At 72.1% G+C, this 53,832-nt stretch carries 52 protein-coding genes and 1 pseudogene; 31 read left to right on the forward strand and 22 right to left on the reverse strand.

Annotated features, from left to right (window positions below):
* Window positions 1-193: 193 nt before the first annotated feature.
* From ACFYP3_RS30490 to ACFYP3_RS30500, 3 genes are read left to right on the forward strand one after another with little or no spacing between them, the layout of a single operon-like run.
* The gene (locus tag ACFYP3_RS30490) at window positions 194-874 is read left to right on the forward strand and encodes a hypothetical protein (RefSeq protein ID WP_388839464.1); all 681 of its coding nucleotides are present in this window, start codon (window positions 194-196) and stop codon (window positions 872-874) included.
* 44 nt (window positions 875-918) lie between these two features.
* On the forward strand, window positions 919-1,869 hold the full coding sequence (locus ACFYP3_RS30495; RefSeq protein WP_388839467.1) for an aldo/keto reductase: 951 nt from the start codon (window positions 919-921) through the stop codon (window positions 1,867-1,869).
* Window positions 1,866-2,843 carry a D-2-hydroxyacid dehydrogenase family protein gene (locus ACFYP3_RS30500; RefSeq protein WP_388839470.1) on the forward strand — a complete coding sequence of 326 codons (978 nt, stop codon included), beginning with the start codon at window positions 1,866-1,868 and terminating at the stop codon, window positions 2,841-2,843. The genes ACFYP3_RS30495 and ACFYP3_RS30500 overlap by 4 nt, the downstream gene beginning before the upstream one ends.
* A 43-nt stretch (window positions 2,844-2,886) precedes the next feature.
* Here the strand turns inward: ACFYP3_RS30500 and ACFYP3_RS30505 are convergent, their stop codons facing one another.
* The 3 genes from ACFYP3_RS30505 to ACFYP3_RS30515 are packed head-to-tail and all read right to left on the reverse strand — an operon-like array spanning window position 2,887 to window position 6,673.
* A complete protein-coding gene (locus ACFYP3_RS30505) occupies window positions 2,887-3,057 on the reverse strand; it encodes a hypothetical protein (RefSeq protein ID WP_388839473.1) in 171 nt (56 codons plus the stop codon).
* A 53-nt stretch (window positions 3,058-3,110) separates the two neighbouring features.
* Window positions 3,111-3,974 (reverse strand): ABC transporter permease, encoded by an 864-nt coding sequence (locus ACFYP3_RS30510; RefSeq protein ID WP_388839476.1) that lies wholly within the window; start codon window positions 3,972-3,974, stop codon window positions 3,111-3,113.
* The gene (locus tag ACFYP3_RS30515; protein WP_388839479.1) at window positions 3,971-6,673 is read right to left on the reverse strand and encodes an alpha/beta fold hydrolase; all 2,703 of its coding nucleotides are present in this window, start codon (window positions 6,671-6,673) and stop codon (window positions 3,971-3,973) included. Before ACFYP3_RS30515 ends, ACFYP3_RS30510 begins: the two co-directional genes overlap by 4 nt.
* 165 nt (window positions 6,674-6,838) lie before the next feature.
* On the opposite strand from ACFYP3_RS30515, the gene ACFYP3_RS30520 reads away from it, so the two are divergent.
* From ACFYP3_RS30520 to ACFYP3_RS30540, 5 genes are all read left to right on the forward strand, one after another.
* Window positions 6,839-8,413 (forward strand): ATP-dependent DNA ligase, encoded by a 1,575-nt coding sequence (locus tag ACFYP3_RS30520; protein ID WP_388839482.1) that lies wholly within the window; start codon window positions 6,839-6,841, stop codon window positions 8,411-8,413.
* A gap of 66 nt (window positions 8,414-8,479) precedes the next feature.
* Entirely contained in the window at window positions 8,480-9,109 is a 630-nt protein-coding gene (locus ACFYP3_RS30525) for a helix-turn-helix domain-containing protein (RefSeq protein WP_388839485.1), read from the forward strand.
* A 16-nt stretch (window positions 9,110-9,125) separates the two neighbouring features.
* Window positions 9,126-9,293, forward strand: a complete 168-nt coding sequence (locus tag ACFYP3_RS30530; protein WP_388839488.1) for a DUF6126 family protein — start codon at window positions 9,126-9,128, stop codon at window positions 9,291-9,293.
* A gap of 96 nt (window positions 9,294-9,389) precedes the next feature.
* The gene (locus tag ACFYP3_RS30535) at window positions 9,390-10,472 is read left to right on the forward strand and encodes a dihydrodipicolinate reductase (RefSeq protein WP_388839491.1); all 1,083 of its coding nucleotides are present in this window, start codon (window positions 9,390-9,392) and stop codon (window positions 10,470-10,472) included.
* Window positions 10,469-10,948, forward strand: a complete 480-nt coding sequence (locus ACFYP3_RS30540) for a carboxymuconolactone decarboxylase family protein (RefSeq protein ID WP_365470454.1) — start codon at window positions 10,469-10,471, stop codon at window positions 10,946-10,948. Before ACFYP3_RS30535 ends, ACFYP3_RS30540 begins: the two co-directional genes overlap by 4 nt.
* A 97-nt stretch (window positions 10,949-11,045) precedes the next feature.
* On the opposite strand, the gene ACFYP3_RS30545 is transcribed toward ACFYP3_RS30540, so the two are convergent.
* From ACFYP3_RS30545 to ACFYP3_RS30555, 3 genes are all read right to left on the reverse strand, one after another.
* Complete coding sequence (locus tag ACFYP3_RS30545; protein ID WP_388839494.1) at window positions 11,046-12,686, reverse strand: GMC oxidoreductase; 1,641 nt, start codon at window positions 12,684-12,686, stop codon at window positions 11,046-11,048.
* Window positions 12,687-12,773: 87 nt separating this feature from the next.
* Window positions 12,774-13,403 (reverse strand): DUF6629 family protein, encoded by a 630-nt coding sequence (locus tag ACFYP3_RS30550; protein WP_388839497.1) that lies wholly within the window; start codon window positions 13,401-13,403, stop codon window positions 12,774-12,776.
* Between the two features lie 27 nt (window positions 13,404-13,430).
* The gene (locus ACFYP3_RS30555; protein WP_388839500.1) at window positions 13,431-14,927 is read right to left on the reverse strand and encodes an MFS transporter; all 1,497 of its coding nucleotides are present in this window, start codon (window positions 14,925-14,927) and stop codon (window positions 13,431-13,433) included.
* 184 nt (window positions 14,928-15,111) lie between these two features.
* Here ACFYP3_RS30555 and ACFYP3_RS30560 point away from each other — a divergent pair, with 184 nt between their 5' ends.
* From ACFYP3_RS30560 to ACFYP3_RS30580, 5 genes are all read left to right on the forward strand, one after another.
* Window positions 15,112-18,720: a S8 family serine peptidase gene (locus ACFYP3_RS30560; protein ID WP_388839502.1), complete on the forward strand. Its 3,609-nt coding sequence runs from the start codon at window positions 15,112-15,114 to the stop codon at window positions 18,718-18,720.
* Between the two features lie 131 nt (window positions 18,721-18,851).
* Window positions 18,852-19,706 (forward strand): hypothetical protein, encoded by an 855-nt coding sequence (locus ACFYP3_RS30565; RefSeq protein ID WP_388839505.1) that lies wholly within the window; start codon window positions 18,852-18,854, stop codon window positions 19,704-19,706.
* A 52-nt stretch (window positions 19,707-19,758) separates the two neighbouring features.
* A complete protein-coding gene (locus tag ACFYP3_RS30570; protein WP_388839508.1) occupies window positions 19,759-20,277 on the forward strand; it encodes a protein phosphatase in 519 nt (172 codons plus the stop codon).
* 82 nt (window positions 20,278-20,359) lie between these two features.
* Complete coding sequence (locus ACFYP3_RS30575; protein ID WP_388839511.1) at window positions 20,360-21,943, forward strand: cytochrome P450; 1,584 nt, start codon at window positions 20,360-20,362, stop codon at window positions 21,941-21,943.
* Between the two features lie 278 nt (window positions 21,944-22,221).
* A complete protein-coding gene (locus ACFYP3_RS30580; protein WP_388839514.1) occupies window positions 22,222-23,187 on the forward strand; it encodes a hypothetical protein in 966 nt (321 codons plus the stop codon).
* Here ACFYP3_RS30580 and ACFYP3_RS30585 read toward each other — a convergent pair.
* The gene (locus tag ACFYP3_RS30585) at window positions 23,173-24,570 is read right to left on the reverse strand and encodes a gluconate:H+ symporter (RefSeq protein WP_388839517.1); all 1,398 of its coding nucleotides are present in this window, start codon (window positions 24,568-24,570) and stop codon (window positions 23,173-23,175) included. The genes ACFYP3_RS30580 and ACFYP3_RS30585 overlap by 15 nt on opposite strands.
* A gap of 120 nt (window positions 24,571-24,690) precedes the next feature.
* A pseudogene (locus ACFYP3_RS30590) lies at window positions 24,691-25,197 on the reverse strand (gluconokinase); the annotation flags it as partial.
* A gap of 131 nt (window positions 25,198-25,328) precedes the next feature.
* On the opposite strand from ACFYP3_RS30590, the gene ACFYP3_RS30595 reads away from it, so the two are divergent.
* Complete coding sequence (locus ACFYP3_RS30595) at window positions 25,329-26,039, forward strand: FadR/GntR family transcriptional regulator (RefSeq protein WP_388839520.1); 711 nt, start codon at window positions 25,329-25,331, stop codon at window positions 26,037-26,039.
* 96 nt (window positions 26,040-26,135) lie between these two features.
* Here ACFYP3_RS30595 and ACFYP3_RS30600 read toward each other — a convergent pair whose 3' ends face one another.
* From ACFYP3_RS30600 to ACFYP3_RS30610, 3 genes are all read right to left on the reverse strand, one after another.
* Window positions 26,136-27,233: an alpha/beta hydrolase gene (locus ACFYP3_RS30600; RefSeq protein ID WP_388839523.1), complete on the reverse strand. Its 1,098-nt coding sequence runs from the start codon at window positions 27,231-27,233 to the stop codon at window positions 26,136-26,138.
* A 187-nt stretch (window positions 27,234-27,420) separates the two neighbouring features.
* On the reverse strand, window positions 27,421-28,692 hold the full coding sequence (locus ACFYP3_RS30605) for a hypothetical protein (protein ID WP_388839526.1): 1,272 nt from the start codon (window positions 28,690-28,692) through the stop codon (window positions 27,421-27,423).
* Between the two features lie 111 nt (window positions 28,693-28,803).
* Entirely contained in the window at window positions 28,804-29,688 is an 885-nt protein-coding gene (locus tag ACFYP3_RS30610; RefSeq protein ID WP_388839529.1) for a sigma-70 family RNA polymerase sigma factor, read from the reverse strand.
* Window positions 29,689-29,886: 198 nt separating this feature from the next.
* On the opposite strand from ACFYP3_RS30610, the gene ACFYP3_RS30615 reads away from it, so the two are divergent.
* The gene (locus tag ACFYP3_RS30615) at window positions 29,887-30,234 is read left to right on the forward strand and encodes a hypothetical protein (RefSeq protein WP_388839532.1); all 348 of its coding nucleotides are present in this window, start codon (window positions 29,887-29,889) and stop codon (window positions 30,232-30,234) included.
* A gap of 243 nt (window positions 30,235-30,477) precedes the next feature.
* On the forward strand, window positions 30,478-31,740 hold the full coding sequence (locus tag ACFYP3_RS30620; protein WP_388839535.1) for a hypothetical protein: 1,263 nt from the start codon (window positions 30,478-30,480) through the stop codon (window positions 31,738-31,740).
* An 852-nt stretch (window positions 31,741-32,592) separates the two neighbouring features.
* On the opposite strand, the gene ACFYP3_RS30625 is transcribed toward ACFYP3_RS30620, so the two are convergent.
* From ACFYP3_RS30625 to ACFYP3_RS30635, 3 genes are all read right to left on the reverse strand, one after another.
* Entirely contained in the window at window positions 32,593-32,793 is a 201-nt protein-coding gene (locus ACFYP3_RS30625) for a hypothetical protein (protein ID WP_388839538.1), read from the reverse strand.
* Window positions 32,794-33,006: 213 nt separating this feature from the next.
* Window positions 33,007-33,354, reverse strand: coding sequence for a DUF1330 domain-containing protein (locus tag ACFYP3_RS30630; protein WP_388839540.1), 348 nt, complete (start codon window positions 33,352-33,354; stop codon window positions 33,007-33,009).
* 282 nt (window positions 33,355-33,636) lie between these two features.
* Window positions 33,637-34,359, reverse strand: a complete 723-nt coding sequence (locus ACFYP3_RS30635) for a dienelactone hydrolase family protein (protein WP_388839543.1) — start codon at window positions 34,357-34,359, stop codon at window positions 33,637-33,639.
* 280 nt (window positions 34,360-34,639) lie between these two features.
* Here ACFYP3_RS30635 and ACFYP3_RS30640 point away from each other — a divergent pair, with 280 nt between their 5' ends.
* Both ACFYP3_RS30640 and ACFYP3_RS30645 read left to right on the forward strand, forming a co-directional pair.
* Window positions 34,640-34,924 (forward strand): hypothetical protein, encoded by a 285-nt coding sequence (locus tag ACFYP3_RS30640; RefSeq protein WP_388839546.1) that lies wholly within the window; start codon window positions 34,640-34,642, stop codon window positions 34,922-34,924.
* Window positions 34,921-35,514 carry a hypothetical protein gene (locus ACFYP3_RS30645; RefSeq protein ID WP_388839548.1) on the forward strand — a complete coding sequence of 198 codons (594 nt, stop codon included), beginning with the start codon at window positions 34,921-34,923 and terminating at the stop codon, window positions 35,512-35,514. The genes ACFYP3_RS30640 and ACFYP3_RS30645 overlap by 4 nt, the downstream gene beginning before the upstream one ends.
* Here the strand turns inward: ACFYP3_RS30645 and ACFYP3_RS30650 are convergent.
* On the reverse strand, window positions 35,498-36,406 hold the full coding sequence (locus tag ACFYP3_RS30650) for a rhomboid-like protein (protein WP_388839551.1): 909 nt from the start codon (window positions 36,404-36,406) through the stop codon (window positions 35,498-35,500). The genes ACFYP3_RS30645 and ACFYP3_RS30650 overlap by 17 nt on opposite strands.
* A gap of 59 nt (window positions 36,407-36,465) precedes the next feature.
* Window positions 36,466-37,380, reverse strand: coding sequence for a hypothetical protein (locus ACFYP3_RS30655; RefSeq protein WP_388839553.1), 915 nt, complete (start codon window positions 37,378-37,380; stop codon window positions 36,466-36,468).
* A gap of 401 nt (window positions 37,381-37,781) precedes the next feature.
* Between ACFYP3_RS30655 and ACFYP3_RS30660 the strand changes: the two genes are divergently transcribed.
* A complete protein-coding gene (locus tag ACFYP3_RS30660; protein WP_388839555.1) occupies window positions 37,782-38,147 on the forward strand; it encodes a hypothetical protein in 366 nt (121 codons plus the stop codon).
* Here ACFYP3_RS30660 and ACFYP3_RS30665 read toward each other — a convergent pair.
* Window positions 38,144-38,767 (reverse strand): TetR family transcriptional regulator, encoded by a 624-nt coding sequence (locus tag ACFYP3_RS30665; protein WP_388839557.1) that lies wholly within the window; start codon window positions 38,765-38,767, stop codon window positions 38,144-38,146. The genes ACFYP3_RS30660 and ACFYP3_RS30665 overlap by 4 nt on opposite strands.
* A gap of 101 nt (window positions 38,768-38,868) precedes the next feature.
* On the opposite strand from ACFYP3_RS30665, the gene ACFYP3_RS30670 reads away from it, so the two are divergent.
* The 4 genes from ACFYP3_RS30670 (at window position 38,869) to ACFYP3_RS30685 (ending at window position 41,430) form a co-directional block, all read left to right on the forward strand.
* On the forward strand, window positions 38,869-39,057 hold the full coding sequence (locus tag ACFYP3_RS30670; protein ID WP_388839560.1) for a hypothetical protein: 189 nt from the start codon (window positions 38,869-38,871) through the stop codon (window positions 39,055-39,057).
* Entirely contained in the window at window positions 39,054-39,347 is a 294-nt protein-coding gene (locus tag ACFYP3_RS30675) for a DUF4190 domain-containing protein (RefSeq protein ID WP_388839563.1), read from the forward strand. Before ACFYP3_RS30670 ends, ACFYP3_RS30675 begins: the two co-directional genes overlap by 4 nt.
* Before the next feature lie 663 nt (window positions 39,348-40,010).
* Window positions 40,011-40,883 (forward strand): DUF4394 domain-containing protein, encoded by an 873-nt coding sequence (locus ACFYP3_RS30680; protein WP_388839566.1) that lies wholly within the window; start codon window positions 40,011-40,013, stop codon window positions 40,881-40,883.
* A 247-nt stretch (window positions 40,884-41,130) separates the two neighbouring features.
* A complete protein-coding gene (locus ACFYP3_RS30685; RefSeq protein WP_388839569.1) occupies window positions 41,131-41,430 on the forward strand; it encodes a putative quinol monooxygenase in 300 nt (99 codons plus the stop codon).
* A gap of 177 nt (window positions 41,431-41,607) precedes the next feature.
* Here ACFYP3_RS30685 and ACFYP3_RS30690 read toward each other — a convergent pair whose 3' ends face one another.
* Complete coding sequence (locus ACFYP3_RS30690; RefSeq protein WP_388839572.1) at window positions 41,608-41,889, reverse strand: hypothetical protein; 282 nt, start codon at window positions 41,887-41,889, stop codon at window positions 41,608-41,610.
* A gap of 1,022 nt (window positions 41,890-42,911) precedes the next feature.
* Between ACFYP3_RS30690 and ACFYP3_RS30695 the strand changes: the two genes are divergently transcribed.
* Window positions 42,912-43,559, forward strand: coding sequence for a DUF4328 domain-containing protein (locus tag ACFYP3_RS30695; protein ID WP_388839575.1), 648 nt, complete (start codon window positions 42,912-42,914; stop codon window positions 43,557-43,559).
* A 292-nt stretch (window positions 43,560-43,851) separates the two neighbouring features.
* Window positions 43,852-44,385 (forward strand): SMI1/KNR4 family protein, encoded by a 534-nt coding sequence (locus tag ACFYP3_RS30700; RefSeq protein WP_388839577.1) that lies wholly within the window; start codon window positions 43,852-43,854, stop codon window positions 44,383-44,385.
* A gap of 229 nt (window positions 44,386-44,614) precedes the next feature.
* Here ACFYP3_RS30700 and ACFYP3_RS30705 read toward each other — a convergent pair whose 3' ends face one another.
* The 4 genes from ACFYP3_RS30705 to ACFYP3_RS30720 all read right to left on the reverse strand — a co-directional run bounded on the left by ACFYP3_RS30705 (window position 44,615) and on the right by ACFYP3_RS30720 (window position 48,334).
* Entirely contained in the window at window positions 44,615-45,088 is a 474-nt protein-coding gene (locus ACFYP3_RS30705; RefSeq protein ID WP_388839579.1) for a DUF3710 domain-containing protein, read from the reverse strand.
* A gap of 298 nt (window positions 45,089-45,386) precedes the next feature.
* Entirely contained in the window at window positions 45,387-45,926 is a 540-nt protein-coding gene (locus ACFYP3_RS30710) for a hypothetical protein (RefSeq protein ID WP_388839582.1), read from the reverse strand.
* A 385-nt stretch (window positions 45,927-46,311) separates the two neighbouring features.
* Window positions 46,312-46,662, reverse strand: coding sequence for a VOC family protein (locus ACFYP3_RS30715; RefSeq protein ID WP_388839585.1), 351 nt, complete (start codon window positions 46,660-46,662; stop codon window positions 46,312-46,314).
* 1,147 nt (window positions 46,663-47,809) lie between these two features.
* Entirely contained in the window at window positions 47,810-48,334 is a 525-nt protein-coding gene (locus ACFYP3_RS30720) for a peptidylprolyl isomerase (RefSeq protein ID WP_388839588.1), read from the reverse strand.
* Between the two features lie 361 nt (window positions 48,335-48,695).
* On the opposite strand from ACFYP3_RS30720, the gene ACFYP3_RS30725 reads away from it, so the two are divergent.
* The 6 genes from ACFYP3_RS30725 to ACFYP3_RS30750 all read left to right on the forward strand — a co-directional run bounded on the left by ACFYP3_RS30725 (window position 48,696) and on the right by ACFYP3_RS30750 (window position 53,744).
* Entirely contained in the window at window positions 48,696-48,833 is a 138-nt protein-coding gene (locus tag ACFYP3_RS30725) for a hypothetical protein (protein WP_388839591.1), read from the forward strand.
* Between the two features lie 144 nt (window positions 48,834-48,977).
* Window positions 48,978-49,373: a MerR family transcriptional regulator gene (locus ACFYP3_RS30730; protein ID WP_388839593.1), complete on the forward strand. Its 396-nt coding sequence runs from the start codon at window positions 48,978-48,980 to the stop codon at window positions 49,371-49,373.
* A 106-nt stretch (window positions 49,374-49,479) separates the two neighbouring features.
* Complete coding sequence (locus ACFYP3_RS30735) at window positions 49,480-50,403, forward strand: NADP-dependent oxidoreductase (RefSeq protein ID WP_388839595.1); 924 nt, start codon at window positions 49,480-49,482, stop codon at window positions 50,401-50,403.
* A gap of 413 nt (window positions 50,404-50,816) precedes the next feature.
* Window positions 50,817-51,632: an inositol monophosphatase family protein gene (locus tag ACFYP3_RS30740; RefSeq protein ID WP_388839598.1), complete on the forward strand. Its 816-nt coding sequence runs from the start codon at window positions 50,817-50,819 to the stop codon at window positions 51,630-51,632.
* Window positions 51,633-51,671: 39 nt separating this feature from the next.
* A complete protein-coding gene (locus tag ACFYP3_RS30745) occupies window positions 51,672-52,268 on the forward strand; it encodes an NADPH-dependent F420 reductase (protein ID WP_388839600.1) in 597 nt (198 codons plus the stop codon).
* A 444-nt stretch (window positions 52,269-52,712) separates the two neighbouring features.
* The gene (locus ACFYP3_RS30750) at window positions 52,713-53,744 is read left to right on the forward strand and encodes a helix-turn-helix domain-containing protein (protein ID WP_388839602.1); all 1,032 of its coding nucleotides are present in this window, start codon (window positions 52,713-52,715) and stop codon (window positions 53,742-53,744) included.
* Window positions 53,745-53,832: the final 88 nt, after the last annotated feature.

A 53,832-nucleotide genomic window follows, 5' to 3' on the forward strand; every position in this document is an offset into this window, starting at 1 on the left:
CGTTCCCACTCGGAATCACTCAGATCACCCCGCCCCATGCCCACAGCAACGACTCGGGCACGGAGTAGTCACATGATCGGCCGGACAAGTCCTAGCCCCTCAACCCCTCCGGGACGGGGCCGAGGCAACCTACGCGCCCCGATGCCCCTCCTCCCTGACGGAACGGTCAGGCGGGACACGGGGAGTCGGGGACATGAACAACCGCACGAACAGCCGCATGAACAACCGCACGAACAGCCGAAACCACAGCCACATGAACGGTCGCAGCACCCGGAAACGCACGATCGGCCGGGAACGCACCATCGGCCGTACCGTGCCCGCCGTCGCCGTCGTCGTGTGCGCCGCGGCCCTGGCACTCGGGGCGGCGGTCGCGCCGTCCTGGGCGAGCGGGTGGGCCTCCTCGGAACAGGTCGGCCGCGCGGGGGAACTCGTACCGGTGTCGGCCAAGGACGATCCGCAGCACCAGGCGCGCGTTCCCGCGGGGCGGCAGCTGCGCGTGGTCAAGGTGAGCAGCCCGGTCCTGGCGGAGGACTCGGAGGACAACCAGATCGGCTACAACGGCCGGTCCTACCTGGGCTGGGCGCGGATCAAGGCCGACGCGCGGCCCGGCGAGTATCCGCTGTCCGTCACCTTCGACTACGTGAACCCGCTCGACTCCGGCGACACCGCGGGGAGCCGCCCCTACGTCGCCGGAGGCGGCACGATCACCGTCGCGGCCGGGGACGGGGACGGGGACGGCGGGGACGGTGGCGGGGGAGGCCGCTCCGAGGTGTGGGCCCTGGGCGGCGCCGCGGTGGCGGCGCTCGCGACACACGGTGTTCACGTCGTACGGCGCCGACGCCGTACCGGCGCGGGACCCGGCCGCCTAGACTGACGCGTGGTTGATCATGTACCCGACGAGGCTGAGGAACGAAACGCATGCGCTATCTCCCCCTGGGCAGTTCTGGTCTGCAGGTCTCCGCCGTCGGCCTCGGCTGTAACAACTTCGGTGGCCGGCTCGACGCCCAGGCCACCCGCGCCGTGGTCGACGCCGCCCTGGACGCGGGCATCACCCTCCTCGACACCGCCGACATCTACGGCAACGCCGGCGGCTCCGAGACCCACCTCGGGCAGGCCCTCAAGGGCCGCCGCGACCAGGTCGTCCTCGCCACCAAGTTCGGTTACGACGGCGTGGACATGAAGTACGGGCCCGCGGCCGGATCCCGCGGCGGCCGCGCGTACATCCGACGGGCCGTCGAGGAGTCGCTGCGCCGCCTCGACACCGACCACATCGACCTCTTCCAGCTGCACAGCCCCGACCCGGCCACTCCGATCACCGAGACCCTTGCCGCGCTCACCGAGCTCGTCGCCGAGGGCAAGGTCCGCTACATCGGCCCCTCCAACTTCTCCGGCTGGCAGCTCGCCGAAGCCGCCCACGTGGCCCGCGAGACCGGCTCGGTGCCCTTCGTGTCGGCGCAGAACGAGTGGTCGCTGCTGGAGCGTTCGGCCGAGCGCGAGCTGGTCCCGGCCGCCCTGCACTACGGTGTCGGCGTGCTCCCGTACTTCCCGCTGGCCAACGGTCTGCTGACCGGCAAGATCCGCCGAGGCGCGCCCGTACCGGCCGGCTCCCGCCTCGAAGGCCGCGACTCGTACCTCACCGACGAGCGCCTCGACGTGGTCGAGGCGTTGGCCGCGCTCGGCGAGAAGCACGACCGGACCGTCCTCGAACTCGCCATCGGCTGGCTCTCCGCGCAGCCCGGCTGCGCCTCCGTCATCGCGGGAGCCACCTCGGCCGAGCAGGTGCGTGCCAACGCGGCCGTCGCCGACCGCCCGCTCGACGCGGAGCTGCTCGCCGCGATCGACGCCGTCGCCCCGGGCGTCGGCGCGTGACCGGCGGCGGGCGGCGGCCGCTGCGCTGTGCGCTCCTCGACGACTTCCAGGACGTAGGGAGCAGCGCAGCGGACTGGTCGCCGCTCGCCGGCCGCGTCGAAACGGTGAGCTTCACCGACCACACGGACGACGAGGACGTGCTGGCCGAACGGCTGGCCGGTTTCGACATCGTGGTCACCCTGCGCGAACGCGTGCCGTTCCCGGCCTCGCTCCTGGACCGGCTGCCGCGCCTGCGCCTGCTGATCGCGTCCGGCATGCGCAACTCGGTGATCGACTACGTCGCCGCCGCACGCAACGGAGTGACCGTGTGCGGCACCGGCAGCTCGTCCACCCCGCCCGTGGAGCTGACCTGGGCCCTGCTGCTGGGCCTGGCCCGCGGCCTGGTGCCGGAGAGCGTCGCCCTGCGCGACGGCGGTCCCTGGCAGCAGGGGGTCGGCGCGGACCTGCACGGTCGGGGGCTCGGACTGCTCGGCCTCGGCAAGATCGGCAGCCGCGTCGCCCGGGTCGGTCTCGCCTTCGGCATGGACGTGGTGGCCTGGAGCCCGAACCTCACGGAGGAACGGGCACAAGAGGTGGGCGTCGCGCTCGCGCCGTCCAAGGAGGAGCTGCTGGCGGAAAGCGACTTCGTCTCCGTCCACCTCGCCCTCGGCGAGCGCAGCCGGGGTCTGATCGGCGCCGCCGAGCTCGCGCTGATGCGTCCGACGGCCTACCTCGTCAACACCTCGCGCGCGGCCATCGTGGACCAGCAGGCGCTCCTCGACGCCCTGCACGAGGGCCGGATCGCGGGCGCGGGCATCGACGTCTTCGACATCGAGCCGCTGCCGGCCGGACACCCCCTGCGGAGCGCCCCCCGGCTGCTCGCCACCCCGCACCTGGGCTATGTGACGCGGTCCAACTACGCCACGTACTACGGCGAGGCGGTCGAGGACATCCGGGCGTTCCTCGACGGCTCACCCGTGCGCGTACTCGGCTGACAGCCGCCGATCGCCAGCGGAGGGTCAGCGGTCGAGCCGGGCTTCAGCCGACCCCGTGCCGCCTCGCCACCCACAGCGGCATTCCGTGGGTGGTCGGGCGGAGTCGGAACTGCGGCTCCTCGTACGACGGGGGCGGGGTCTGCGCGGCGTGCGGCGGCAGGACGGTGTAGGTGCCCGTCACCCGTCTCCCGGGCTCCAGGGCCGCGGCGCGCACGCCCTGCCGGTGTACCCCGCCCCCTCGTAGGCCGACAAGATCCGAAAGACGACTTAGGACACGATGTCCTTGCGCGCGAATCCGCGGAAGGCGAGGGCGAACAGCACCAGGGCGTACGACACCGAGACCACCGTTCCCTTGATCATCCCGCCCCATTCCAGCTGCGGCTGCAAGGCGTCCGCCCACGCGAACTGCCAGTGCGCCGGCAGGAACTCGCGCCAGGACCCGAGCGCGGTCACGGCGTCCAGCACGTTGCCGACGATCGTCAGGCCGACCGCCCCGCCCACCGCGCCCAGTGGCGCGTCCGTCCGCGTGGACAGCCAGAACGCCAGCCCCGCCGTCACCAGCTGCGAGACGAACACGAAGGCCACCGCCAGGGCGAGCCGGGGCACGGTGTCCGCGACCGCCAGCGCCCCGCCGGTCGGGAGCTTGAGCGGCCCCCACCCGTAGGCGGCCGTGCCCGCCGCCAGGGCCACCACCGGCAGCAGCACCATCGCCGCCAGGCTGAAGCCCAGCGCCACCACGAGCTTGCTCCACAGCAGCCGCGTCCGCGGTACCGGCGAGGCCAGCAGGTAGCGCAGTGAGGACCAGCTCGCCTCCGAGGCCACCGTGTCCCCGCAGAACAGCGCCACCGGCACCACCAGCAGGAACCCGGCCGAGACGAACAGACAGGTCGCGGCGAAGTTCGCGCCCGAGGCCGTGGCCGTGTCGATCAGGGTGACCCGGCCGTTGCCGCCGTCCCGGCTGCCCGGACCGCCACCCACCGCGAACGCGATCATCAGGATGAACGGCAGCGCGGCCAGCACCCCGCCCATCACCAGCGTCCGCCGCCGGCGCCACTGCCGCAGCGCTTCGACGCGCAGCGGCAGCGTACGGCTCGCCCGGTAGCCCGGGGCCACCTCCTGTACGGCACTCACGCCGGACCTCCGATCAGGGTGAGGAACGCGTCCTCCAGTCGCCGGTGCGGTCCCACTCCGGTGACCGGCACCTCCAGCCGTACGAGTTCGGCGATCAGCCCGGCGGCCGTCGCGCCGTCGAGCCGCACGAGCAGCCCGTCGTCGGCCGCCACCACGGAACCCACTCCCTCCAGCGCCGCCACCTTCTCCAGGCCCACCGCGTCCACCGGCTCCGCCAGCGTCACGAGCAGCGCGTCCCCGCCACCGGTGATCTCGGCGACCCGGCCCGCCGCGACCCGCTGTCCGCGGTCCATGACCACCAGGTGCGTACAGGACTGCTCCACCTCGGACAGCAGGTGGCTGGAGACGATGACCGTCCGTCCGCCGGCGGCGTAGCGGATCATCACGTCCCGCATCTCGCGGATCTGCGGCGGGTCCAGACCGTTCGTCGGCTCGTCGAGGATCAGCAGGTCCGGCATGCCGAGCATGGCCTGCGCGATCGCGAGGCGCTGGCGCATGCCCTGCGAGTACGTGCGCACCGCGCGCTCCAGCGCGTCGCCCAGTCCCGCGATCTCCAGCGCCTCCGCCATGTGCGAGTCCTCGGCCGGCCGGCCGGTGGCCTGCCAGTACAGCTCCAGGTTGGCGCGGCCGGTCAGGTGCGGAAGGAACCCCGCGCCCTCCACGAACGCCCCGACCCGCGACAGCACCGGAGCGCCGGGCCGCACCGCGTGCCCGAACACCCGGATCTCGCCGGCGTCCGGCGTGATCAGCCCCATCAGCATGCGCAGGGTGGTGGTCTTGCCGGCGCCGTTGGGCCCGAGCAGCCCCAGTACCTGCCCCTTCTCCACCCGGAACGACAGGTCCCGTACCGCGTACCGGTCCTGCGCCTTCGCGTACCGCTTCGTCAGTCCGGTGATCTCCAGGGGTACGTCGGCCAGGGCCGGGTCCGGTTGCGCCGGGCCCGGCCGCGTCCCCGCGGTCCCGCGGCCGGTCCTGCGGATGCCGAGCAGTCCCACGGCCAGTGCCGCCGCGCCCAGCGGCAGCCACCAGGTCCAGGCGGGCAGCCCGGCCGCAGCCGTCCGCACCCCGGTCGCGACCGGAACGGCCAGCGGGCCCTCCACCGACACCGTGTAGGCGGCGGGCGCGGCCGGCGTGGCGTAGCCGAGGTCGGTGGCGGCGACCACGAGCCGCAGCCGGTGTCCGGCCACGGTGGAGTGGTCGATCGCGGGCAGGTCCAGCCGCACGCTCACGCCCTGCTGGGCGTTCTCCACCCGCACCGGGGCGACCAGCTGGTTGGGCAGTACCTGCTGCTGTCCGTCGGGCCCCACGTCGTACACCTTGCCGAAGAGGACGGCCGATCCGTCGGCGGCTGTCGACCTCACGTTCAGGGTTACGGTCGGGGTTCCGGTGATCCGTACGTCCTCGGTCAGCGGAGCCGACTCGAACCGGGCGTTCTGCCCGGGGAAGTCCAGGGAGAACCCGGCCCCGAGGGCGGCGAGCTGCCCGCCGATGCCGGGCAGTGAGGACAGGGCCGGAGGCGCGCCGCCCGCCGGATTGGCGAAGGTCTGCTCGCGTCCCGTCAGGGCGAACTGCCGCGGGCCGGAAACCAGCCCGGGGTACGTGTCGCCGCTCGCGCCGCGCAGGGTGACCTCGCCGTCGGTGGAATCGATGCCGCCGGAGCGCGAGACCCGGAAGGCCGGGCCGGTGTCCGCGGTCTCGTCCCCCTTCAGGTGCCGGTCGAACCAGGCCGCCACCCGGTCCTCGACCCGGTCCGCCTCGCGCATGCCGCCGTCGTGCCCGCCGGCCGCCCAGTCCACGGAGACGGGGGCCCCGTTCGCCGCGATGGCCCGGGCCATCGCGTCGGCCTGGCTCAGCGGGAAGAGGGAGTCGTCCTGGCCCTGCACGATGAGGGTCGGCACCTTGATCCGGTCGCCCACGGCCGAGGGGCTCCGCCGCTCCAGCAGGGCGCGCGCCTCGGGGTCGGGCTTCCCGGCCACCGCGACGCGCTCGTACATCGCGCACAGCTCCGGCTCGAAGCGTCCGCAGCCGGGGGCGGCCGACGGATCCGGCCGCCCGGGTCGGGCCTGCTGCATCCCGCCGGCCGAGCCGGTGGTGAAGAAGATGCCGGACCACAGCTTCTTGAAGACGCCGTTCGGGAAGAGGGAGTCCGCGAGGTTCCAGTAGGTGATCTGCGGGGCGATCGCGTCCACCCGCCGGTCGTACCCCGCGGCGAGCAGCGCGATCGCCCCGCCGTACGAGGCCCCCGCCACGCCGACGCGCGGATCGCCGTCCGCGTCGAGCCGCACCTCGGGCCGGGCCGCGAGCCAGTCGACGAGCCGGGAGACGTCCTTGACCTCGTGGTCGGGGTCGTTCAGCCCGATCCGGCCGCCGGAACCGCCGAAGCCGCGAGCCGACCACGTCATGACGGCGTAGCCGTCCCGGGCCAGCCGTTCGGCCTGCGCGCGCACGTCGTCCTTGCTGCCGCCGAAACCGTGCCCGAGCAGCACGGCGGGACGTTTCCCCACGCCGCCGCCCGCAGTGAAGTAGGAGGTGTCGATGGCGGCGCCGGGCATCTCCAGGACCTGGTCCTGACGGTGCACGGCCGGAGCGTCACCGGCCGCCGACGTGGCCGTCCAGGTGCCGGCGCCCGCCACGACGGCGAGCGCGGCGGCGCCCGCGAGGAGGCGGTCGCGGCGGCGCCGGGGCATTCGGAGCTTCATAGGGGAACCCTAAACGGACGGTCCCCGGCGTCCGAGCACCCACAGGCGTAACCCCAGCCCTTCTCAAGGACCATGCCGCGCCCCGGGCGTACCGCACCTGCTGTATGCGCCCCCGACCTGCGCCCCCGACCTGCGCGGCTGGTCCCGGGGCGGGAGGATGGCCGCATGTTGCTGTCCGAGGTCGCGCGCGTGTCCCGGGAGGTCGCCGAGACCGCCGCCCGCTCCCGCAAGACCGCCCTGCTCGCGGAGCTCTTCGCCGCCGCGCCGCCCGACGAGGCCGCTCTGGTGATCTCCTACCTCTCCGGGCGCCTCCCGCAGGGCCGCCCGGGCATCGGGTGGCGCGCCCTGGCCCCCGAGACGGCACCGGCGTCGGAGCCCACCCTGACCGTCCGCGCCGTCGACGCGGCGGTCTCCGAACTCGCCGCCGTCGCGGGCCCCGGCGCCCAGGCGGAGCGGCGCCGGATCGTCGAGACCCTGCTGGGCGCGGCCACCGGCGCCGAGCAGGTGTTCCTGCGCAGCCTGCTGTCCGGCGAGGTCCGCCAGGGCGCGCTGGACGCGGTGGCCCTGGAGGGCGTGGCCGCGGCCGCCGGAGTACCCGCCGCCGAACTGCGCCGGGCGGTGATGCTGGACGGCTCGCTGCCCCGGGTGGCGGCCGCGGTGCTCGCCGAAGGAGCGCAGGCCCTGCGTGCTGTCACGCTGCGCGTCGGCCGGCCCGTACAGCCGATGCTGGCGGGCACGGCCCCCTCGGTCGCCGAGGCGCTGGCCGCCCTCGGGCCGTGCGCGGTGGAGGAGAAGCTCGACGGGATCCGCGTGCAGGTCCACCGGGACGGCGACGACGTACGGGTGTACACGCGCTCCCTGGACGAGATCACCGGCCGGCTCCCGGAGGTGGCGGAACTGGCCCGGTCGCTGCCGGGCGAGCGCTTCATCCTCGACGGGGAGGTCATCGGCCGCGCGGCGGACGGCCGGCCCGTCCCCTTCCAGGAGATCGCGAGCCGGGTCGGCTCCCGCGTCGACGTCGAGGCCGCACGGCGGACCCTCCCGGTCGTCCCCGTCTTCTTCGACGTCCTGGCCGTCGGCGAGGACGTCCTCCTCGACCTCCCGGTGCGGGAGCGGTACGCGGCCCTGGCCGCCCTCGTGCCCGAGAGCGCCCGCGTCCGGCGCCTCACCGTGGAGGACCCGGACGCGCAGCGGGCCGAGGCCGAGGAGTTCTCGGCCGAGACCCTGCGCCGCGGCCACGAGGGGGTCGTGGTCAAGGCACTGGACTCGGCCTACGCGGCCGGCCGCCGCGGCAGGTACTGGCTGAAGGTGAAGCCGGTGCACACCCTGGACCTGGTGATCCTCGCCGCCGAATGGGGCCACGGGCGGCGCACCGGACTGCTCTCGAACCTGCACCTCGGAGCGCGGGCCGCCGACGGCACCTACGCCATGCTCGGCAAGACCTTCAAAGGCCTCACGGACGAGATGCTGCGCTGGCAGACCGAGGAGCTGCGCGCGCTCGCCACTTCCGACGACGGCTTCACGGTGCGGGTACGGCCCGAACTGGTGGTGGAGATCGCCTACGACGGGTTGCAGCGCTCCCCGCGCTACCCGGCCGGGGTGGCGCTGCGGTTCGCGCGCGTGCTGAGGCACCGCCCGGACAAGGACGCGGAGCAGGCCGATACCGTGGAGACGGTGCTCGGTGGGGCGACCGGAACCGGGCCGACGCCCGCGCAGAGCGAGGACCAGGCCGCGCCGTGACGAGAGCGCCTTGCCTCAGAGGCAAGGCGAATTGCCAGAAAGGCAAAGCTCTGGCTGAATCGAAGCATGAACCCCGGTCCCGCCCCCGGCCCCGAAGACGCGGCCGACGAGCTGCCCGCCGTGGCCCCGCAACTGCGCGAGCTGCGCCGCCGCGCCGGCCTCACCCTGGAGGCCGCCGCCGCCCGGGCCCGGCTCTCGCCCGCGCACCTGTCCCGCCTGGAGACCGGCCGGCGCCAGCCCTCGCTGCCGCTCCTGCTCGGGCTCGCCCGCACCTACGGGACGACCGTCTCCGAGCTGCTCGGCGAGACCCCGGCCGTCGCCGATCCCATCGTACGGGCCGGCGGTCCCGGCGCCCGCGAGGCCGACGGCTGGACGTACTGGCAGGCGGGCGGCTCCGGCCGCGGCATGCAGGCCCTGCGGGTGCACGTCCCGCACGGCCGCAGTCAGGGCGAGCTGGTCCGCGTACATCCCGGCGAGGAATGGCTGTACGTCCTGGACGGGCGGCTGCGGCTGCACCTGGGGGACGCCGAGCACCTGCTGGAACCGGGGGACAGCGCGCACTTCGACTCGCTCACTCCGCACCGGATCGGCGCGGCCTCCTCCGGGGGCGCCGACCTGCTGTTCGTCCACACCCTGCTGCAGAGCAGCCTCGCCGGGCTGTGCCTCGGCGGGACCTCCACCACGCACCACCGATAGCCGAGGAGCCGTACCCATGTCGCCAGGAGAGAACCCCGGCACGGACCCCGTCACCGTACGGGCGCGCATCGAGGCCAAGTTCCCGCGCGGTCTGGTGATCCGGCTGATCGCCTACTTGTTCGTCGGCCACCTCTTCGCCTTCTTCGTCTACCTCCTCTTCGTCCTGGGGGCCCAGAACCAGTAGCCCGCCGGGGCGAGCGGGCACGGGCGGCGACCGGGCGCGGCGAGACGGCGCCGCGCGGCTCTAGGAAGTTGCAGGTCCTGTGGCTACCCTCCGCGCATGATTTCCACGGTTGTCTGGGGTACCGGCAACGTCGGCCGTCTGGCCATCCGCGCCGTCGAGGCCCATCCCGCGCTGAAACTCTCCGCCGTCATCGTCCACGATCCGGCCAAGGTCGGCCGCGACGCGGGCGAACTCGGCGGCCTCGACCACCTCTTGGGGGTCGCGGCCACCGACGACATCGAGGCCGTCCTGGCCGCCCGCCCCCGGGCCGTGGTGTACGCCGCGTCCGGGGACGTCCGGCCCGACGACGCCCTCGCCGACATCACCCGGGCCATCGGGTCCGGGGCCGTCGTCGTCAGCCCCGCCCTCTATCCGCTCTACGACCACCGCAGCGCCCCACCGGAGTTCCGCGATCCGGTGCTCGCCGCCATCGCGGAGGGCGGCGGCTCGCTCTTCGCCTCCGGAGTCGACCCCGGCTGGGGCAACGACGTGCTCCCGCTCCTGCTCAGCGGGCTCGGCACCACCATCGACGTCATCCGCTGCCAGGAGATCTTCGACTACTCCACCTACGACCAGCCGGACTCCGTCCGCCACCTCGTCGGCATGGGCCACCCCATGGACTACGAGCCGATGATGCTCATGCCCTCGATCCCGACCATGGTGTGGGGCGGGCAGATACGGATGATGGCCCGGGCCCTCGGCGTCGAACTCGACGAGATCCGCGAGACGTCGGAGCGCCGCGCCCTCGACACCACCGTGACCACCCGCACCATGGGCGACTTCGAGGCCGGCACCCAGGGCGCCATCCGCTTCGAGGTGCAGGGCATCGTCGAGGGCGAGCCCCGCATCGTCATCGAGCACGTCACCCGCATCCACGCCTCGTGCGCACCGGACTGGCCCGCGCCGCCCGACGGCGGCGACGGCGCCCACCGCGTCGTCATCGAGGGCCGACCGCGCATCGAGGTCACGATCGAGGCCACCGACGAGGGCGAGAACCGCTCGGCCGGCGGCAACGCCACCGCCGTCGGCCGCCTCGTCGGTGCCATCGACTGGCTCGCCGCGGCGGAGCCCGGACTCTACGACGCCCTCGACATCCCGCTGCGCCCCGCCACCGGCAGACTCGGAAGGAAGAAGTCATGAGGATCGACATCCCCGAAGGGCAGCACCCGATCGAGTACGTGTGGGGCGACATGGTCCCCGGCATCGGCATGGCCGCCGCGAACTTCTCGCTGTCGGTGTACGCCCACACCACCCTGGGGCTGCGCGAGTTCGAGGCGGCCCGGCTGCGCGTCGCGCAGATCAACGGCTGCGTCTTCTGCCTGGACTGGCGCACCGAGCGGGACGGGGAGAAGGTCGAGGAGGAGTTCTCCGAGGCCGTCACCGAGTGGCGCACCACCGACCGGTTCGACGAGCGCACCCGGCTGGCGGCGGAGTACGCCGAGCGGTACACCCTGGACCACCACGGCCTCGACGACGAGTTCTGGGACCGGATGACCGCGCACTACAGCCAGTTGGAGATCGTGGAGCTGACGATGAGCATCGGGTCCTGGCTGGCCTTCGGCCGGCTCAATCACGTGCTCGGCCTCGACAGCGTGTGCGTGCTGCCCGGGCACTGAGCGGAGCCGCGCCGCTCCGAGCGGCGCGCAACGGGGTGTGACAAGGGGCCGTTCGGTGAATCCGAACGGCCCCGGCCGCTGGGGGGAGGACGCGGCCCTACCGGAGGTCGGTTGCGATGATCTTCTCGATGTTGCGCTCGGCGAGTGCCGTGATCGTGACGAACGGGTTGACGCTGGTGTTTCCGGGGATCAGCGCTCCGTCGATCACGTACAGGCCGGTGTAGCCGTGCAGGCGGCCGTAGTTGTCGGTGGCCCTGTTCAGGACGGCGCCACCGAGGGGGTGGTAGGTGAGGGTGTCGTTCCAGATCTTGTTGCCGCCGAACAGGTCGCTCCGGTAGATCGTCCCCTCCTTCGAGTTGATCTTGTCGAAGATCGTCTTGGCCATGCTGATCGAGGGCTGCTTCCAGGCGGTCTGCCAGTTGAGGTCCGCGGTGCCCGTCGCGGCGTTCCAGGTGAACTCGGCGCGGTTCGGGTTCTTCGTGATCGACAGGTAGAAGGAGGCGTAGGTCTCGATCCCGGTGGGGAGCGGAGCGACCTCGGCGAAGGCGCCGCCGGCGTCCCAGTTGTCGATGCCGGAGCACGGGATGGTCGACTGGAGCTTGCCCGTCGGGTCCCACATGTGGTTGGCGCGGCCGCACATGACGTTGCCGTTGTCGCCCCAGCCCTTGCCCACCTCGTTGTTGAGGTTCGGCAGCGCCCCGGTGGCCTTCAGCTTGACCAGGAGCTTGCTGGTGCCGACGCTGCCGGCCGCGAAGAACACCCGGTCCGCCGTCACCGTCTTGGTGACCACGGTGTCGCCGGTGGTGTTGATCTGGTCGATGGTGACCGTGTAGCCGCCGCCCGCGGCGGGGGAGACGGAGGTGACCTTGTGCAGCGCCGAGATGGTGACCTTGCCGGTCGCCCTGGCCTGGGCGAGGTACGTCTGCACCAGCGACTTCTTGCCGTGGTTGTTGCCGTAGAGGATCTCGCCGGCCAGGGCGGACTTGGTGGCGGTGCCGGCGGCCTCCCGCTTCATGTAGTCCCAGTCGTACACGTCGGGTACGAAGGTCCAGGCGAATCCGGAGCGCTGGGCGTGCTTGCGGCCGACGCGGGAGAACTGGTAGCAGTCCGCCGTGTCGAACCACGCCGGGTCGATCATGCCCACCCCGAGACCGGCGTTGGCCCGGGGGTAGTAGGTCGCGTACATCTCGTCGGCGTCCACCGAGGGGAGGACGGCGGCGAAGTTGGCGCGCTTGGGCGTGACCGCCATGCCTCCGTTGACCAGCGAACCGCCGCCCACGCCGCGGCCCTGGTAGACCGTGATGCCGGCGAAGTCCTCGGCGTCGAGGATTCCGGTGTACTTGGGGACGTCCTTGTCGATGGGGAATCCGAGGAAGTTGCTGAGCGGCGCCTTGGTCCGGGTGCGGAGCCAGAAGGACCGGTAGTCCGGGCTGGTAACCGTCGGGAAGACCTTCCCGTCCGAGCCGGGGGTGTCCCAGGACATGCCCATCTCGATCATCTGTACGTCCACGCCGGCCTGCGCGAGGCGCAGCGCCGCGACCGAGCCGCCGTATCCGGTGCCGATGACCAGGGCCGGTACCCGGGCGCCGTCGGAGATCGGGGCGGCCGCGGGAGCGGCCTGGGCCGGGGTGATGCGGCCCGCCAAGGCCACAGCCCCCAAAATAGAACCAGTTCTACCGATGAATCCACGACGGGAAATGCCCTTGGGGCCATTTCCGGGCAGGGTTTTGTCACTCATGTGATGTTCCTCACTCTCGGTGGAATGGGAACGAGTTCTACTGTCGCGTGCATGCGAAGTCACTACATACGTCTAGGTAACTTTCGGTCAGCGTGTGGCCGCGGAGGGAGGTTTCCGGCGCCGTACCCAGCCCAGGACGAGCGCGGACGCGACCGCGGCGAAGGCACACCACGTGGAGGCGAATTCCAGCCGCCACAGCGCTGAGCAGGCCGCCGCCCCGGCGGCCAGCACCGCGCCGAGGGTCCGCAGCCGCCGGTCCCCGGCGAGTAGCAGGGCGCCGAGCGTGGCGAACAGGTAGCCCGCCAGGACGAGCGGCATCCACGGAACATTCACGCCGTAGCCGAGGGTGCGGCCCCGGATCTCGGCGGTCACGGGCCGGGTCGCGAGGCAGTACGCGAGCACCGCGGCGGCGGCGAGACCCACGGCCACCGGCGCCCACAGGCGCCGCCGCGTCCCGGGCGGGGCCGCGAGCAGCACCCCCACCGGCACCCAGACCGGCAGCAGCGGCAGGGCGATCGCCGCCCAGGCCGTGGCGGCCGCGGAGCAGCCGCCGCCGGAACTCCAGACGGCGGCCTCCACCAGCTGGTGCGCGCCCAGCAGCAGCGGCAGCGCGGCGATCGGCAGATCGCGGACCCGCCGCACGCGCGCCACGCACACGACTCCGACGGCGGCGATGACCGTGCCCGCCACCAGATCGGCCGTCGCGCTCCAGCACACGGGAATCAGCCGGACCCGACCCGGAAGTCAGTCAAGTCCGCGCTTCCCCTCCTGGGGGGCTTCGAGCGGCGGGGCCGTCACCGCGCAGTACGTATGGCACTCCGGGTGGCACGCCTCGGTGCGCGCGGGGGAGCGTACGGTCGCCCAGGACACGACGGCGCCGGCCACGAACGCCCCGGTGCACCAGAGCATGGCCCGCCCGAAAGCCGCGTCGAACTGGGTCGCCGAGCGGTACGACTCCGGTCCCATCCCGGACAGCAGCGGCAGCGCCGCCACCGCGAGCAGCCCGGCGACGCGCGCGGCCGCGTTGTTGATGCCGCTGGCCAGGCCGGCCCGGCCGGGGTCCACCGAGGCCAGCACGGTCGACGTCAGCGGGGCCACGAGCGCCACCAGGCCCATGCCCATCACGACCATCGCGGGCAGCACGTCCCGTACGTACGAGGCCCCGGGCCCCACCCGCAGCATCAGCAGCGTCCCGGCCGCGCACAGCAGCGGCCCCACCGTGAGCGGTACGCGCGGTCCGATCCGCTCCCCGAGCTCACCCGAGCGGGCCGACAGGAGGAGCATCAGGAGGGTCGTCGGCAGCATGGAGGCCCCGGCGGCCAGCGCAGAGTACCCGGAGACCACCTGGAGCTGGAGCACCGCGAGGAAGAAGAACCCGCCGATGGCCCCGTACACGCACAGCGTGACGAGGTTGACCGCGGTGAACTGCCGGGACGCGAAGATGTCCGGCGGCACCATCGGGTCGGCCCGCCGCCGCTCCACGTAGACGAAGGCGACGGCCAGCAGGACCCCGAGCACCGCCGCGACGGCCACCGCCGCCGTGCCCGACCGGGCTTCGATCAGCGCGTAGGTGACCAGCCCCAGGGCCGTCGCACCGAGCACCGCCCCGGCCACGTCGAACCGACCGTGCGCCTGCGGGTCGCGGGACTCCGGTACGTGCCGCAGCGCGACCGGCACGCACACGGCGGCCAACGGCACGTTCAACAGGAACACCCACCGCCAGCCCGGCCCGTCCACCAGCCAGCCGCCGAGGAACGGCCCCACGGCCGCGCCCACCCCGCCGAACCCCGACCACAGGCCGATCGCCCGCCCCCGGTCCTCGGCCCGGATCGACGCCTGGATCAGGGCCAGGGAGCCGGGCGCCAACAGTGCCCCGCCGATGCCCTGCAGGGCCCGGGAGGCGATCAGCACCCCGGCGTTCGGCGCGATCCCGCACAGCAGCGAGCCCACCGCGAACCACACCACGCCGAGGACGAAGATCCGGCGCCGCCCGAAGCGGTCGCTCAGCGACCCGCCGACCAGGATCAGCCCGGCCAGGGTCAGCAGATAGGCGTTCACCGTCCACTGGAGCACCGCCAGATCCGCGTCGAGGTCCTCCCCGATGCGCGGCAGCGCCACGTTCACCACGGTCCCGTCCAGCATGGCCATGGTCGACCCGAGCACCGTGGTCAGCAGGATCCACCGGCCGCGCGCGGACGCGACCGGGACACCGGCTCCGGACGGCTCGGCGGGCGCAGTCATGTCTTCAGGCTGGCCCGCGCGGCCGGGAAGGGCCACCGGGAGCGCTTCGCCCGGGGCCGGGGACGGCTCGATCCGGCTCAATAGGCCCTCTTGTAATGGACATGACCTCTACTTCACCATGACCCGCGCACGTCACGCGCACCCTTCCCGCACAACCCGCACACGGCGTACGAGGAGACAACACGTGGCCCAACGCGACAACCGGTCCTCACGAGCCTTAAGGCCCACAAGGTCGACAAGGCCCGCGCGGTCCTTACGCACGGCGCTCGCCGCCCTCACCTCGGTCCTGCTCCTCCCGCTCGGCGCGGGCGTCGCCGCGGCGGCTCAGGACCCCGGACCCGGCGCGCCGGGCGCGGCCGAGCGCAAGATCGAACCCAAGCTCCGCGCCCAGCTCGACGGCTCGGCCAAGGCCGTCTTCTGGGTGTACCTCGACAGTGCCGCCGACCTGACCGCCGCGGGGAAGCAGCAGACCCGCGCCGCCAAGGCCGAAACGGTTCTGCGGACCAAGCGTGACCACGCCGCGCGCAGCCAGGCCGGCATCGTCAAGGCCCTGGAAGGCGCCCAGGCCGAGTACACCTCGTACTGGATCGTGAACGCCGTCCGCGTCGTCGGCAGCGAGAAGCTCGCCGGAGCCCTGGCGCAGCGTCCCGAGGTCGCCCGGATCGACGCCGACGACAAGGTCGAGCTCCCCAAGCCCGCCGAGGGCAAGCGGGAGAAGGCCGCCGCCGACGCCGTCGAGTGGAACATCGACCGGATCAAGGCCCCGCAGGTCTGGGACCAGCTCGGGATCCGCGGCGAGGGCATCGTCGTCGCCAACATCGACAGCGGCGTGGACTACACCCATCCGGCCGTGAACAACCAGTACCGCGGCAAGAAGGCGGACGGTTCGTACGACCACGCCTACAACTGGTTCGACCCGGCGGGCGTCTGCTCCACCGCGGCCCCCTGCGACAACAACGACCACGGCACCCACACCATGGGCACCATGGTCGGCGACGACGGCGGCGCCAACAAGATCGGCGTGGCCCCCGGCGCCAAGTGGATCGCGGCCAAGGGCTGCGAGTCCAACTCCTGCTCCGAGGCCTCCCTGCTCGCCTCGGGCCAGTGGATCGTGGCCCCGACCGACCTCAACGGCCAGAACCCCCGGCCCGACCTCGCCCCGCACATCGTCAACAACTCCTGGGGCGGCAGCGGCGGCGACACCTGGTACCAGGAGATCGTCAACACCTGGCGGGCCGCCGGGATCTTCCCGGCCTTCTCCAACGGAAACGCCGGCCCGGGCTGCACCACCAGCGGCTCCCCGGGGGACTACGCGAGCTCCTACAGCTCCGGCGCCTTCGACATCAACAACGCGATCGCCTCCTTCTCCTCGCGCGGCGCGGGCCCCGGCGGCATCATCAAGCCGAACATCGCCGCCCCGGGCGTGAACGTCCGCTCCTCCGTACCCGGCGGCGGGTACGAGGCCTTCTCCGGCACCTCCATGGCCTCCCCGCACACCGCGGCCGCCGTGGCCCTGCTCTGGTCCGCCGCGCCCACCCTCGAAGGTGACGTCGCGCAGACCGAATCGCTCCTGGACGGCACCGCCCAGGACACCGACAGCAGCCAGTGCGGCGGCACGCCCGCCGACAACAACGTCTTCGGCGAGGGCAAGCTCGACGTCCTCGCCGCCGTGAACGCCGCCCCGCGCGGGGCGATCGGCGCCCTCGGCGGCGTCGTCCGCTCCGGTGACCAGCCGCTCGCGGGCGTGAAGATCACCGCTGACGGCCCGATCGACCGCACCGCGACCACGGCCGCCGACGGCAGCTACGCCTTCCCGTCCCTCTCGGTGGGCGACTACACGCTGACCGCCGCCAAGTTCGGCTACGGGCAGCAGACCGCGACGGCCACGGTGACCGAGAACGCCACCGCCACCGGCGACTTCACGCTCACCCAGGCACCCTCCGGCAAGCTCACCGGCACCGTCTCCTCGGCCGCCGGACCCGCCGCCGGCGCCGCCGTCTCCATCGCGGACACCCCGGTGACCGCGACCGCCGACGCGCAGGGCCGCTTCGAGGTCACGCTGCCGCACGGCACGTACGACGTGAACGCCACCCACGCCTCCCGCTGTGTCACCGGCGGTACCGCGAAGGTCACCGTCGCCGGCGACGCCACCGTCGCGGTGAACCTCCCCGAGCGCACCGACGGATACGGCTACGCCTGCGCCACCGCCGGCGACCGCCCGTACACCGAGGGGAGCCGGCAGCTCGCGCTGACCGGTGACAACACCACCGAGCGCGTCGACCTGCCGTTCCCGCTGCCGCTGTACGGCAAGACGTACGGCCAGGCCTGGATCGGCACGAACGGCACGGTCAGCTTCGGCGGCAACAACACCGGTGACATCAACGGGGACATCCCGAGCACGGCCACGCCCAACGCGGCCCTGTACCCCTTCTGGGACGACCTGGTCGTCGGCGCGGCGGGCAGCGGCTCGGGCGTCTTCACCGGCGTCACCGGGACCGCCCCGCACCGCAGTTACGTGATCGAGTGGCGGCAGGTGTCCCACTGGTCCGCGCAGGCCGACAAGTTCTCCTTCTCGGCGGCGATCGGCGAGGACGGCACCGTCTCGTACTCCTACAAGGGGACCGGCGGCACCGGCATCAAGGGCGGCTCCACGGCCACCGTCGGCGTCGAGAACGCCGCCGGCACCGACGCCTTCAAGTACTCCTTCAACACCGCGGTCATCACGGACGGCCTGTCCATCGCCTTCCGGACCACCAAGAGCGGTGTGGTCGCGGGCCGGGTGCTCGACGCCAACGACGGCAACGGCATCGCGGGCGCCACGGTCACCGTCGGCACCGGTGACACGGCGGTGTCGGCGACCACGGCGGCGGACGGCGGATACGTCGTCCAGAGCCCGTCGGGCTCGCTCCCCGTCTCGCTGGCGGCGCCCCGGTACGAGTCCGCCACGGCGACGGTGAGCGTCAAGGCCGCCGACGTCACGGCGGTGACACAGTCCCTGCGCACCGGCAAGGTGACGGCGTCCAAGCCGTCCGTGGAGATCGTGCTCCCGGCCAACCAGAAGCGGACGCGCACGCTGGAGCTGACCAACTTGGGCCTCGGCACCGCGTTCACCGTCTCCGAGGACGCGGCCTGGCTGACGGCCACGCCGGCCGGCGGTGACCTCCCGACGGGCGGGAAGATCCCGCTCACCCTGTCGGTGGACACCACCGGGCTCACCCCGGGGACGGTCCTCGCCGCGGACCTGAAGATCACCTCGGCGAGCGGCCGGACCCCGGTCCTCACCGTCCCCGTCAAGGCTGTCGTCCCGCGCTACCAGGTCTCCCTGGACGCGGGCTCCACCGGCGCGAGCACGGACAGCCTCGGTGACGCCTGGTCCCCGGACCGCAAGTACACGGCCGGCTCGTACGGCTACCAGGGCAACGGCTCGGTGGAGTCCACCACCCGCACCATCGCGGGCACGGACGAGCAGCGGCTCTTCCGCAACGCCCGTGAGGGCATGTACGAGTACCGCTTCGACAACGTGCCGAACGGCACCTACACGGTGGAGCTGGGCTTCGCGGAGCTCTCCTCCACCAAGCCCAACAAGCGCGTCTTCGACGTCCTGGCCGAGGGCACCCAGGTCCTGCCCTCCCTGGACATCTCCCTGGAGGCGGGCACGTACAAGGCCCTGACCCGGCAGTACACGGTCACGGTCACGGACGGGGTGCTCAACATCCGGTTCGTCACGCACAGCGGATTCGGCAAGCCCCTGCTGAACAGCCTGCGCGTGACCGATCGCCCGGACAAGAGCTGACGCCCTGAGGGGCGGGGCGCTCACGGGCGCCCCGCCCCCCTTCGCGTCCCTCGCCCCATTCGGGTGGCGGGGGACGCGAATGCGCCACGACGTGCCGGGAGGCCGGGCCGGGCTGGATAACGTGAGGGACCATGACGCTCCTGAGCGACCAGGCAGACGACATCCGGACTCTCGTCGAGTCCGCCGACCCCGGGGCGGTCTGGGCCGTCGGCGGCGCGGAAGGCGTCCACGCGGGATCGGCCCCCGCGAACGCGGCCCGCGGGAGGAGGGGCGCCGCGATTGCGGGCGCCGGGGACACGGGCTTCGCGAGCACGGGCGGCGGGGACACGGGCGCCGGGGACGTGAGTACGGGGGACGCGGGCTTCGATGTCGGCGGCCTCACCGCCGTCCTCGCGCTGTGGCCGGTCGTGGGGAGCCTCGTCGACGAGGGCGCGATCCACCTGCACACCTCGCTCACCGCCTACGGGGACGCGGCCGCCGCCGGCGCGCCCGCCGGGACCACCGCCCACCACCTGCTCACCCGCCCCGGGGGGACCGCCCTCCTCACCCGCCTCGCCGAACACGTCTGCGGCAGCCCCCTCGCCGACCTCGCGGCCACCCGGGTCTGGCACCCCCTCGGCATGGCCGGGACCCGGTTCGCCGACGGCACCCTGCGCGCGCCCCTCGCCGACCTCGTCCGCTTCCTGCGCCACCTCCTCGCCCCCACCGACACCGGCGGCTCCCCGGAGACCGCCCGCGGCATCACCCGCGCCTGGACCAGCGAGTCCCTCCGCATCCGCACCGGCGAACTCACCCCGGCCCGCGGCCTCCTCTGGCACCCCGCCCCGCACGGCGTCTGGGCCCACCACGCCCCGCAGGACGGCGGCCCCGCGCTGTGGGTCTCCCCGCGCCACGGCCGCTGGGCGGTCCTCCTGCCGTCCGGGGGCCGCAGCCCGCTGCGCACCACTTTCCGCGAGGCCGTCTTCGCCCCAACCCGGCCCAGGTGAAGGCCCGTTGTATGCGATGCTGGGGGCCGCCCCACCAGGAGGTCCCGGCCCCGTGAAGCAGACCCGCCCGAGCGACCGCTACGTGCCCGGGCCGCCGCCCTCCCCGTGGGACGAGATCGCACCCGGCCTGTGGATGGGCGGGCACTACTGGACCGACCCGGCGGGGGAGCTGCGCCCCGCCGTGGTGTCCGACGAGTTCGACCTCGTGATCAGCCTCTTCACCCGCACCGGGCACGGCCCCGGCCCGCGCGCCGAGCACGTCGTGGAGCAGATGCCCGACGCCGAACTCACCGCAGCCCAGCTCCGCACCGTCCAGCGCCTCGCCCGCACCGCCGGACTCGCCCTCGACAGCGGACTCACCACACTGGTCCGCTGCCACTCGGGCTACAACCGGTCCGGCCTCGTCGTCGCCCAGTGCCTCGTCGACCGGGGCCTCGCACCCGCCGAGGCCATCGCGCTCGTACGCCGCCACCGCTCCCCGCAAGCCCTGCACAACGAGACCTTCACCTCGTACCTCACCACCGGACTCGACACCGCCGCCCTGCTCGTCGGGCTGGACCCCCTGGCGTAGTCGGAGCGCGGAGTGCGCGGTCGGGACGTACGGTGATGCCGACGTCACCGACCGTTGTCGGTCCGGCTGCGGAGGTACACGGATGCGTACGGTCCAAGGGGTCGCCCTGGACGGGCTCAAGGCCCGGGTTCGGGCCCTCGCCGAGCGGACCCGGCTGCCGGTGCGGTCCGCTCCCGGCGCCGTCCGGGCGGCCGGTGGATCCGCCCGCCGCCGCACCGAGCGCGTCGGTCGGTCACCCCGCGGCGGGACCCCGCTCGCGGACCGGGGGCCGGCCGGGACGGGGCTCGGCGCGGAAACCGCCGACCGGCGGACATCCGTAAAGGAATCGTCCCGGCATTCGGCCGCCGCCTCCTCATCCGCCACCGCCACCGCCACCCCCACCTCCGCCCCCGTCGCCCTCGGCGTCCTGCGCTCCCTCCTGCACGGCCTCGCCCCCGGCCGCCCCAGTCGGCCGGGCGAGGTGCGCGCCTCCGCCGCCGCGCTGCGCGCCCTGCGCGCCCGGCACGGCGACGCCCCCGCCCTCGTACGCACCCGCTCCGGCCGGACGGTCCTCGTCCTCCTCGACCCGCAGGACCTGCGCCGGTTCTACGAGGAACCCGTCAGCGTCCTCGCGGCCGACCCGCCGGCCAAGTGCCGGGGCCTGGACGCGGCGGAACCCGCCGGCTCCGGTTGCTCGCGGGCCGAACTGCACACGGAACGGCGCCAGGTCAGCGCCGAGGTACTGGCCGCCGACCTGCCCGTGCACCCCTCCTGCGGGGCCTACCTGGCGGCCGTCGCCGACGAGGCCCGGCACCTGACCGCCACCGGCACCCTCGACCTCGTCCGCGCCCGGCACGCCGTGAACCGGGCCGCCCGGCGGATCGTGCTCGGCGACGCGGCCGCCGCCGACGAGGAGCTCGCCGGCTGGCTCGCCCAACTGCGCGCCGAGGGCAAGGGCCTGCGCGGCGGCCGGGTGCGCACCGCCCGCACCACCCGCTCGGTGCGGGACAAGGCGCACGCCCGCATCCAGGAGTACGCCCGCCACGCCGACGGCGGCACCCTCGTCGGGCGGGCCGCCCGCCACGCCGACCCCACGGGCACCTTGGACACGGTCGGCGAGGCCGAGCAGTGGCTGCTGGCGATGGGCGCCGTCCCCGAGACTCTGCTGCGCACCCTGCTGCTGCTCGGCGCGCACCCCGCGGAGCAGGACGCGGCCGCGGCGGAGGCGGCCGCCGAGACCGCCGCCGGCCCGGGCCGGGGCGAACTGCCCCGGCTGCGTGCCTGCGTACGGGAGTCCCTGCGGCTGTACCCGGTGGTGCCCGACCTGATCCGCGTCACCCGGGCCGAGACCGAATGGCGGGGCGTGCGCTACCCGGCCGGCACCTCGGTGCTGCTGCCGGCCGCGTTCCACCAGCGCGACCCCGAACGGGTACCGGCGGCCCACGTGTTCGTGCCGGGCCGCTGGAAGAACCCGCGCGCGGACCAGGACATCCGGATGGCGCCCTTCAGCCATGGCGGCGGCCGCTGCCCGGGCGACCAGCTCGGCCTGATGATCACGGCCGCGCTCTGCGCCGAGGTGCTGCGGGGCCATCGGATCAGGTCCACCCGGCCGGTCCTGGACCCGGTGGGACCGCTGCCCGCGGCGCTCGACCCGCAGGGCATCAGGCTCACGCTCACCCACCGCTGACGGCGGGCGTGCGGCGGCGCCCCCTCCCCGCCCGAACCCGAACGCCACGCCCCGCCTGCGGCCGGTCTCCGACCCCGCCGCCCGCTCCCTGACTGACGCCCCCTCCACGAACCGACCACCCGGTCCCCGACCGCCGCCCGCTCCCTGGCCGACGCCTACTTCTTGAACCTGCCACACGTTCTCGAACCTGCCAGTGGTCCCCGAACCCGCCACCCGGTTCCCGAACCTGCCGTAGCCCGCCGCACGTGCCGAAGCCTGCCGACCCCCACGAGGATCCCATGCCCGACGCCGCGACCTCCGCGTTCACCGACCCGGCCGTCGACCTGCTCGACGCCCCGTGCCGCGCCCTCGCCGAGGCCGCCGATGCGGTAGGCGAGGCCGCCCGCTACGCCTCCGGCCTGGCCCTCGGCGCCCGCCTGCCCGCCGCCGCCCTCGCCCGCGGCGGCAGCGCCCGGCGAGGCTGGCGCACCCTGCTCCGTACGCTGACCGACCCGGCGGGCCTCGGCTGGGCCCCGCGCGGCCGGGGCGTCGCCCGGGCCGGCCGGCTCGCCGGCGTCCTGGTGAGCCGGGAGAGCCTCGCCATCAGCATCGCCGTCTGCGGACTCAAGGCCCGGATCCGGGCGGCGAGCGCGGGCCGTCCCGAACTCCTGGACGATCCCGGCGCGGCGGCGGTCCTACGGGCCGTCGGGGCGGGCCGACAGGCCGAGGCCGTCCGCCTGTTCCGCACGATCCTGCGCGACCAGGGCGCCGAGCACGCCTTCGCCCTGCTGGCCCCGTCCTTCGCCGACATCCTCGCCTGGAAGGCCCTGACCGACGCCAATCCCTTCAACGACCACGCCGGCTGGCAGGTCGCCACCGGCCGGGCCGAGACCGCCAGACCGCTGCTCGGCCTCGGCGCCGCCTTCTGGGCCTTCTGCGACCGCGGCCAGGGCCTGCCCGAACGGCCCTCGGCGGCGCGCGCTCCCGCCCGCCGCCCGGCCAAGCGCCGGGTCGCCGGCCGGCCGCCCCGGCCCGCCCCGCGACCGCCGGCCGGCGACCTGCGGGGCCACGCCGCCGCGCTGCGCACGCACGCGGCCCGGTTGAGCGCGGCCGCGGCCGCGCCGGACTGGCACGGTCCGCAGACCGAGGCCCTGTGCGCCGAGGTCGCGAACCTCGCAACCCGTTGCGAGACGGCGGCGGACGGCCTCGCCCTCGCCGCCGCCCAACTGCAGGGCCGGCTGCCCGTGCGGCTACACCACCAGTGACAGCAGCAGGACGAAGCCCAGGCCCACCACCGAGATGATCGTCTCCATCACCGACCAGGTCTTGAGGGTCTGCCCGACGCTCATCCCGAAGTACTCCTTGACCATCCAGAAGCCGGCGTCGTTGACGTGGCTGAAGAAGAGCGAGCCCGACCCGATGGCGAGGACCAGCAGAGCGGTCTCCGTGGTGGACATGCCGGCCGCGAGCGGGGCCACGAGGCCGGCCGCCGAGATGGTGGCCACCGTCGCCGAACCGGTCGCCAGGCGGATGGCCACGGCGATGAGCCAGGCCAGGAGGAGCGTCGGTATGGCCCAGCCCTTCGACAGGTCCAGGATCATCTGGCCCACGCCCACGTCGATCAGGGTCTGCTTGAAGCCGCCGCCGGCGCCCACGATCAGCAGGATGCCCGCGATCGGGCCCAGGGACTTCTCCACCGTGGCCGACAGCTGCCCCTTGGTGAAGCCGGCCGCCCGGCCGAGGGTGAACATGCCCACCAGCACGGCGGCGAGCAGGGCGATCAGCGGGGAGCCCGCGACGTCGGTCACGCGCTGCACCGGGTTGGCGGGGTCGTTGACCACGATGTCGACCAAGGCCTTGACCAGCATCAGGGCCACCGGCAGCAGCACGGTGAAGACCGTCGCCCCGAACCGCGGGCGGTGCTCCAAGTCGGCCGAGGGGCGCTCCGTGACCATGCGCTCCGGCGCCGGTATGTCCACCCAGCGCGCCGCGTACCGCGAGAACAGCGGTCCGGCGATGATCACGGTCGGGATCGCGACGACGACACCGAGCGCGAGCGTGACCCCCAGGTTCGCGTGCAACGCGTCGATGGCGACGAGCGGCCCGGGGTGCGGCGGTGTCAGCCCGTGCATCACGGAGAGGCCGGCCAGCGCCGGGATGCCGATCCGCATCAGGGAGTAGTTGCCCCGCTTGGCCACCAGCAGGACCACCGGGATCAGCAGCACGATGCCGACCTCGAAGAAGAGCGGCAGCCCGATCACCGAGGCGATCAGCACCATCGCCCAGGGCATGGCCCGGCCCTTGGCCCGGGCGAGGATCGTGTCCACGATCTCGTCCGCGCCGCCCGAGTCGGCCAGCAGCCGGCCGAGGATCGCGCCGAGGGCGATCAGTACGCCGACTCCCGCGACCGTGGCGCCGAGTCCGGCGGTGAAACTGGCGATGGTCTTGGCCAACGGCGCGCCCGCGAACACCCCGAGGGCCAGCGAGCCGACCGTCAGGGCCAGGAAGGCGTGCAGCTTGAGACGGGTGATGAGCAGGACGATGACGGCGATGCCCGCGAGGACGGCGATCCCCAGCTGGGTGTTCCCGGCCGAGGTGATCGGACCGGTGCCGGCCGCCGCCAGAGTCTCGACGCTGAGACTGGTCACGGTGACGTTGCTTCCTTAGTTCCGGAGGGAGTGGTTCGAGGACGTGCGATGTCCGCCGGTGCCGTGTCCGTACGTGCCGTGTCCGTCCGTGCCGTCTTCGGCCGGGCCGTGTCCGTCCGGGTCCAGGCGGCGCAGGGCGGCCAGGGCACGTTCGGTGATCTCTTCGGGGGACCCGGACACCTCGACGACGACACCGAGCTCGTCCTCCTGGAGCGGCTCCAGGGTGGCGAACTGCGAGTCCAAGAGGGTGGTGGGCATGAAGTGGCCCTTGCGGGCCGCCATCCGCTCCTCGATCAGCGGACGCTCACCGGTGAGGTGGACGAAGACCGCTCCGGGGGCCGCGGCCCGCAGCCGGTCGCGGTAGGCGCGCTTCAGGGAGGAGGCGGCGACCACCCCGCCCCGCAGCCCGGCGCAGTCACGGATCCACTGGCCGATGGCGTCGAGCCACGGCCACCGGTCCGCGTCGTCCAGGGGGGTGCCGGCCGACATCTTGGCGACGTTGGCCGCGGGGTGGAACGCGTCGCCCTCCGCGTACGGAAGGCCGAGCGCCGTCGCGAGCAGCCGGCCCACGGTCGTCTTGCCCGTGCCGGCCACGCCCATCACCACAATGACGCGCTGGGTGCTCACGCCTACCTCGCTGTCCTCGTCGACATCGGTTCGTGCGGCACCACTGAAGCGCATTAAGTACTACTTATTCAAGGGTTGAGTGGCATACATCGCATCTTTGGCCCAAGGGGGAGTGACCGTACGCTTACGCCATGACCACCGAAGGCAGTCCTGGGCAGGGGCTCCACTCCCACGTGCTGGACACCCTCGGGCTCGCGATCACGGCGGGGGAGTACCCGCCGGGCAGCGTCCTGCGCACGGACGAGATCGCCCAACGCTTCGACGCCTCCCGCACGGTGGTACGGGAGGTCGTCCGCGTCCTGGAGTCCATGCACCTGGTCGAGTCCCGCCGCCGGGTCGGCGTGACGGTCCGCCCCACCGACGAGTGGAACGTCTACGACCCGCGCGTGATCCGCTGGCGACTGGCGGGCGCCGACCGGCCCCGGCAGCTGCGGTCCCTCACCGTGCTGCGCTCCGCGATCGAGCCGGTCGCGGCCGGGCTCGCCGCGACCCTGGCCACCCCCGAGCAGTGCGCCGAACTGACCGAGGCGGCCCTCGGGATGGTCCGCACCTCGCGCGGCCACCAGCTCGACGGCTACCTGCACCACGACATCGCCTTCCACCGCGTCGTGCTGAACGCCTCCGGCAACGAGATGTTCGCCCGGCTCGGGGACGTGGTCGCGGAGGTCCTCACCGGACGCACCGAACACGCGGTGATGTTCCACGACCCCGACCCGGCGGCCGTCACCCTCCACGTCCAGGTGGCCGAGGCGGTACGGGAGGGAGACGCGGCCCGCGCCGAGGCGCTGACCCGGCAGATCGCGATGGGCGCGCTGGAGGAGCTGGACGTACTGGCCCCGTAGAGGGTGCCTCTCGGACGTGGCGGTGGCCGTGCCCGCGCAGCTTCGACCGCGCGGGCCACGAGCAGCGCGGTGCTGCGGAGGGGCGCCGCTACTCGGCTACTCGGCGCCGAGTCGCCCGCCGATCCACTCCAGGGCCGGCGGGATCTCACGGTTCCAGGTGTTGAAGCTGTGTCCTCCGCGGTCGAGCGTGATCGACGAGACGCGGGCCGGGTCCTTCACCGCCTTGATGAACTGCTGGGTCGGCTTGTAGTTCTCCTCGCCCTGCAGCGAGGTCGTCACGAGGAACGAGGACGCGCCCTGCGGCCGGTTGGCGAGATGCCACAGCAGGTCGGATCGTTTCTCCTCGTCCTTGTCACCGTGGAAGAGATCGCCGGAGTACTGGTCGACCTCCGGCTTGTAGTCCGCCGAGAGGCCAACCCCGGCCGCGTAGGTCTCCGGATGCTGCACCGTCATCTTCAGGGCGCAGTAGCCGCCGGTGGAATCGCCGATGATGCCCCAGTTCCGCGCCGAGCCGCCGATGCGGTACGAGCTCGACACGGCCTTGGTGAGGTCCGTACCGAAGAAGGTCTCGCTCTGGGGGCCGCCGCCGCGGACGTCGACGCACTGGGTGTTCTCGGCCGAGACCGTGGGCCGCATCATCACCAGGATCATCGGCGGCGCCTTCTTCTCCTTGGCCAGCGTCCAAGCCGTCTTCGGATAGCGCAGCCCCTTCAGCAGGTTCTCCGCCGTGCCCGGATAACCCGTCAGGACGACGGCCGCGGGGAACTTCCGCTGCTCGTTGCCCTTCTGGAAGTACTCCGGCGGCAGGTACACGTAGGCCTGGGCGGCCCTCCCGGAGCGCTCGCCGTGCAGGTTCACCTTCTCGATCACACCGCTCACCAGTGGATTCCCGCCACCGGGCACGCCCGGAGCCTGACGCCCCAGCACCTCCACGGCCACCCCGGGGCGCACCGCCTCCTGACGCGCCCGCCCCGCCAGGTCCGCCCAGGAACCGTAGATCAGGAGGCTGCGGTTGGCCGCGAGCGCGACCGACGCGAACAGGAACACCTGCACGAGGACGAGCAGTCCCGCGCGCCCCGCCACCCGTGAACGGCTCCCGCGGGCCAGCCGGGGCCAGAGCCACACCGTGGCCGCGAAGGTCAATGCCGTGCAGAGCACGACACTCAGCAGGAGCGCACTACTTGTCAGACCCATGGATCAGCGGAGCCCTCTACGACGTCTCGATCCGGACGCGGCGGTCCAGAGCACCGCCAACCGGTGCGCACCAGGCTAGAGAGGCATCGGGGCCGAAGCGTTCCACTGAGCGGCGGCGAAGTCCGCGGGCGGAGCCCGCAGTCGGAGCCCGCAGTCCGGTCCCGCGGTCGGAGCCCGCGGTCGGGAGTCAGCCGCAGCCACATCCACCGCAGCCGCCGCCGCAGCCCCCACTACAGCCTCCGCCGCAGCCGCCCGAGGCGGAGTCCGAGTTCTTCGACCCCGCTCGTTCTCGTTCCCGTTCCTGCTCCCGTTCCCGCCTCCTCTCCTCGGCCAGGCGTGCCGCTTCCCGGACGGCCTCGCGGTGGGAGCGCCGGGCCGGCTTCCAGCCGCGCAGTCCGTGCCGGCGACGTGGGAGCAGTGGGGCGGCGGTGACGTACGAGACGAGGCGGGTGCCGCCTTCGTAGACGGCGCTCTCCAGGATGACCTCGGCCCCCTCGTACGGGACTCCGTAGAGGACCGCTTCGAAAGGTTCCGCGTGGGCGTCGACGTCGTGGTGGGCGGTGCGCAGGGTCCGTTCTGAGCCGGAGAGGAGGGTCCGCCGTCCGGCGACGACGTCCCGGGCCCGCGCCCGGTGGGCGATCAGGGGAGGTCCGGCCGGGGTTTCGGCGTCCGGGTGGAGCCAGTGGAGTCCGGACCGGGAGATCCGTACGCCGACCAGGAGCGCGGGCTGCGGCCGACCGTCCAGCCGGCGCGCGGCCAGGCGGCGGCCCAGGCCGCGGCCGAGCACGGTCGTGCCGGGAACCAGGAGCACGAGGGCGAGCGCCTGTAGGCCCCGGGGATCGTACGGGTGCGCGCTGCCCGAGGCCCGCACGTCGACGAGGCCGCCGACGGCGAGGGCCACGGCGGCCCCGAGGCAGCACGCGGAGCCGACGGCGATCCCCGTCAGTCCGCGGCGCCGGTGTGCGGCGGGCAGCGGGTCCGGCAGCGGGAAACGGGCGGGTCCGGCTGCGGCGAGGGCGAGTTCGCGCTGGCGTCGGCGGGCGCGGAGGCGGACCAGCGCCCCCGTGAACGCCCAGGCGGCCAGCGCCAGGACCAGGCCGTGGCCGACCGCGCCCGCCGCGTGGTCGGCGGCGGGCAGCGCGCGTGCGGCGTCCACCGTGAGGACGGGTGAGGCCAGCAGGGTGGCCACGGGCAAGGAGCGGAACCAGAACGGCAGGGCGATCAGCAGGACACCCATGGCGTAGCCCCGCCAGCCCGCTCCGTGCACGGGCTCCGCGGCGAGCGCCGTCAGCCCGATCGAGAGGACGACCAGGCCGCCGAGGAGCCGGCTGCCGGCGACGGGGGCGAACGCCGCCGGGACGCGGGCGCGGAGCCAGCGCCGGGCGTCGTCCACGCCCCACGTCATGACCCCGCCCTCCGGTATCGCGGCGGTCGGCACGTGCTTGACGTAGTCGGTCACGGCGCCAGTATGGGAGCGCCGTGCCGCGGCCCAGAAGGGGCGGCCGCGGCACGGAATCGCTACGGCCGCTTCCCGGCCGGCGTCGAGCCCGGGGTGGGGCCCGGGCCGCGGTCAGGCGTCGAGCGCGGCGAGTTCCAGCTCGTCGAGACGCTCCGGCTCCGCGACGACGTCGATCTCGGTGATCAGGCCGTCCTCGACGGTGAAGCGGAGCACCAGGACGAGTCGTCCCAGCGGGGCCATCGCCAGGCCGACCACACCACCGACAAGGGCGGGTTGCGTGTGCTGCGCGCGCTGCATGGCGGCCATCGCGCCGGTGGCGACGGTGACGGCGCCGGTGAAGGAGAGGGGGGCTGGGGTGGGGCCGACGGCCTTGTCGGCACGGAGCACCACGTCGGGATGGAGCAGCGAGACCAGCGCGTCGAAATCGCCGCCGCGGGTGGCGGCCAGGAAGGCGTCCACGACACGGCGCTGGCGGCTGAGATCGGCCTCGGACACCAGCGGGACCCCCCTGACCCGGCGGCGGGCGCGACTGGCGAGCTGGCGGGTCGCCGCCGGGGTCTTCTCGATCAGCGGGGCGATCTCGTCGAAGGGCACGGCGAACAGGTCGTGCAGCACGAACGCCAGCCGCTCGGCCGGCGCGAGGGTGTCGAGCACCACCAGCAGGGCCAGCCCGACCGAGTCGGCGAGTACGGCCTCCTGCTCGGGGTCGACCGCGTCCTCACGGCCGACGACGGGATCGGCGGGGAAGGCCCCGATGGAGTCCTCGCGCCGGGACTCCCGGGAGCGCAGCATGTTCAGGCACACGCGGGACACGACCGTGGTCAGCCAGCCGCCGAGGTTCTCGACCTCCCTGACGTCGGACCGGTCGAGGCGCAGCCATGCCTCCTGCACGGCGTCCTCGGCCTCCGCGAGCGAACCGAGCATCCGGTAGGACACCGCTCTCAGATGAGATCGGTGCTCTTCGAACTGCTCGGTCAAGCCGGAACGGTCGTCCACGGGGTCACCTTCTTCCTCACGGCCCTCACAGCGGTCCCCAAAATAGATCATGAGGAAATCACCGGGTTGAGGGGGGAGTTGGGGTGGGGGGCGAGGCCGGCCGCCGCTGCCGGACGACTGCTGGATAATGGTGCCGAACAGCAGAAGCACCGGAGACGCCGGGGACACGTGGTGGTCCGGCAGGAGAGGGAGCCCCCGATGGAAGCGCAGCACTTCGAGCGGATCACCGCGTTCATCGAGGCACGGCTGACCCCGCTCTTCGACGCCGAGACGGGCAGCGAGTACGGCTTCGGCATGGACGACACCTCCCGCGCGCTGCGCGCGCTGCGCAACTCCGTCCTGGAGGCGTCCGCCGTCAAGGGCCTCATCGAGCAGCGCGACACGGCCGAGCCGGCCACCCGCCGCGTCATCGACCAGTCGGTCGAGCACAACTGGGACGTGCTGCGCGGCATCGCCCGCCAGTGGGAGGACCACGCCGACTTCCGCCACGAGTTCAAGCACCACGCGTGGGAGCTGGACCACCACCACGCCGCCGCGGAGGCCTGAGCCGGCTCCCCGGGCAACGCCCGGCCCGCCCCTTTCGGGTCTTTCGGATCTTGGCCGGTCAGGCAGGGACATGTCTGACGGATCGTCATGAAGCGTGCCGGCTGGGGCGTGCGGGGCGGTAGCGGCGGCCCTTGCGGTGCCCGTCGTCTCCGCCCTTCCCCATCTGCCCGAACCGGTGGACGGCCGCCCCCCGACGGCAGAAGATGAGCGCGGTCCGCACTCAGCGGCCGTGAGGGGAGCGCCATGACAACGTCTCCAGTCGCCGGCAGGCCCGCGCCGCCGCCGAGCAGCGCCCGCGAGGTCCCGGACAAGGCCAAGTGGGCCGTCAAGCCGCTGAACGACGGCAAGCAGGGCTACGCGTTACCCGCCGAGTGGAAGACCGGCGCCCTGCACCACAAGATCTCCAAGGAGCGCCTCAGCTCGATCGCCGAACAGGTCACCCCCGCCTGGAACTCGCAGAACTCGAAGCTCCAAGGGGCGGCGCAGGCGTTCTGGAGCCTGTGCTGGGCCTTGGCCGGGAAGGACGTCGGCGAGGCCGTGGCCATGGCGGGGCCCGGTGGCAGCCCCAACCCCCACCGCCTGCTGTGGAACCTCCCGCTGATGGTGTCGCTGGGCCCGCAGAGCCCCGCCAACGACCCGGGCATGAACTTCGACCCCGACACCGAGCCGGTGCCGGGCGCGGCCGGTACCCGTCGGCTGGACGCCGTGTCGCTCGCGCTCAAGGATCTGGAGACCGCCTGGCTGGCCGCCGCCGACGCGGACGGCGGGCGCGGCGTGTACGACGCCGCCCTGTGGACCACCCTGCACCGGCACCTGCTGGCCGCGCACACCGCGGCCGAACGGGTCGACCGCGACGGGCGGGTGCTGTACCCGCCGCTGCGCGAGCAGTGGGTGTACGACTCCAAGACCAAGCAGAACCTGCGCAAGGGGATGACGCCGTTCCCCACGGTCGAGGAGGGCCGGCGCCTGTTCGCCGCGGCGCGCGCGAACGTGCCGTCGATAGCGGCCTACGCCGATTCGGCGACGGCGGCCGCGACAGCCACCGTACGCGCCACCGTGGGGGAACGGCAGGTCACCCTGAGGCTGACGGCGGCCGAGCAGAACGTGCACCACGTGTGCGTCCGCCACACGCTCACCTTCTTCGACTTCACGGACGCGTCCCGGCCGCGGCCCATCAACACCTTCTGGCCCGACGTACGCACCTTCGCCCAGGCCACGGCCCTCACCGCGGGCCTGCTGCCGGGCATCGGCCGCAACGCTCTGCGCGAGCTGGACCGCTCCCTGGGCAACGTGGCCAAGACGGCCGACTGGCTCGACGAGGTCCTGGAGATCTCCAACGCGGACATCGACGGCCGGCTCGTCTTCTACCACGTTCAGTTCACCGACATCGGCGGCACGGACGCCGCTCCCGTCGTCGAGGCCGTCATCGAGTCGTTCGCCCCGGACGGCTCCGACGGCCCGGGCTTCACCCGCGGCGACCTGGACCTCATCGCCGCACACCTGTGACACGCCGTCTTGTCTCCTCCTGGGCTGCCCCTCGGTGCCAGTGGAGTTCCGCCACCGCCTCCGAGGCCTCCCGCCGGACCTCGGAGTGGGGGTGGTGAACGCCAGGACGTAGGCGACGAGCAGGGGTTCGAAGTGCGTGGAGGCCGTGCAGACCGCGTGCAGCGCGGACTCCCGCACTTCGTAGCTCTCGCCGGAGACCGCGACGGCTCGCTCGAGTCGTTCTGCGCCAGACGGCCCGTCTCCAGGACGTCGCTGACGGCATCGAGCCACAGGTCCCGGCTGAAGCCTGACCAGCACACTCTCCCCCAGCCGAGCGCGGGCCCGCCCCAACGACAGGACGAATACGCGACCAGCCGAGCCGGCAGGAGACGATGGCGCAGCTCGACTCGGTCGTGCTTGGCTATCGCCGCGTCCACCAACCCGGCGGTGAACACCGTCGGTGAGGGTTCGCGGAGCCGGATGTCCGCATGGGGCGGTCGATCTGTACGGTGATCGGGCCGGGGTGGACAGCACGAGGTGGGGAGAGTTGGGGCGTTGACGGATCAGCAGACGGATGTGTGCAGGAACTGCGGGGAGCCGGTCGTCAAGAGCGACGGGCGCTGGTCACACGGCAGCCCCGGCCCCGGATTCGGCTTCGGCGGCGGTTGGGGGCACGTGGGCTGCAGCGCCTACAGCTACACCCTGCGGGGCGAGTGGGACAGCCGCCTGACGAAGGCGGAGAAGGCCCGCCCCCGCACCAGGGGCCAGCTCGCGGGCACGGAGGAGTTCCCCGCCTGGCCCGGGCTGCGGCAGCAGCGGGCCGAGGGCGAGCGCAAGGAGAAGGAAGCCGCTGCCCTCGCGGCCACCCGGTTCTCACCGCAGCTGGCCAAGGCCGTTGAGGCCGCCGAAGCGGTGGTGGCGGAACCGGGGAGCGTCACCTTCCGGACCCTGGAGCGTCGACGTCAGGCCGTGATCCTCGCCATGGAGCAGCAGGCTCGACGAAGCGCGGCCGAACAGGGCCACGCGGAAGCCGGCAGCGTCACCGCCGAGAGCGAACTGCGTCGGCTCCTGCAACTGACCCAGGAGCTCTTGCGCTCCCTTCGCGCGGCAGAAGAACTGTCCTGCTACCGGCGGAAGCGTTCAAAGCGGCGGCGGCCCGCTACAGCGCACGGGTCGATCAGCTCGCCACGGAGCGCTACGCCTCGCTGCCCCGGGACGGAGACGGCGCCTTCACCGAGCGCCGCGTACTCCAGGCTGCGCGCCGCCGCGCCGGACGTCGGTAGGGGGTCAGCGGGGTTCGGCTTCTGCCTGCAGCGTGCGGGCTCGTGCGGCCGGGTCGTAGTTCGGTCCGACCCCTTCGATGAGCAGCAGGTCGCCTTCGATGTGGTCGCTACGCAGGCGCAGGATGGCCCGGTAGGCCGGGGAGTCGTACCAGGCGCGGGCTTCGGCCAGGCCGGGGAACTCGATCAGCACCATGCTGCCGGGCCACGTGCCCTCCACGACTTCGGCCGGCGGGCCGTGGATGACGAAGCGGCCCGCAAAGGGGTCGAGGGTCGCCTGGATGCGCTGCAGGTACTCGATGACGTCGGAGTGGTCGCGGCGGCTGCGGAGATGGGCGAAGCCGTAAGCGGGCATCACGGGCTCCTTCGTTGCGGGGATGGGGGTGGCTGATGACCGCGAACGTAGCCGAGGGCGTCGGACGGTGCGATTACCCCGGAGGTAATCGACGCGACCGCACCGTCCGTGGCTTCGGGCACCGCGGGCCCCTACCCGGTAGGCAGGGACCCGCGGTGAAACGGGACGAGGGGAGAGCCGGGACCCGTCCACGGCGGGCGGCATCCCGGAAGACCTCGCCTACCGCCTACCGCCTACCGCCCACCGCCTACCGCCGGCTGTCGGCCCGGCGGCGGCCCGGCCTCACTTCAGGTGGCGGTCGAAGAAGCGGACCCCGTCTTCCACTTCGAACCACGGGGTGCCGGTGTGCCCGCCCGTATTGGCGTGCAGCGTCTTCTCCTTGGTGCCGAAGGCGTCGAACAGGTCCAGGGCCCGCTGCCGGGGGTTCCCTTCGTCGTCCCACTGCAGCAGGAACAGCAGCGGTACGGTGACCTGCCGGGCCTCCTCGCGTTGGGCGCGGGGCACGTAACCCCCGGCGAAGAGGCCGGCGGCGGCGATGCGCGGCTCGACCGCCGCGAGGTGGATGCCGACGGCGGTCCACCCCGAGTACCCGACCGGGCCGTCGATCTCAGGCAGCGCGAGGAGGGCGTCCAGGGTGGTCCGCCATTCCGGTACGGCCTTCTCGACCAGCGGGCCGATGAAGGACTCGAAGATCTCGTCGACGGGCTCGCCGGCCTGCACCGCCCGGCGGAGGTCCGCGCGGGCCTGCTCGTCGGCGGCGGAACGGGGCCGGTCCCCGCAGCCGGGGGCGTCGATGGCGGCCACCGCGTAGCCGTTCGCCGCGGTGTGCCGAGCCCGGGCCACCAGCCGGTCTGCCGACTTGGGCAGGCCGTTGTTGTGGGCCATCAGGACCAGCGGGGCCGGTGCGTCGGCTTCCGGCGTCCACAGGGTGCCGGGGATCTCGCCGAGGGTGAATTCGCGTACGCGGACGCCGTCGTCGAGGCGTTCCTCGGAAGTGAAGCGCATGGTCGTGCCTTTCGGGAGTGCACTGAAAAACGGCGCTCCCGGACGACCTGTCTAGCGTCCGACCGTGACCCCGGAGGGGAGCACCCATGTCGATACTGCGTTCACGGGTACCACCTCCTCGTTCTTTCGCACGGCCTCCGGAAACGTAGCAGCCGCCGCCGGAGCCCACCAAACGCTTTTTTGGCGCGGGCGCGCCCTCGTGGCCGCCGGTCACCGGGGTGCGCGACGCAGGTGTCAAGGAATTCTTGACAAGTAGCCCGCGTCAAGGTTTCCTTGACGCATGTTGATCTTGAGATGGGCGAGGGTCCGGCACCGCAACCGCTTCCCGGCCACCACGTCGATGGCCGCCGTACTGCCGCTCGCCGTGACCCTGCCCGCCCTGACGGCGATGGTCGGCGGCCGCCTCGGCACCTTCGTCACCATCGCCCTGATCGTCGGGAGCCTCGTACTCATCGCTGGCACGGCCGCCCTGACCGCCCGGGCGGCCCGCGACAGCGCCGAGCAGGCACGCCGCGACGAGGCGGTCCTCGACGCCCTGGAACCCCTCGCCGGGCTGCACCGATGAGCGACCAGCCACTCCTGGACCCGGCGGAGACGGACCGGATCCGGGAAGGGATCGCCGCAGCCGTCCTCGGCGCCCCCGACGGACTGGCCGACTCGCTCGAACACGACGCCCACGGGTACCTGCGCCTGCTGGACGCCTCGCGCGTCGGCGCCGAGGAGGCCGGCCGCCTGCTGCGCGAGGCCGTCCAGGGAGCCAGGTCCGCCGGCCACAGCTGGGACGCGGTGGGCCGCGTCCTGGGCGTGAGCCGTCAGGCCGCCCAGCAGCGTTTCGCGGGCAAGACCGCGGGGGCGGCGCCGTCGGCACCGCTCGCCGAGGGCCCGAACGCCCCGAAGCGCCGCACCCTCAGCGGACTGACCGCGTTCGACGAGATGGCCGCCCTGGAGGAGGCCGGCCGCGACGGCTGGCACATGGTCGGCTACGGCCCCTTCTTCCACGAGGTGGAGGAGTCCGGCCACCCCTGGGAACACTGCCGGGTCACCCTCCCCTCCGGTGCGCGCCACCGGCGACTGGAAGCCGAAGGATGGATTCCGGTCGGCGCGGGATGGTTCCCCTGGCGGTACTACAAACGGCCCGTCACCCCAGCCAGTTGAAACCGGTGACACACGCCGCTACCGGACCGACCACCCCTCCTCTCACCGCGGCGTCGCCGGAGCTCAGGCCGCAGGAGGCGTCGGTGCGCCGGCCACCGGCGACGTCGATTTCCACAACGGAGCCTCGGCGCGGCCCGACCTCGCCCGCGGGGGAGGACCGCTCGGTAGCGCGGACATCGCCGGCGGGGGAGGGCCGCTCGGCTGCGCGGACCCGTTGCCGCCTGAAAACCGGGACACCCAGCAGCAGGAAGCCGATGGCCGCCGCCGTGAGATGGCCGACGGTGGTGAAGTCCGGCAGCGGCCCTGACCATTCGGCACCGCCCACCGGCCACGCGAGGACGAACACGGCCCACGGCAGCCGGCCCCGGCGCGGCAGGGCGAGCGTCCCGATCGCCAGCACGGTCTGGGCGCCGTAACTGACCCCGTAGTCCAAGGACTGCCGCACGGCCGCCGGATACCAGCCGTGCCGCAGCGCCACCGTGATGACGACCGCGGTGAGCAGCGTGGCCGCGACGTGTCCGCCGAGGAAAACGGCCACGGCGCGTCGCTTTCCCCACCGGTGCTCCGCCCAGGCCAGGAAGCAGCAGACACCGAGACCCAGGGTGATGAAGGTACCCACGAAGTCGGTCGATGTGACGTCCGTGAGCGTGCCGTCGAAGAACAGCGCGCTGCCGAGCAGCGCGGACACCGGATGGTCCCGCAGGTTGTCCACATTGGTGCTGAGGTAGCCCAGCACCTCGGCCGCCCGGTCGGCGGACAGCCCGTACCCGACCCAGGCGTGGCCGGCGAGGAGCAGGCAGACGTAGGCAAGGGTCAGCGGCGCGCGACGCGGGTACCCCCGCACGGCGCGCAGCATCCAGCCCCAGGGAGCCCACGGTGACGGAGAGTTCATACCGTGGGATTCTCCCGGTCGACCCGACGGCGGGGACCGGCGGGTATCGGCAGCCGTCCTCAGTACAGCGGGCCGGAGGGAAACCCGTGATCCGGCGGGAACGGATCGGGCAGGACGGGAGCCGGCCGGGCCGCGGCCGCCTGCGCCTGCCCGACGGCCAGGCGCGCGGGCCATTCGGCCGCCCACATGATCGCGGCGGCTCCCGCCAACTGCCAGAAGCCGTCGACGTGCAGACGTGGGTCCACGAACGCCAAGGCCGCGCAGATCAGCCACAACACCAGGCAGTGGTAGGCGACGAGGACGATCGAGGCGATGCCCGGTACGGGCAGGGACAGCGTGATGCGCGGCAGCATGAAGAGGGACGCCACCGCACACAGCGCGAGCGCCTGCCGCCACCCCGGCGCGGAGTCGAGCCGTACGCCGTCCAGCACGAGCCAGGCGAGCGCGAGCCCGGCGGCATTGAGCAGTACGGCCGCCGTCGAGCGCGCCGCCGCCCCGCCGCCGCGGCGGCGGAACACGGCGAAGAAGGTCCCGACGGTGGTGGCAACGGCCGCCACCAGCAGCCCCGAGACGAAGACCGGCCCCAGCCCCGTCAGGCGCGCCGACAGACCCGCGGCGCCACAGATCCGTACGCCGGCCCAGAGGGCGAGCGGATACACGGTGACGAGGACCAGCAGGTTGACCAGCGTCTGCAGCACGCTGAGGAACATCAGACGACGCACCGGGGCGAAGAACTCCCGGTCCGAGGCCCAGAGGTCGGGCTCCTGCGCGAGCAACCCTTGGGCCCGCCGCAGGGACGGCCGCATCAGGAGGGTCGTCAGGCTCGACACCGCCCATGCGCCCGCGCTCACGAAGGCGGCGATCACCCCCACCACGAGCGCCTGCCGGCCCGCCGAACCGATCAGCCGGAAGTCGACGACCAGCAGCGCGGCCACCGCCACACCGGCAGCCACCGAAGCCAGTCGCAGCACCACGCCGGCGCCCCTTCCCGTACGCCCGCGCCCGCGCCCGCCGGTGACCGTCATCAGCTCGCCCCCTCTAGAGTCGCGCCCCCGACAGAAGGCATGCCCGGTGGTCCGTCAAGGAAATCGGGCGGCACCCGAGCGGCCCGGCGGAAACGCCACGCCTTCTTCCCCCCTCGTGCAACCAGTGCGCCCCGACGATGACGTCCGGGCGTCGCCGCTGCGACCTGGGCGCCCCGACGAGACCGCGACGGACGTGGATCCCGCATCGGCAACGGCGCTAAACCACCGCCGGGTTATGCCCCAAAGGTGACTGTCTGCAGCCTGCACGGATCGGATAGCAATGACGAGGTGCCTGGCACGGCCCGCCGACCGTCGGCGGCGATCCCAGTGCGCCGAGGAAGGAACGTCCCGTGATCCGCCCCCGTTTCGCCGCCGCTCTGTCCACCCTGGCCGTCACCGCCCTCGCGATCACCGCGAGCCCCGCCGCGGCGGCCCCCGGAGACACGCTCACCAGCTGCTCCAGCACGCTCACCCCCGACGGCTGGGTGGACATCCAGTGGTGGAACAGCGGCGGGTGCGGCTCCGGCTTCACGCCCAACACCAAGCAGATCAAGGACCTCAGGGGCTACCCGGTCGGCACCCAGGTCAACGCCTGCGCATCCACCTGGCCGCCCGCCGGCTGGACCATCACCAGCTCCTACTACTCCAGCGCCTGCCGCTACTCCGCCGTCCCCAGCTTCAACCCCAACACCTGGACCCTGAAGCGCACTTCCTAACCCCGCCAGCGCTCGCGGCCGAGGTGGATCAGGCGGAGCTGGTCGCGGGCCGTCGCGAGGACCGGGGACCAGTCCTCGCCGCGCAGGGAGGCGGCCAGACACGCGGAGGCCGTCATGAACATGTGGTCGACCAGGAGCCGGGACAGCATCGTCACGTCGGCGGCCCCCCAGCCCGCGCTGAGGGGCTCGGCCGCGAGGACCGCGCCGATCTCCGCCGCGAAGGCGTCGAGTTGTCCGGCGATGGCCTCGCGCACCGCCGCGACTCCGCCGTGCCGCTCCCGGACCAGGAAACGGACGTGCGCCGGACGGCTGCGGACGAGTTCGGCGACCAACCGCACCGCACCATCGGAGCGCCGACCTGCATCACCGCTCGACGCGAGGACGTCCCGTACGGTTGCGTGCAGGCTGGCCAGGGCCTCCTCGACGAGTACGGTCCCCAGCTCGTCCATGCCGCGGAAGTGCCGGTAGAAGGCGGTGGGAGTGACCCCGGCGTGCCGGGCGACCTCCCTGAGACCGAGAGTCCCGAGGCTCCGCTCCTCCAACTGGCCCAGGGCCGCATCGAGCAGCGCCCGCCGGGTACGGCGGCGCTGCGCCTCGCGGACACCGGTGTTCGCACTCATACAAGGCAGTCAACCGCGTCACACTCGCCGACCGCCAGCATGAGACGAACCGGACCGGGTATTCGGTGAACAACTGTTACCTGAAAGTAGGAGGAACTCCCGTGCTCTTCCTCGTAGGTGCACTCCTCGTCCTGGGCGTCATCCTCGGCGCCGTGGCCCATGTGCCGGTGCCGGTCAGCGTGGCCGTCGGCCTCGCGATCGCACTCTGGCTCGCCCTCTTCGCCGCACGCGAGCGCCTCTCCGGCCGCCGCGGCGGGCGCCCCGACCACCACCAGGGAGGTCTGCGATGAACCCGCCCACCGACCTCAAGACCCCGGCCGACGCCCGGCCTCCCACCCGAGGCCGCTACCGCGACGCCGACCCGATGGCCGTCACCTCGTTCGTCCTCGGCCTCGTCGGGCTCCTGCTGATGAACCTGCTCCTCGGCCCGATCGCCATCGCCCTCGGCTCCCTCGCCCTGTGGCGGCAGACCAGCAGGCCGGGCCGCGCCCGCCTGGGCATCGCCCTGGGCGTGGCCGACCTCGTGGTCCTCGCCTGCCTCGTGACCGCCGACGACACGTGGTCGTGGAGCCTGACCTGAGCCGAACCGACCACCCGAGCCGCGGCGGGTGGCCGTACGGTCGCACAGGTGCGGAGGCCTACTCGGGCGGCTCGCACCGCCCGAGAGGCGTCACCGTCCCATGCCTGGCCGGTGCTCGAAGGTATCCATGACCAGCCACTCGTCCAGCTCGGGGTCGTAGAGCTTCTGGTGCGCGTGCACCTTCTGTCCGTGACTGCTCCCTGAACGGAGGCAGGTCATTGGGCAGGCTCGGATCCTCGAAGTCGTCGGCCAGATCCCGGGTCATGCCGATCCGGCACATCACTGCCTGGGAACGAAGGTTGTGGACGGTCGTCGACGCCACCCCTTTCGGCAGCCCGAGGGCCTCGTAGCCGAAAGCCACCTGCCAGACCCCCTGCGCGGATCCTCACGGCCTACACCACCCGGCGGGACACCATCGGGCTCCGTCAGCAGTCGTTGCCATAGCCTCCGTTCCATCGCCCCGCCATCGTCGTCGTCCTCGTACCAGCCGTTGTGGTAGCCGCCGATGCTGTACCAGCCGCTCCCCAGCAGTGGGTTTGTGCCGCCATCGGGGTGACTTTCCGGGATGGGGCCCATCCGCCCGCGCGTGGATGCCGAAGAAGGCGCGATCCCGCTCAACACTCTGAGCGGGAGCCACCACTCTCACGCCTCCGGGGGAGCACCATGCGTACGCGCACCACCGTCATCGCCGTCTCCGTGGCCCTGGCCGCGGCCCTGTGCGCGCCCGCCCTGGCATCGGCCGAGGACAGCGGCCCTGGCGACATGGACCGCCGGGGGCACACGTCGCTGACGGCCATCGGGCTGACCGTCGACCAGCGGCTGGTCGAGTTCAGCGTCGACAAGCCGGCCAAGACCATGTCGCTGGGCAAGGTGTCCGGCCTGAGGGGCGACACCAGGCTCGTCGGCATCGACTTCCGCCCCCAGGACGAGAAGCTCTACGGCGTCGGCGACAAGGGCGGCATCTACACCCTCGACCCCGGCAACGCCGCGGCCATGAAGGTCTCCCAGCTCACCGTCGCCTTCTCCGGTGCCCAGTTCGGAGTCGACTTCAACCCGGCCGCCAATCGGCTGCGCGTGATCAGCCACACCGGGCAGAACCTGCGCCACAACATCGACGACGCGGCGGCGCCGCTGGGTACCACCGTCGACGGCATGCTCACCAACCCCACCACCCCGCTCTCCACCGCCGTAGGCGTCACCGGCGCCGCGTACACCAACAACGACCTGAACGCCGCCACCGCTACCACCCTGTTCGATATCGACACCAGGGCCGACCGGATTTCCCTGCAGTCCCCGGCCAACGCCGGAACCCTGGCTCCGACCGGGAACCTCGGCGTCGACGCGGGCCCGGAAGCCGGCTTCGATATCTACTTCGACGCCAAGCACGGCACCAACCACGGCTTCGCCGCTCTGACCTCCGCGGGCAGCGCACACCTCTACGAAATCAACGTCCTGACCGGCGCTGCCCGCGATCTCGGCGCCTTCCCCAACAAGCAGCAGGTCACCGACCTCGCCTTGCCCCTGAACCAGAAGTAGGCGACAGCACGCCCCGCGGTGGGCTGTCCGACGGATCGGCCCACCACACACCCCCTCTTGCCCGCCCTCGTCGGCGGCCCGACCCCCGCGGCCACCGTTGCTCCCGCACCACGAGCAATCCGTGCCCCATACCCCATACCCCGTACGTCGGCGAAGGGTCTCCCGGGAGTCGGCCGGTCAAGCCGCCCCTGAGAAGGGTCCAGAAGCCCGTGCGATCCATTGCAGACCGAGAGACTACGGAGAAACCATGACCGACCGCGGCCTTCTGGCCCGTATCGAGGCCAAGCCCGAGAGCGCAGCACAGGTCCAGGAGCTCCTGGAGAATGCGCTGGAGCTCGCCCGTCAGGAAACCCAGACCGTGACCTGGTACTCGTTCAGGCTCGGCCCCACGAGCTTCGGGGTCTTCGACACCTTCAATGACGAAGCGGGGCGCGAAGCCCATCTCAACGGCAAGATCGCGGCGGCCCTGATGGAAATCGCCCCCACCCTGCTCGCCAGCGCCCCCGACATCCAGAAGGTCGACGTCCTGGCTGCCAAATTGCCGTGACACCGTCCTGCGCGGGCTGCGGACCGGATTCACACCCCGTCGGTGCCGTCCTCCTGGTTCTCGCCGTCATCCTGGCCGCCGGCTCCGACGATCCGCCCGTCCGCGTCGCGCTCGCGCCGGACTGCCCCGCCTGCGCCGGCGGGTAGACACGCGCCCACGGGCCGAAGCCGCGCTGCGTCAGCTTCCGATGCGCCGGGCGATCTGCTTGACCACCGGGTGGTCCTCTCCCGGGCGAGACGCGGGGAACGGCGCTGCTCGTGGCCTTCTAGACGCTCCGGGAGCCCGAGCGACCAGCGGAGCGGCATCCTTCCCGGCCCGGTTCGGCCGCGCAGCGCCGAGCCGGGACTCCCGCAGCGACCATCCGACCAACTGCGCCCCGGTGGCGGCCGGGCCGTCCAGCACGATGCCGTCCACGCCGTCCATGCCGTACGCGGTGCCGTCGCCGTCCAGCAGGGCCAACGGGCCATGCCGGAACCGCGGGTCGACGGGCCTGCTGCGGGGCTGCTTTCCGTACCGGGCGGCGCGACGTCGCCGCCGACCCGGTCACCGTCGTCGCCGTGACAACCGCAGATCACCCAGGTCTGGGCCGACTCTGCCTACGCCGGCCAGCTCGTGACCTGGTACGACGACTTCCTGAGAGGCGGGCCGAGAACAACCCTGGCGCTCGCTCGGTCAGCGCTTCTGTGCCCGGTAGTGCTTGAGAAGAGCGGTGAGCTTCGCCGGTTCAGCAGCACCGTTCAACTCTGCCAGGAGAGCGTCAGGGCAGAGTTCGTAGGGGTCACCCCACCACCGCCGGCCCTTGTTGTCCCAGATGCGATAGCCCGCGGGCTCTCAGTCCGGCCTGAGTTTCGTGGTACTCAAACACTCACTGGCGCGCAAGGGACCTTGCACTAGCCCAGACTCCGGCCAGGAGTCGGCCCGTCCAGGCTGGTCCTGCGGGCGGAACCCCTCTGCCCCGGTCAACGGGATCCGGGGAACGGGTCGCCTGTGCTCATCCTGACCACCCTCCCGTGGGCGGCTCCCCGCACCTGCGCGCCATGCGCCGGCGGCCCACCCCGGCTGTCGAGTCACAATCCAGCCCGGCCTGCTGCCGACGATGCCGAGGCCGGCACAACCGGTCGGCATCGAGTGGACCGCGACGTCGCCCCTGCGGTGCCCGATCGACGACGCCGTTGCCGACGGCTTCTCCTGCCTCGTCGACGCCCCCGAACATCCAGGTCGGCCCTCCCCGAAGCACACGTACCGCGGCCCTCAGACCTGACCTGGGGAAACGAGTGTGACGCGGACGGACCGGCTGGCGTAGGTTCCAGCTTGGCCCGCCCTGCTCGGCGCGCCGTCTCGCGTGTTCACACCCTGGGGGTTCCTTCAGCATGTCCGCAGCTCCGGCCGGTTCTCCGGCCCCGACCTCATCCCCGACCCAGTCGCCGTCCCCGTCCCCGTACGCTGCGCACGGCGGGCAGGGCGATCGGCTCCGTGCGCCGGTGGGCCTGGCCATCGCCCTGGGCGTGCTGTTCTCCCTGGTCGTCGCACTCGCCGCGTACGCCGTGTACGCCGACTGGAACATGCGCACCCTCATGGAGCGCCTTCAGACGGCTCCCGCCACCGTCAGCGATGCCGAACTCGACCGCGGCCGGCAACTGGCCGGTCTGGTCGGTACGTTCCAGGGCAACGCCCTGATCGTGACGGGCATCGTCTTCATCGTCTGGTTCCACCGGGTGCGCAGGAACGCCGAAGTCTTCGCACCGGGCGCGGAGAAGCTCTCGCCGGGCTGGGCGATCGGCGCCTGGTTCATACCGTTCGCCAACCTCTGGCTGCCGTACCGGATCGCCGTGACCACATGGGTGTCGAGCACGCCCCGCGGGGGCGACGAGGGCTACCGGCGCTTCCCGTTGACCCTGGTCAACCTCTGGTGGGGCGGATTCGTCCTGTCCCGGGTCCTGGGGTGGTACGGAGGTATGTCCTACGGCCGCGCGCAGAGCCCCGACGCCGTGCGCGACGCGGCCACGACGATGCTGGTCGGTGACGTCCTCGACATCGTGGCGGCCGTCCTCGCGGTGCTCTTCGTGCGCAGGCTCACGGCCATGCAACACGCCAGGGCCGCGCAGGGGCGCGTCGTCGCAGCGGGGTAGCCGGGCGAGGGCCAGGCTCCACTACCCCGGCCACGGGACGCAGTACCGCCACTGGCAGGGACGTCGTCGAGGGAGGGCACGTCGCCGGGGATGATCAGGTTGCGGACGTACTGCCAGCCGCGAATCGAGGCCTCGTCACCACCGCTCGGATGCTCAGGTCGGTCTTCGGCCCGGCAAACCGGCAACGAATCCCCGACGACAGGCCTCTCCATCCGCCCCACGTCGGACCGGCGTGTGCAGGCCAGGTCCCTGCCGCCGGCCATGGACGCAACTGAGGAAGAGGACCCACGCAGTGACCAACGCCCTTACCCGTCTTGTCGACATCGCCCCGGCGCCGAGCCTGATCCGTCACACGGATTGGGGTGAAGTCGAACGAACCCTCGCGGTCGAACTTCCCGACGACTACAAGGAGCTCATCGGCGTCTATGGAGGAAGTAACTGGGACGACTACCTCTACGTGCTGGAGCCCGACTGCCCCAACAAACACTATGACCTCCTCACGTGGGCCAAGTACCAGTTCGAAGATCTGCAAGACCTGTGGACCGTGGAGAAGAGGCCGGCAGAACTGGAGCCCGAGGGATCCGTGGTCATCCCCTGGGCGACGACGGACAACGGAGAATGCCTGTACTGGCTCGTTCTTCCCGGCGTTGAGCCGAACGAATGGTCCGTCATGGTGAACGAGGCGAGCGGCCCCCGATGGGAAAGCTACTCCCTGTCGTGCACGCAATTCCTCGCGGCCGCCCTCACCGGAGAACTGCAGTCCAACATCCTCTCCTCACAATTCCCGCTGGCCACCCATGAGTTCCGCCGCCTCGGTCCGGCGTGACGATGCGGCGCCCTGCCGACCCGACGCCTGGGCGGTCGGTCCGTTCGATGAGTACGCAGAGCCCTGTGCACATACGCTGAGCGCGAGCACGACCCGGTCCGCGACACCTGGCCAAGGCCCCGGCACGAACCACCGGCCGCTCAGCTCGGGCGCGTCTCGGGCGGGAGTGGATAGTCGGTGGGCCGGGGCAGGACGAGGTGGGAAGCGCCCAGGATTCCCCCGCGCCTGGTCAACCTCTGCCCGGTGTCTTCCCGGCCGAACGGGCCGGTGACCTCCTTGGCGGTGCCCCCGACCGGATGATGCCGACGATGAGCTCTCTGCGGATCGGATTCCACGCGTCTTCCCGCTTGGCCGCGGCGAAGGCCTGCATCTCCATGGAGGCGTCGGCGATGGTGACGGTGACCGCGGCGGGGTGCTCACCGGCGGGGTGCATACGCAGCTCCATCCCCTGGACCCGGGGAACGTAGAGGCCGCCGAGGTCCACGCGGCCCTGTCCGGGGTCGGTGACTTCCGATCCGTCCCAGGGCCCGTCGGAGCGTATGAAGGCCCCTGCCCCCGGTAGGTGGAAACGGGACGCGGCCGCACGCTGCCCCACGTCGTCGGCCGGCGCGGGCGCGGGCTCCAGCTCGCCGAACTGCCGCGCAGCGTTCCGCCGGGCCTCGTGCCACCGTTCCTTCCCGTGTGCGTCCGACCCGCAGGCCACACGATCTCACGCGCGAATTCGAGTGTGGGGAAGCGCTCTTCCGGGCCCAGGTCCCAGCCGTTGTCAGGCAGGGCAAGCTGCTTGTGCAGCACCTGCACTGCTTACGGGCCGTACCGCGGACGGCTGGGCGCTGCGCAAGGCCCGCAGCCGCTGGCGCTCCCGGACCGAGGACCACACATGAATCACCCGGTTCAGGCCGGCAGCGGGTGGCAGCACACACCGAGCCGGCCCCGGTCCGTCCGTCCTGGACATCGCCCGGCTCGGGTGGCCGCGCCTCGCTCTCGCCCGTATGCGGGGATCAGCCCATGCGGAGGGTGATCTCGGGGACGGGCACGGGTATGTCGGAAAGGTTCAGCTGGAGCCCGGTCAGGGTCAGGTAGGTCTGCGAGTCGGTCAAGGCGGAGGTGGTCGACGGCGCCTGGGTCTTCCCGCGCGTGCTCACCAGCAGGTACCAGCCCCCGCGCTTGTAGCTGTGGGAGGCGGTGTCGGGGCGGTCGCCGTTCGGGTTCAGCGTCCAGCCCTGGCGATCCAGGTCGGCGCAGATCGCGTTCATCTCCGACAGTGCGGCGGTCTTCTCGCGGACGGCCGTCCAGCCCGTTCTGTTCGAGTCGGCGCCGGCCGCGCCGATCGGGCGGCCCTGTGCCGGGTCGAGGCCCGCTGCGCTGACCGCGGTCCGGATCACCTCGTCCACGGCGTCCCGCGTGAGGGGCGGTGACGTGGACTCCGGTGTGGGCGCCGCCGCGGACGGGGACGGCGTGGGCGCGGGCGCGCCCAGGTGGACGCGCCCGTCGTCGCTTATCTGGACCTGGTCCGGCAGGACCACCGCGGCCAGACTCACGATCAAGGTCGCGGCCAGCCCGATCCATACCCTCTTCAACAGCGCGTTCAACGTGAAACCCCCCGAGTGATCAATTCAGAAGGAGTGTCACACATACTGCTCGGCGCCCCGTAGTCCCAAGCTGCTGGCTGCGTCCCAGTCCCACACACCGCAGCCGCCATCCCCGTACTCGCCTTAGAGGTTGAGGTACGGGACCCCCACGCACTCTCGCCACCGCGTCAACCTCCGCAAGAGCAGGCGGGGACAGGCCGGCCACAGGGAGCTGATGAGAAAGCCGGCGCGTGGCCACTGCTCGGCGCGGACACGATCACCGCCAAGCGGCACATCATCTCGATGCCGGACGCCTACGGGTGACGGGGCATCTCCCCGGTGTGTGCTGTGGAGGTCACAAGTCGTGGGCGACGGGGTGCAACGGTTCGTACAGCGGAAGTTCGGCGCCGCTGGGAAGCCGCACAGCAGTCAGTTTGCCCCAGCGCTGTTCGCTGACCGGGCGGGTGATCTCGACGCCCTGCGCGCGGAATTCGTGGAGCTGGGAATCAAGGTCGTCGCACATCAGATAGAGCTCGTGCCGGGATGGGCCATCGGCAGGGTGTACGGCGACTCCGGCCGGGGGCAACTTGAAGATGAGCCAGCCGCCGCCCGCGTCGACCCCGGGGAAGTCGAGGACGTCACGGATGAAGGCACGATCCGCCTCGGCGTCCTGGCTGTAGAGGATGACATGCGCACCACTGATCATGGCTGGCCCCTGTCCATCAACGTCCCGACGGTCGCGTCTCCTGCATCCTGACACGCAGCGGCGCTTCTGGCGTGTCGCCCCGGCCGGTACGTCGGCCTCCGGGTGCAACGTCAGCTGCCGGCCTCGACCCTCAGGTACGAAGTTGTGAGTGTCCACACGAAGAGCGGTCCGTGCTTCTCCCGTAAGGACGTCAACGGCTGCTGAGACGGTTCTGAGAGGCGTCGCCGGTAGACGGGGCGGGGACCGATGCATTCTTCCTCGAGCAGGGCACCTGGCCTTGGCGAGTCCCACGAGAGCGACAGGGCGTCGCGTACCGATCCCGGGGTCCATGCGGTGGGCCCATCCGCAGAAGTGACCCGTTCGACAACACTCGGTACAGGCAGGCCGGGGGCGAAGTAGAGGTGCAGTCGCATGACACAAACCAGCTTCATGCGGGTCGGCGGGTTGGGGTCGGTCGGGTTTGGCGGTGCCCCCCGTATGCAGTTGTCCACCAGCTGAAGGCGTACCGGCGTCATCCAGGGATAGTGCGCCTGTACAGCAGCCGCCTTGGCCCGTAGCTCGTTTTCTGCTTTGTCCCGCGCTGCCGCAGTGCTCTCGGACGTCGCCAGCTTGCGAAGGCTGGCCTTGGTGGAGCGGCCCTTGCAAGCACTGATGCCGTAGAGCAGCAGGACCCACACTGCGGCCAGCACCTTCTTGGGGGCCCTGGATAACCAGGCATCCGCCACAGTTCACTCCTAAGCCAGGTCGAGGTGCCCATCAGGCTGCCGTGCAAAGCCGGCGGTGTCCTGAGTACTGATACTCAGACACTCGACGGATCGAGCATCCCCGGCTCAAAAACGACCAGGAGTCACCCCGGCGACCTGGCGGGCCGGTGAAGTGGAGAACCTGCAGGTCGCCGAGGCCAGCGGCCGCCTCGGACCCACGGCGCGCTGCGGCCTTGTCAACTTGGGCGGCCTCGTCCTCTCGCGCCCCGGCCGCCATCGTCCGGGAATGGCCCGACGTCCGCGCCATCCGCCCCCGCACCGGCGGGACCGCGTCCCGCTGTCGGCCTCCCCGATGGCGGCTCGCTTCCGCTCCACCACCACCCCCACTGGCCCCCGGACAGGCGACGCCGCAGCGGCCGCGGCTTTGGCGCAGCCGCGGGGAGTCAGTGTCGGCAGGACTGTCGGACGCGGAGCAGCTCGGTCCGGAGCACCGGTGTGCCGTCGACCGGGGCCGGATCCTCCGCGGTGGGTTCGATGCCTCCGGCGGCGGTTTTGTCGAGTGTTGTCAGGCCTTCGGGGCCGACCGTGCCGAACACCGTGTAGTTCGGACGCAGTGCGGAGTCGCCGTAGACGACGAAGAACTGTGAGCCGTTCGTGTTCGGACCGGCGTTGGCCATCGCCAGCAGGCCGCGCCCGTACAGGCGGCGCGCGCCGGTCGGATCGGTCGGTGCGGGTGGCAAGTCCACCGGCAGCTCGTCCTTGTACTTGTACCCGGGCCCTCCCTCACCGATACCGGTCGGATCGCCGCACTGCAGGACCTTCAGCGTCGGGTACGCCGTCAGACGGTGGCACACCGTCCGGTCGTAGAACCCATGCCGTGCCAGGTGCAGGAAACTCTGGACCGTGCACGGCGCCTTGGCCCGGTCCAAGTGCAGCGGGAGCGGGCCCTGGCTGGTCGGGACATCCATGTCAACCGTGCCACGGCTAGGGGTGCGCCGCGGGTCGGGCGGCAGTGGTACATGACGCGCGGGCGGCTCGTCCGGGGTTTGTGTGTACTGGCAAGGGCCGGGCGTGGTGCGCGGCGGAGCGCCCTCGGAAGCGGTGGCGGCATTTCCCCCGGACACGACTAAGGTCACGGCCGCTAATGCGCTGATCAGTGCTCGATTCATCTTGCGCGCCCTTCTGATGATCGACAGGTTTTGGAGCGGTCGCAGTCTAGGACGTGGTGGGGTCGGTGGGAATGGTCAACGACAGGAGGCCCGGCTGCGGGTGCCGTTGCCGGCCTGGCGGTGGGCGGGCGGTACGGGTTTGCTCCCGCCGGCGGACGCAGTGGCCCAGTGGAACGCCGGTGATCCGGAGGGCGAGGACGTCCGGGCCGCGGCCGTCGGGCAGATGTCCGTCGGGCAGCGCGTGGTCGACAACGTCACCCGGAGCCTGTCCGTCCTCGGCGTCGTCTGGATCGGCTAGCTCCTGACCGTCCCCTGGCCGCCCGGTGCCGGCGGAGGAGCGCAAGGCAACGGCCTCATTGCCGGGCTTCTGGTACGAGGGATCGTAAGCCTCCATGACTCATCGGCGTCTGGCCCTGGAGGTCGCGGGCGTAGGCTCTCGGAGATGCGGATAGGTGAGCTTGCCAGGCGCACGGGCGTGAGTCCGCGCTCATTGCGGTACTACGAAGATCAGGGACTGCTGACCAGCACACGCTCCAACACGGGGCAGCGTCACTATCTTGATGCTGCGGTCCAGCGCGTGTCGCTCATCCGGCAGCTGTTCGACGCGGGGATGTCCAGCCGAGTGATCGCGACGGTGCTGCCGTGTGTGGACGTCCCGGGTGACCTGGGTGTCGCTGAGGAGACGTTCACCGCGATGGTGCGCGAACGCGACCGCATCGACGCCGACATCGCGCACCTGATCGAGACCCGGGATGCACTCGAAGCGCTGATCAGGGCCAACAGCCGGTATCGGGCGGAGCTGTCGACGGTCGCGGAATCGGTGGCGCAGTCGACCTGATGCTGTGACCTGCGTCTCTTCCGGTTGCCCCTGACACCAATGTCAAAGGTGAGGATGGCGACAGCGCCCGGACTCACCGGGTAGGTCGTACGAGAGGCGGCAGAACATGGGGCAGGCATGGGGTTTCGGCAGGTATGGCGGGCCCGAGGTGCAGGAGTTCTTCGATCGTCCCGATCCCGTACCCGGTCGCGGCGAGGTGCTGATCCGGGTCGACGCCGCCGGCGTGAATCCCCTCGATCACATGCTGCGATCAGGTCAGGTCGAGGGGCTCGACGGCGAGCGTCCGTTCCCCCGCGTGCTGGGCATGGAGGCAGCCGGAACCGTTCTTGCCCGGGGCGAGGACGTCAACGGGCTCGAGGTGGGCGACGCGGTCTTCGGCTTCGCACTGACCGGTGGCGGTACCTACGCCGAGACCACGGTGCTGTCCGCGCCGAACACCGCGCGCATCCCGTCGGGTCTGTCCGCGACCGTGGCGGCAACGCTGCCGGTGGCCGGGACGACCGCGGTGGACGTGCTCGACCAGCTCGGACTCCCGGCCGGTGCCACCATCCTGGTCAACGGGGTCGGGGGCGGGGTCGGCCTCGCCGTCGCCCGGCTGGCCATCGGGCGCGAGCTGCGCGTGATCGGCACCGGGAGTACGGCCAAACGCGAGCACGCAGAGGGCATAGGAGTGCGGTTCATCGACTACACCGCCGAGGACGTCGCCGACGCGGCACGCGAGCACGTTCCGGCCGGCTTCGACGGGATCGTCGACCTGGTCGGCGGCACCTCGCTGCGGACGGTCGCTCCGCTGGCCCGGGATCCCCGCCACGTCATTGCTGTCGGTGATATGTCTGTGTCCGATCTCGGTGGGCGTTTTGTCGAGCGTCGCGTCGACCGCGAGAACTTGGAGCGGTCGGCTCGGCTGGCTCTTGACGGAGTCCTCGCACCCAGAATCACCGCGGTCCATCCGCTCTCCGACGCCCCGGCAGCCCTCGCCGCTGTTGAAAACGGTCACACCTCGGGCAAGGTCGTCATCAAGGTCACCTGAGAACTGCCCGGCCGCCTAACAGCGGCGCAACCAGGCCGTTTTCCACCGCGGCCAACCCCAACTATCAGCTGCTGCGGCTCGAACACGACGGCTTCATGCGCCCCGGCCGGACTCATCGACCGCCTGCTCGCCGAGGGCCGGCGCGTCTTCGACCCGGCCGGGTCGCACGAGCAGACCTCCGACCGCGCCGTCTCTCCGGAAGCCCGAGACGACGTCCTGACATTCATCGGCCCACCCTGACCGAACCCCTGTACATCCTGGGCCCCGTCTCGGTGAACGGGCTGAACGTGCGCATCGACGTTGGTGTGGCGCTGATGTTCCGGACGGGTGTCGCTGGTGTCCAAGTGCGTGCTGGGCCCAGTTCCTTAGATTCGACCAGTCCCTTCACCCGTCCTTCCTCACACCGGAGCACCATGTCCGAAACTTTGGAGACCACTGACGTCCTCTCCGACGCCGACCTGCTCGACCGGACCGCGGCTGCCGTGCGTGCGGCCGGGCTGGCGCTGCACGAGCGTTTTGGTGAGGTGATCCCTTACGCGAGCCGCGACGATCTGATGCGCGCCCTGGCCGTCAACGACGACACGGTCCTCGGGATCCTCAGACCCCGCCTCACCCGGCTGCGCCCGAAGGCCGGCTGGGTGGAGGACGAGCTGGACGGCGGGGCACTGCCGCCCGGTGAGTGGTGGGTCGTGGATCCGGCCGAGGGCAATGTCAACCACTTGCACGCCCTGCCCGATTGGGCCGTCACCGCCACCCTCGTCCGGGAGAACAAGCCCGTACTGACCGTTGTGCACTTGCCGTTGACCGGCGAGACCTACACGGCGCTGGCCGGCGGGGGCGCCCATCTCGACGGCCGGCCGGTGCGCGTGTCCGAGACGGCGGACCTCGGCCTGGGCATCGTAGCCACCAGTCAGGCCCGGCCGGACGAGGACGACGATGTCGTGCGACGGATCGGTTCCTCGATCACCGCCATGCTCTTCGACGCCCTCGTCGTGCGCACCTCGGTGCCCGCGACCCTGCACCTGGCGAACGTCGCAGCCGGGCGGCTCGACGCCTTCTGGCAGTTCGCCGGCGCCCGCGCGGACCTGCTGCCCGGAGCGTTGCTCGTCACCGAGGCCGGCGGACGGATCTCCGATGTCGAGGGACGCCCCTGGACCCCGCACAGCGAAAGCTTCCTGGCGGCCGCCCCGGGCGTTCACCCGGACGCTGTCACCACTCTCTCCCGCTGACCCGCACCATCACGTGCACGTACGAAAGACCAGATCCTCATGACCACGATCGCAGTACTCGGAAACGGCCGCGTCGGCGGCAACCTGGCCACGGCCCTCACCCGGGCAGGGCATCAGGTGACGGTGGCAGACAGCGCCCCGGGGGCTGCGGCGGCGGCCGCCCGCGGCGCCCGGCTGGTCGTCAACGCCACCCCGGGCGCCGGCTCCCTGGACCGGCTCACCGCCTTGCGCGAGGAGCTGCACGGGAAGATCCTCGTCGACGTCTCCAACGCCACCACCGACGGGCCGGACGGCCTGCCCGCTGACCTGCTCTACCCCGGTACCAGCCTGGCCGAGCAGCTCCAGGAGGCCCTCCCCGGCACCCACGTCGTCAAGACCCTCAACACCATGCTCTTCCCGGTGATGACCTCCCCGGCCACCCTCAGCCAGCCGCCGACGGTGTTCCTCTCCGGAGAGGACCCCCAGGCCAAGCAAGCCGTCCGTGAACTGCTCACCGACCTCGGATGGCAGCGGGAGTGGATGGCGGACCTGGGCGGGATCCGGACCGCCCGCGCCGCGGAGGCGGCGATTCTGTTCGTCCCGCACGTCATCCGCGCCTCCGGATTCACTCCCTTCGCGATTTCGATCGCCCGCTGACACGTCGGCCCGCACCGGCCGGGGACGACCGCACCGGCCGGGGATGACCGCACCGGCCGGGGACGACTGAGCCGGCGCCGGCAGTGACCGGTCCCGGTGACGGACTCGGTGACGGGCCCGGTGACGGACTCCGCGTATCACCGCCACCCGTGTGAGCCCGACAGGCACGACGGACCACCAACGCGATCCCTGATGTTCCAGCAGTGACCGGCTGGTCCTCAGGGATCGCGGCTCCTGTAGCCGGACCGGACGAGCCGCCCCCAGGGCGCGTACTCGGGCGGGTCATCCCCTCCGGCCGATTCGGAAGTATCAGCTCCACCCCTCGACCGTTACCATGCAGGCCACTTGTAGGAAGATCCACTTAGTGGCGCATGAGCCGCAACGGCGTCCCTCGGAACACCACCGTGGGGCGCTGTCGCCATGCAGACGAGGGAGCGGAGCGGGATGCACGCGAACGGAGCGCCGGCCGGCGGCGCCCGGGGGGTCTTCATCATGGACTCGATGGGCCCGGGCGGCGCACCGCAGGGACTCGAGGCGTTCCGGCGCGGGTGGGAGACTCAGATCGGCGACGACGTGTTCCAGCTGCCGGCCTTCAGCCCTGACACGATCGGCGACTTCCGGGTCAAGGGGAACGTGACCAAGGTCGACGGTGCGGCGATCGCCGATCTCCACGCGGCGTCGGCCACCCGCACCGCGGACGTCCCGGGCGGCGACCAGGACCTGGTCGCCATGTACGTGGTGCGGCGCGGCGCCTGGACGCTGGGCAACCCACCCGGCTACGGCGACCAGACCGTGTCGGCCGGGCAGTTCCTAGTCCGGCACCTGGGGCGTCTGACGGCCTTCGAGACGACGGCCGACCTCACGGCGAAGTTCCTCGTCCTGCCCTCCGACGAACTCAAGCCCCTGCTCGGGAAGCGGGCCGTCACCGGCTCCGCCGACTCGGCCGAGATGCGTCTGCTCACGGCCATGACGGACATGATTCACACGACGATCGGTGAGCTCGGCCCAGCCGGCGTGAGCGCCGCCCAGCGCACCCTGATCGAGTTGACCAAGGCAGTGGCCAAGGGCCGCTTCGATGACGTCGAACCCCGGCTGGCCCCCGCCCTCGCCCAGGCAGCCAAGGACCTCGCGGACCGCCGGCTCGCCGATCCCGGACTCTCCCCGGCGATGCTCGCACGGGAACTCAACGTCTCCGTACGCACCCTGCACCGGGCATTCGCCGCGGTGGACGAGCAGGTGAGCACCTACATCCGCCACCGGCGACTGCACGAGGCCCGACTCGCCCTCATGGCGTCGGCAGGCCGCTCGAGCATCACAGAACTCGCCGCACACTGGCAGTTCGCGGACAGCAGCCACTTCACCCGGGCCTTCAAGAAGCAGTTCGGCCAGACTCCCACCGAGTTCGCCCGCTCGACCGCGGCATCCCCTGCCCCACCGGACCGCCACCCGCCAGCCCATCCGCCGAGCAGGCCCTAGTGTGCTGAGTCAGTAATTCGCCGGCAGTACGAGGCGAGGGACTCAAGGATCTGGTCGGCTGTCTTCGTCCAGACGAAAGGCTTGGGGT

The sequence above is a fragment of the Streptomyces sp. NPDC005533 genome (genome assembly GCF_042871845.1).
Classification (GTDB): domain Bacteria; phylum Actinomycetota; class Actinomycetes; order Streptomycetales; family Streptomycetaceae; genus Streptomyces.

Coding starts and splice junctions, on each gene's coding strand:
- ACFYP3_RS30720 (WP_388839588.1), bottom strand. CDS start 48,334: ATGGATGTCCCGACCAGCCAGGGCCCGCTCCCGCTGCACTTGGACCGG.
- ACFYP3_RS30640 (WP_388839546.1), top strand. CDS start 34,640: ATGTTGATCTTGAGATGGGCGAGGGTCCGGCACCGCAACCGCTTCCCG.
- ACFYP3_RS30540 (WP_365470454.1), top strand. CDS start 10,469: ATGAGGATCGACATCCCCGAAGGGCAGCACCCGATCGAGTACGTGTGG.
- ACFYP3_RS30580 (WP_388839514.1), top strand. CDS start 22,222: ATGCCCGACGCCGCGACCTCCGCGTTCACCGACCCGGCCGTCGACCTG.
- ACFYP3_RS30495 (WP_388839467.1), top strand. CDS start 919: ATGCGCTATCTCCCCCTGGGCAGTTCTGGTCTGCAGGTCTCCGCCGTC.
- ACFYP3_RS30555 (WP_388839500.1), bottom strand. CDS start 14,927: ATGACTGCGCCCGCCGAGCCGTCCGGAGCCGGTGTCCCGGTCGCGTCC.
- ACFYP3_RS30630 (WP_388839540.1), bottom strand. CDS start 33,354: ATGCCCGCTTACGGCTTCGCCCATCTCCGCAGCCGCCGCGACCACTCC.
- ACFYP3_RS30665 (WP_388839557.1), bottom strand. CDS start 38,767: ATGAGTGCGAACACCGGTGTCCGCGAGGCGCAGCGCCGCCGTACCCGG.
- ACFYP3_RS30650 (WP_388839551.1), bottom strand. CDS start 36,406: ATGAACTCTCCGTCACCGTGGGCTCCCTGGGGCTGGATGCTGCGCGCC.
- ACFYP3_RS30750 (WP_388839602.1), top strand. CDS start 52,713: ATGCACGCGAACGGAGCGCCGGCCGGCGGCGCCCGGGGGGTCTTCATC.
- ACFYP3_RS30515 (WP_388839479.1), bottom strand. CDS start 6,673: ATGAAGCTCCGAATGCCCCGGCGCCGCCGCGACCGCCTCCTCGCGGGC.
- ACFYP3_RS30595 (WP_388839520.1), top strand. CDS start 25,329: ATGACCACCGAAGGCAGTCCTGGGCAGGGGCTCCACTCCCACGTGCTG.
- ACFYP3_RS30675 (WP_388839563.1), top strand. CDS start 39,054: ATGAACCCGCCCACCGACCTCAAGACCCCGGCCGACGCCCGGCCTCCC.
- ACFYP3_RS30535 (WP_388839491.1), top strand. CDS start 9,390: ATGATTTCCACGGTTGTCTGGGGTACCGGCAACGTCGGCCGTCTGGCC.
- ACFYP3_RS30545 (WP_388839494.1), bottom strand. CDS start 12,686: ATGAGTGACAAAACCCTGCCCGGAAATGGCCCCAAGGGCATTTCCCGT.
- ACFYP3_RS30490 (WP_388839464.1), top strand. CDS start 194: ATGAACAACCGCACGAACAGCCGCATGAACAACCGCACGAACAGCCGA.
- ACFYP3_RS30525 (WP_388839485.1), top strand. CDS start 8,480: ATGAACCCCGGTCCCGCCCCCGGCCCCGAAGACGCGGCCGACGAGCTG.
- ACFYP3_RS30685 (WP_388839569.1), top strand. CDS start 41,131: ATGACCGACCGCGGCCTTCTGGCCCGTATCGAGGCCAAGCCCGAGAGC.
- ACFYP3_RS30645 (WP_388839548.1), top strand. CDS start 34,921: ATGAGCGACCAGCCACTCCTGGACCCGGCGGAGACGGACCGGATCCGG.
- ACFYP3_RS30635 (WP_388839543.1), bottom strand. CDS start 34,359: ATGCGCTTCACTTCCGAGGAACGCCTCGACGACGGCGTCCGCGTACGC.
- ACFYP3_RS30575 (WP_388839511.1), top strand. CDS start 20,360: ATGCGTACGGTCCAAGGGGTCGCCCTGGACGGGCTCAAGGCCCGGGTT.
- ACFYP3_RS30735 (WP_388839595.1), top strand. CDS start 49,480: ATGGGGCAGGCATGGGGTTTCGGCAGGTATGGCGGGCCCGAGGTGCAG.
- ACFYP3_RS30565 (WP_388839505.1), top strand. CDS start 18,852: ATGACGCTCCTGAGCGACCAGGCAGACGACATCCGGACTCTCGTCGAG.
- ACFYP3_RS30740 (WP_388839598.1), top strand. CDS start 50,817: ATGTCCGAAACTTTGGAGACCACTGACGTCCTCTCCGACGCCGACCTG.
- ACFYP3_RS30600 (WP_388839523.1), bottom strand. CDS start 27,233: ATGGGTCTGACAAGTAGTGCGCTCCTGCTGAGTGTCGTGCTCTGCACG.
- ACFYP3_RS30620 (WP_388839535.1), top strand. CDS start 30,478: ATGACAACGTCTCCAGTCGCCGGCAGGCCCGCGCCGCCGCCGAGCAGC.
- ACFYP3_RS30730 (WP_388839593.1), top strand. CDS start 48,978: ATGCGGATAGGTGAGCTTGCCAGGCGCACGGGCGTGAGTCCGCGCTCA.
- ACFYP3_RS30520 (WP_388839482.1), top strand. CDS start 6,839: ATGTTGCTGTCCGAGGTCGCGCGCGTGTCCCGGGAGGTCGCCGAGACC.
- ACFYP3_RS30680 (WP_388839566.1), top strand. CDS start 40,011: ATGCGTACGCGCACCACCGTCATCGCCGTCTCCGTGGCCCTGGCCGCG.
- ACFYP3_RS30745 (WP_388839600.1), top strand. CDS start 51,672: ATGACCACGATCGCAGTACTCGGAAACGGCCGCGTCGGCGGCAACCTG.
- ACFYP3_RS30530 (WP_388839488.1), top strand. CDS start 9,126: ATGTCGCCAGGAGAGAACCCCGGCACGGACCCCGTCACCGTACGGGCG.
- ACFYP3_RS30615 (WP_388839532.1), top strand. CDS start 29,887: ATGGAAGCGCAGCACTTCGAGCGGATCACCGCGTTCATCGAGGCACGG.
- ACFYP3_RS30715 (WP_388839585.1), bottom strand. CDS start 46,662: ATGATCAGTGGTGCGCATGTCATCCTCTACAGCCAGGACGCCGAGGCG.